Source organism: Streptomyces sulphureus DSM 40104, from assembly GCF_000381025.1.
Lineage (GTDB): Bacteria > Actinomycetota > Actinomycetes > Streptomycetales > Streptomycetaceae > Streptomyces > Streptomyces sulphureus.
The window spans coordinates 246944-303679 of sequence record NZ_KB905820.1; the positions used below are offsets into that span (position 1 = coordinate 246944).

The following is a 56736-nucleotide window of genomic DNA, read 5'->3' on the forward strand; positions in this document are numbered from 1 at the left end:
CGGCCTCGGCGAGCGCCGCGCCGCTCGTGGCGAAGGTGGCGGCGGAGTACCCGCTCGTCGACCTGTCGGTGCAGGAGCCGGCGATCGAGGACGTGATCGCGCGCATGTACGCGGGGCGTACCGGCTGAGGGGTCAGAGCTTCGCGGGACCCGAGCCCTTGAGGAGCTTGAGGTCGAGCGTCTCCGCCATGGCGCGGTAGCCGTTGTCGCTCGGGTGGAGGTGGTCGCCCGAGTCGTAGGCGGCGCGCAGGCGTTCGGGGTGCGCGGGGTCGCGGAGGGCCGCGTCGAAGTCGACGACGGCGTCGAAGACCTTGCCCTCGCGGATCTGCTCGTTGACCTGCTGGCGCACCTGGTCGAGGTGGGGCCGGAAGCCGCGGTGGCCGCCGAAGGGCGTGAGGGTGGCGCCGACGACGCGGAGCCCGCGCGCGTGGGCCTGCCCGACGATCTGGCGCAGGCCCTCCACGATCCGGTCGGGGTTGCGCTGCCGAGGCGGCTTGATGATGTCGTTGAGCCCCATCTCCACGACGACGGTGCGGACGCCGGTGCGCGAGAGGACGTCGCGGTTCATGCGCTCCAGGGCGCTCGGGCCGTTGTTCGGCGAGTACTTGCTGCCGTTGATGAGGACGCGGTTCCCGCTGACGCCGGAGTTGAGGACGCTGTAGCGCGGTGCGCCGCGCTCGGTCCGCAGCCGTTCGGCGAGGAAGTCGGTCCAGCGGCGGTTGGCGCCGGGGCTGGAGGTGATGCCGTCGGTGATGGAGTCGCCGAGGACGGCGACGGCGCCCTCGGTCTCCGCCGACCAGACGTCGACGCCCGTGAGGTAGCGCCAGTACGGGCTCTGCTGGGTGAACGCGGTCCCCGAGGTCTCGTCGGCGCGGTCGCCCTGGGCGACGTAGCTGGTCTGGCGCGCGTACGGATGGTAGGAGACGGGGCCGGAGGGCTCGGGCGAGTAGGTGGTGACGAGGAGGTCGGCGGCGTGCGGGACGTTGAGGCGTACGGCGTCGCTGGTGATCTCCTGCCCGGCGGGGATCGTCACCGACTCGCGGTCGCCGAAGCTGAGCCGGCGCATGGTGCCGGCGGCGGCCGTCGGGTTGCTGGGGGCCGCGGCGAGCGCGAGCGTCGCGTGCGAGATCACCAGGGGGCGGTTGCCGTAGGTGTTGGAGAGCCGGATGCGTGCGCCGGTGCCGCCGACGGAAGTGTGGACGACGTTGCGTATGGACATGTCCATGAAGCCGTCCTGGGTGCCGGGCTCGGCGGCGACGGGCGACGCCGACCAGGAGCCGACCCAGTTGCCCGAGGAGGCGGGGGCGGCGGAGTTGCGCGCCTGCGGGGAACCCGAGTCCAGCCCTGCGTCGGTGTTGCCGACGCCGATGAAGATGGCGGTCGACACGAGGACCACGATCGCCGCTAGGCCGGCGAGCAGGGCATAACCCATGTTCCTGGTCACGCGCGGGGACTCTCCTCAACTGGCGGGGCCCGCAGGGGCCTCCGGGATGATCAGCGGTGTCATGATCCCACGATCCGGTACGGAGTTCGCACGGGGCGCGAGGGGATACGGCCGATGGCGGGCCCTCCTTCCGGCACCCTGCGATGCCTTGCCGTGTGCGTACGCCGAGTGCCCGCGCCTGGTGCGTGCGGGACGGGACGCGTCCATGTCGTTCCGCCGTCACAGACGCAGGAGTCACCTGTGCCGTTCCCTCCCCGGGCGGCGGACTTCGGGGAGCCGCCTCGGGTAGAGGGAGAATGGGCCGGGCCGCCCGGCCTGGTCCAGGACTCTCCAGGATCGTCGCACGGGCGGCCGAGACGGCGTCCGAATCCGGACGCCACCGGGGCGGACCTGCACGAACGCCCCGGCCGGCGGCCGGAAGGGCGGCCGGTTCGAGTGGAGCGCGGTCGCGGGACCGCGGCGAGGGCGGAGTCGATGGAGCCGAGGAGCGCGAGCGAGGACACCGGTCGTGACAATGCTCACGCGGGTGCACCCTCCGGAGCCGGAGTGGCCGGAAACGGCGCCCCGCGCAAGGGCGTTGGCGAGAGCGGGGACCCCGGCAACGGCACGGCCGGGCCCGCGCCGCGTGGCCCGAGTGCGCCCGCCTCCCGGGGCAGCGCCGAGGCGGAGGCCGAGCGGCGCCGCGGGGTGCGTCGGATGAAGACGATCGCCACGGGGGCGCTCCTGCTGATGGCCGTCGTCTTCGTACTCGCCAAGTGGGCGGGTCACGCGGGGGCGGGCGGCTGGACGGGATACGTCGCCGCGGCGGCCGAGGCCGGGATGGTGGGGGCGCTCGCCGACTGGTTCGCGGTCACGGCGCTCTTCCGCCGGCCGCTGGGGCTGCCGATCCCGCACACCGCCATCATCCCGACGAAGAAGGACCAACTGGGCACGAGCCTCGGCGAGTTCGTCGGCGAGAACTTCCTCTCCGAGGAGGTCGTGCGGACGCGCCTCGGCGCCGTCGGGATCGGGGACCGGCTCGGCGCGTGGCTCGCCGAGCCGGGGAACGCCGACCGCGTCACGGCGGAGTTGGCGACGGCGCTCCGCGGCACGCTCACCGTCCTGCGCGACTCGGACGTGCGGATCGTCGTCAGCGAGGCGATCACCCGCAGGGCGCGGAGCCAGGAGATCGCTCCCGGGCTGGGGACGCTCCTCGCGCGGATCGTCGCCGACGGGGGGCACCGCCGCGTCGTCGACCTCGTCTGCGCCAGGGCCGCCGAGTGGCTGGAGGTGCACAGCGACTCGGTGCTCCAGGCCGTCGAGTCGGGGGCGCCCGGGTGGACGCCGCGGTTCGTCGACCGGCGGGTCGGCGAGCGGGTCTACCGCGAACTCCTGCGCTTCGTCACGGAGATGAGGGACTCGCCCGACCACCCGGCGCGCGGTGCGCTCGACCGCTTCCTCGCCGACTTCGCGCGCGAGCTGCGCGAGGACCCCGCCACCCGGGCACGTGTCGAGCGGCTCAAGAGCGACCTCCTCGGCCGGCCCGAGGTGCAGGAGCTCATCGACTCGGCGTGGAGCGCGGTGCGCGGGATGCTCGTCGCCGCCGCCGAGGACGAGCGGAGCCAACTCCGGATGCGCGCGCGGGACGGACTCCTCTCGCTCGGCGGGCGGATGTCGGCCGACGAGCAGCTCCGACGCAAGATCGACGGGTGGGTCGAGGGCGTCGCCGTCCACCTCGTCACCACCTACCGCGCCGAGATCACCTCGCTCATCTCGGAGACCGTCGCGGGATGGGACGCCGAGCAGACGACGCGGAAGATCGAGAACCAGGTCGGCAGGGACCTCCAGTTCATCCGGATCAACGGCACCGTCGTCGGTGCGCTCGCGGGGCTCGGCCTTTACACCGTTGCCGGGTTCTTCGGCGTGTGACCGCAGGCGCCGCCTAGGATCGCCTGCCGTGCGTACCCGTCCGCAGCTCCTCTGGCTGCTCGCCCCCTACGCGCTGTACCTTGCCGCCGTTCCGTTGGTGAACCGGGTGCAGCCGACGCTCTTCGGCGTCCCCTTCCTCGTCTGCTGGCTGCTCTTCGCGACGCTCGCGACGCCGCCGCTCGTCCACCTCGCCCACCGCGCCGACCGGCGCCGCGTGCGCGAGGCGCGTCGGCGTGCGGGCTCCGACTCCGCGTCCGGGGAGGGGAGTTGAGCACCGACGCGGTCGTCTCCACCGGCATCCTCGCCGGGTTCCTCGTCCTCACCGTCGTGCTGGGGCTGCTCTCGACGCGCGGGCGTGCGAAGGGCGGCGGGCTCGCGGACTGGTCGGTGGGCGGGCGGAGCCTCGGAACCGTCTTCATCTGGGTCCTGATGGCGGGCGAGGGGTACACCAGCTTCAGTTACCTCGGAGCCGCCGGGTGGGGCTACGACTTCGGGGCGCCCGTGCTGTACGTCGTCGCCTACATGTCGCTCGGGTACGCGCTCGGTTACGTCGTCGGGCCGATGCTCTGGTCCTACGCGAGGCGGCACGGGCTCGTCGGGATCACCGACATCGTCGCGCACCGGTACGGGAGGCGGTGGCTCGGCGGCGGGGTCGCGGTGCTCGCCACCGTCTTCCTGCTGCCGTACATCCAACTCCAGATCACCGGGATGGGCGTCGTCGTCTCGACGGTCTCCTACGGGGCGATCAGCCTCAACTGGGCGTACTTCCTGGCGTTCGCGGTGACGACGGGGTTCGTCGTGCTCAGCGGGTTGCGGGGGAGCGCCTGGGTGTCGGTGCTCAAGGACGTGCTCGTGGTGCTGACGCTCGGGTTCCTCGTCGTCTTCGTGCCGCTGCACTACTTCGGCGGCTACGGCGAGCTGCTCTCCCGGCTCGTCGAGGAGAAGGGGGAGTGGCTCACCTTCCCCGGGCACGACTCCGGGGGCCTGGGGGAGGGGTGGTTCATCTCCACGAGCCTCCTCAACTCCCTCACGGTGGTGATCTTTCCGACGACGGTCGCCGGCTACCTCGGCGCACGCAACGCCGAGGCGCTCCGGCGGAACGCGGTCTGGCTGCCCTTCTACAACGTGCTGCTCTTCGTGCCGATGCTGCTCGGCCTCGCCGCGCTCTTCGTCGTGCCCGAGCTCGCGGGTGCCGACTCCAACCTGGCGCTCTTCAAGCTCGTGATCGACTCGCTGCCCGGGTGGGTCGTGGGGATCGTCGGGGTGGCGGCCGCGCTTTCGTCGATCGTTCCGATGGCCGTCTTCATGCTGGTGATCGGGACGATGTGGGGACGGAGCGTACTGGGCGCCGTGCCGCGGCTCGCCACGCGGCAGAAGCTCTGGTCCCAACTCGTGGTCGTCGTCTCGGGGTTGCTGGCGCTGGTGCTCACCTACACGGCGCCCAACACGCTGGTGCGGCTCTCCCTCATCAGCTACGAGGGCATGGCGCAGCTCGTCCCGCTGATCCTGCTGGGGCTGGTGTGGCGCCGGTTCACGCTGCCGGGGGCGCTGAGCGGGCTCGCGGTCGGCGTCGGCGTCGTCTGCGCCCTCGTCTTCACGGGGCACGATCCGCTGCGGGGCGTCAACGCCGGCCTCCTCGCGCTGGGTTGCAACCTCGCGGTCGCGCTCGTCGTCACGTGGCTGGGCCCGCGGGGTCGGGACGACCGTCGGCCGGACGGGGAGGTCCTCGCGTCCGATCTGGGGGGTGGGGAGCCGGAGGACGCGGGGGTGTCGGCGGGGGGTCGGGAATCGCTGTAGGGGAAAACGGCTACGGGCCATTTCCAGAGGCCACTTCGGGCGGACAACTTCGTTGCCCTCGTCCCTCTTGCGCTTGAGTGGGGACTGCATGCACTCGACGAAACTGCTGCGGTGGTCGGCAGTCGCGGGGAGAATCGTCGGGAGGAGGTGTGTGCCGTGAGCAAGGACAACAAGCAAGGTCAGGACGGAGCGGGTGATGACAGTTCGCTCGCTGTCACACCGCAGCTAAAGAAGTCAGTGGCTCGGTACATGGACGACGAGTTGGAGCCGGCGTTCGCGAAGGCCGGCCGGGGGGCGGACAAGACCTCCGAAGCGGTATCCGGCGAGGACGGGAGTAGCGGACCGATCTCGAAATGGGAGACGGGGAAGGGTGTTGCTCATTGCTCCGAGGAGTGGGAGCAGCAAGTCACGGACGTCCGGCGGCTGTTGCACAACCAGATGAAAGCCCTCCGGAGCACCGGGAATCTCTTTCAGGGGCAGGATGTCAAGACCGGGGACGGATTCGAGCTGAGGCCACCCAAAGGGCCGATCTTGCCGACGCACTCGAGACCTCGAAGCGTACTCGACGACCTCTGAGGACCTGAGGTGGACCTTACCTATCATGACATCGTGAACGCTGACTTCAGCTCTCTCACCAGCGCAGCCAAAAAGTGGCGCACCATGAGCGGTGATGTCGGCGAGGTGCGGAGCGACTACGACAAGCATGTGCGTGGTCGCTTGTCCCGTTGGCACGGGGAGTCGGCGCAGGCCTTTCGTGAGTCGTCCAAAAAGGTGCGCTTGGAGTTCACTGCGCTCAAGAACCGCGCACGAGGCGTTGCCAACCTGCTGGACGACGCGCACGAGACGCTGCAAAAAGCCAAGGGGCAAGTGGAGAAGGCGGCCGGCAAGGCGCGCGAAGCAGGGATGAAAGTGGATGCGTACGGCCGCTGCAAGTTGAACCTGGAGGACATAGAAGATCCCGAAGAACGCCAGGCCGTGCTCCGTGATCCCAACACCCGGGAGTCGGAAGCCAGTTGGAACCGCTACATAGACAAGGCAGTGAGCGAGGCGGCCGAGCAGGACCGCGAGATACGGTTGGCCCTGAAGGCTGCGATACGTCCTTCCGAGAGTGACTACAAACGTGTTCCCACGGACGACGTCCAGGAATACGCAGCAAAACGTGCAGCCAAGCTGGCCGAAAAGCTGGAGAACCGCGAACACCTGACGGACGCACAGCTCTCGGAACTGTACACGCTCATCCGCACGAACTCGGACGACAAGGAGTTCAGCCGAGAGCTGCTGGACAGCCTGGGACCGGAAGACACGTTGCGCCTGAACACTCAGCTCAACGACCAACTGGACTCGGGCTCCGGCTCACACCGTGCGCAGCTCGCAGGCGTCCGGCAGGGGTTGGCGGATTCAGTGGCAACGGCCACGCACGTTCCGCAGTTCGAGGGGCCGGACGGAAAGGCGCTGACCGTAGGGACGCCCGCGTACAACGCACGTTTTCGTCAGTGGGTACAGACCGAGGATGGCAAGTGGTACCAACACTGGCGCGAGGGTATGCGCGATGCAGGAACCCAGCGTTTCCGCACACAGGCGGACCCGGACGGCAAGGGGCCAGGAACCCACACGACGGTGTCGGGGTACCAGTCCCTGGTCGACCTGATGAAGGACGGGGACGGATACTCCCCGCAAGTACTCATGGACGTGGCTGACGACGTCCGTGCGGCGGAGGAAGACCATCCTTCCGTCTCGCGAATTCCAGGGGTCGACGGAGACGGGTTCGGCTACGAGGGCTGGTTCGTGGACGAGCGCGATCCCCTCGACGGCCTGCTGGGGATGATGGCGGACGATCCGGACACCGCTGCGGCGTACCTGAATCCCAAGACGGACCCTGATCCGACGGACTCCGGCAATCCCGGGAACGAACGACTGGAGGACCTTCTCAAGCACCGTGACTGGCCGGGGAACGGCGGCGACGCACACCCCGGATTCGACGAGGCGCTGGAGGCCGGGGCGACGGGGCGGTTGCCCGATACTCCGGCGGACCAACCGGGTCCGCGGCACTCGGCCGCCAACGCTGAAGTGTTCAAGGAGGCTGTCCACGTTGTCGGAAGTGACCGTTCCTTGGCCGAAGAAGGCGGACGTATGGCGGCTCTCAGGCCTACCCTCGGTGCTATCGCTGCTGACTACCCCGGGGATCTCCAGCATGCGATCAACGCGTACGAAAAAATTCCCTCGCAGGGTGCGCAGGGCATGGACGAGGCCGAGGTAAAGGCCTTCCTGGCCGTACTCGGGAAAGATCCGGAAGCCTACAAGGCAATCACGTCTTCACAGGATGCTTTGACCGTCGAACGTCTCAATGAAGCATATTCGGACGACAGTCTGAAGAAGTTGCCCGAGACGGTTCGCCAGCAAGAGGTCGAGCGAATTGCTGGGCATCACGTGAAGGAAGGAGCGGAGATTGCTGGGGTAATGAGTGAAGCCAAAGCGCAGGCAGTTTACGAAGAAAAAGTTGCAGAGATGCGGGACTTCAATTCCTCCGTTGACGAGGCTGAGAAATGGGCAAACAGGGTGGTGGCCATCGGTTCGGATCGCGTACCGGGCGGGGACTGGGCCCGGGAAGAAATAAGCGAGATGATCTCCGCGCACGCCAAAGAGGACGCTCCGATTTCGGAAGAGGAGGCCCAGGCGAAAGGGAAAAGTCAATTCAGTGATTCAAAGGATGCGGCGAAGAAATTTGCAGATATGGCCATGCGTAAGGCACTCAAGGATAACGGTGTGAAGGTGGACCTGGTTGACGCGGAGGACGCGGCGTCAGGTAAGCAAGTCAGCAGTTCCTTCAGCCAAGGGTCCGGTGAGGAGCGCGATCGCTCCGATGACTGAAGAGGACAGGTAGTGGAATGCGACGGAGGTGCTCCAGCGTCCTTTCGGGCGTCGCGTGTGCAGTTCTATTTTTCGCAGGCTGTTCCGGAGTAGGGGCGGCGCGCTCCTACGATGTTCCTGAATCTTTCTGTGGACTCGACTTGCCGAAGAGGCTGTATGCGCCAGTGTTTGGTCCAGGTGAAGAACTGCATTCAGATCCTCCATCCGACTGGAAAGTCAAGGATTTTGGCACCAACTTGTGCATCTACTACGTAGGCAGCCCCGGGGAGGTGTCGGAAAGACTCTGGCTGCGTGGGAACTGGCACTTCCGGGAGAGTAGTGCGGTGAATCCACGTGTCAACGTAAAGAAGCAGGGTGGAAAGCCGCAGCGTTATAGTGATAGGTACAGCGTCTACACTTATAAATCGGGAGCGGAGTCGGTAGTTGAGTGCAGGGCGAAGCATGAGCCGAAATTGGTCGGTAACGAGAAAGTGCCAGATCGCTTCACTCTAAGTCTTGATGTTCCCTATTCTCTGTTCGACGGGCGTGAGAAGGGCACCGCACACAAGGTGTTGGGGAAGCTGATGCTGGCTGTGGCTGAGGGAGTGGCAGATGAGTTGCCCTGCGCGGAGCCGGTGCGGAACGGTTGAGTAGGAGTGTGCGGTCCGGAAGACGGGGGTGCTGGGCCGCAACCCAGGGCGATGCAGTGGGCTTGACGAGTGCGGCCCGTCGTCAGCCGCCTGTCTTCTCCGGCTTGCGGTCGGGAGAAGGCAGACGGCTGAGGTGACGCTCCGGGCCGTCGGTGATCAGGCGCCGCTGTGTGGGAGGAAGGCGGCCCAGGCGTCGGCGGGGACGACGAGTTCGGGGACAGTGCGGTCCTTCGAGTCGCGGACGTGGACGGTGCGGGGCAGGCGGCTACCTCGACGCAGGCGCCGTCCTCGCTGTTGCTGTGGCTGGACGTGAACCACGTCAAGGGCCTGCCGCAGCAGGGGGAGGTTACCGAGGGTGCAATGACATCCCGTTCCCACGCCGTTACTGAGAAGTATGAGCCGAAGGCAGCCCGCTTCCGGCATGGACAGCGAGTTCCCCTGCGGCCACCGACGGGCGGCTCCGGTAGGACGTCCCGCCGGGCCGCGCCGCCGGTCACGCTGGAGAAGCTGCGGTCCCGCCCCTTGAGCGCACCTGGCTTCCGTGCGCGCAACAGGCCGCGCACACACCCCCGTTGGTCAGCCCCGTGCCTCCCCGATCAGCACCCGGCAGCCGTTCGCCGCGGAGGTGCGCGCCGCCTGGAGGACCTCCAGGGTGGTGGCGGCGTCCCAGGCGGTGACCGGTGGCGGGGTGCCCTCGCGCAGGGAGCGGACGACGCCGCGGTAGTACGCCGGGTAGTCGCCGTCGAGGCTCGGGACGGGGTGGGCCTCGTCGACGGTGCCGAGCATGCCCCACGCCGGGTCGGGCTCGACGCCCCACGGCATGTCGGGTGCCGGGCGCGCCCCCGCGCGGAGCGCCGCCTCCTGCGGGTCGAGCCCGTACTTCACGTAGGCGGCCGCGCTTCCCAACGCGCGGAAGCGCGCGCCGTGTTGGGCGGCCGTCGAGCTCGCCCACAGGTGGCTGCGGACGCCTGAGGCGTGGGTGAGCGCGAGGAAGACGTCGTCGTCGGCTTCGGCGGCTGCGCGGCGGGTGTCCACCTCGGCGTAGACGGCGGCGACGGGGCCGAAGAGCACGAGCGCCTGGTCGACGAGGTGGCTGCCGAGGTCGTAGAGCAGGCCGCCGAACTCCTCGGGGTCGCCCGACTCCCGCCAGCCGCCCTTGGGTTGCGGGCGCCAGCGCTCGAACCGCGACTCGAAGCGGTGGACGTCGCCGAGCGCCCCGCGCTCCAGCAGCGCGGCGAGGGTGCGGAAGTCGTTGTCCCAGCGGCGGTTCTGGAAGGCGGAGAGAAGCAGCCCCTTGCCTTCGGCCAACTCACCGAGTTCCACCGCCTCCTGGGCCGTCGGTGCGAGCGGCTTGTCGACGACGACATGGAGGCCGGCCTCCAACGCGCGCCGTGCGAGCGGCACATGGGTGCGGTTCGGTGAGGCGATGACCACGAGGTCCAACTCCTCGGTACGGGCGAGGAGTTCGTCCGCGGTGTCGAAGACGCGCAACTGCGGGCCGAGTTCCTCGACCGCCTGTGCCGCGCGCCCGGCGTCCGAGGTGACGACGGCGGAGACGCCGATGCCGTCGACGGAGGCGAGGAGCGGGGCGTGGAAGTAGCGGCCCGCTGTGCCGTAGCCGATGAGGCCGGCGCGGAGCTCTCCTGGGGGCGGTGCGTTCATGTGCCGAGTCTCCCAGTGTCCGCCGGGGACCGCAGCCCGCGCCGGTTCAGCCCCCGACGGCGAGGAAGAGGAACGACCACAGCAGCGCGACGATGCCGGCCGCGAACGCGCTCTTCGCGAACCACGAGGGCCGCACGTCGTGCGCGAGCGCGCCGAGGACCAGCGCCGACGTCCCGAGGATGATCCCGAAGGCGAAGAAGGCGAGCACCCCGCAGGCGAGGCCCGCCGCCGCCAACCCGTCGCCCTCACGGAGAAGCCTCTGCGGAGCCTCCGCTTCCACGCCGGCGGACCCACCCACCTCGCCCATAGCAGGCACCTCCCGAAGAATCAGCCGAGTCGACCTCATGCCCCGTACGTACGGCACGCTAACGGGCGCGGTGCGTGAGAAGGACCGCTTGGCGCATCCTCGCCGCCCGCGAGGTCGGGGCCCCGCAGCGGGAGCCCGCCCGCACCCCTCCGGTTACGCTGAAGCCCCGGGTCCGGGCGGCTCGGGCGCACCTTCGACGTCGACCGGCAGGGAGCCCGCACGTGGCAGAGCGCAAACCCATCGAGTCCTGGCTCACCGACATGGACGGTGTGCTGATGCACGAGGGCATCCCGGTCCCCGGCGCAGACTCCTTCATCAAGCGCCTCAAGGAGTCCGGGCGCTCCTTCCTCGTGCTCACCAACAACTCGATACACACCCCGCGCGACCTGACCGCCCGCCTCAGCCGCATCGGGCTCCACGTCCCCACCGAGAACATCTGGACCTCGGCGCTCGCCACCGCCCAGTTCCTCGACGACCAGCGCCCCCACGGCACCGCGTACGTCATCGGGGAGGCCGGACTGACGACGGCGCTCCACGACATCGGCTACGTCCTCTCCGACCAGGAGCCCGACTACGTCGTCCTCGGCGAGACGCGCACGTACAGCTTCGAGGCGCTCACCCGCGCGATCCGCCTCATCAACGCCGGCGCCCGCTTCATCGCGACCAACCCCGACGAGACGGGCCCCTCCGCCGAGGGCGCCCTCCCCGCGACGGGCTCGGTCGCGGCGCTGATCACCAAGGCGACGGGACAGGAGCCGTACTTCGTCGGCAAGCCCAACCCGCTGATGATGCGCGCGGGGCTCAACGCGATCGGCGCGCACTCCGAGACCACGGCGATGATCGGCGACCGGATGGACACCGACGTGCGGGCCGGCATGGAGGCGGGGCTGGAGACGTTCCTCGTGCTCACCGGGCTGACCAAGGCCGACTCCGTCGAGCGCTTCCCCTTCCGTCCGTCCAACGTCGTCGACTCGATCGCGGAGCTCGTCGACCTCGTCTGAGCCGGGGGCTCCGTACGGAGTAGCCCGGGATGCGGGCGGGCTGCGGGGCTTGCAGCGTCGGGGGTACCGACTGCTCGGGAGGTTCCGTGTCGCTCGTGTCCGCTGCCCGCTGCCTTGCGCCCCTCGACGGGTGCGGGGCGATCCCCTACGCGCCGCCCCGCGGTCGCGCCGGTGCGGCGCGGTGTGCGGGAGAGGGGTGAGCCGGCTTGTCCGAGCAACGGGCCGCGTGCCGCGGCAGATCGGTGCGCCGGCGGGTGCTCTTCGCCGCCGGGTGGGTTCTCCTGCTCCTCGCCGCCTGGGTGTTCGCGCGCGGTGCCACGTCGCTCCACGCCGGCGGTCCGCTCGCCGGACTGCCCGGCAGCCTTGCCGAAGCGGGACGCCTGGCAGGGGGAGGGCCGGAGCACCGCGTCTCGGGGGGCACGGCCGAGGGGCGTCCGTACGCCGAGGGGCCGCAGAGCGGTCCTGAGCGTCCGCGGCCGGGGGCGCACGAGCCGCTCGCCGGCGGGGCCGTGCCGCGGACACTGGTCATCGAGAGCCTCGGGGTGCGCGCCCCCGTGGTGCCCGGTGACGAGGGAGCGCGGCTGGTGCCGAACGGCCGCCCGGACGCCGTCGGTTGGTACAGCGGTGGGCCCGTGCCGGGCGCCGACGGGACGGCGCTGCTGGTGGGCCGGTCGGACGCCGGCGCCCTCGCCGGGCTGGCGGGGGTCCGGCCGGGGCAGCGGGTCGGCGTGGAGCGTGGCGGGTCCCGCGCCGAATTCACCGTCGCCAAGCGCCAGTCGGTGGAGTGCGGGAGCCTCACCGGCGGCCCGTACCCCTCGCAGCCGGCCGGAGGCCCGCAGGACCCGCTCGGCGGGCCCGCGCCGCACGGCGGGGCGCACCGCGCCGAACTCCGCGTGCTCGCCTGCACGCAGGAGGGCGGGCCGGGCGCCGACGTGATGGTCTCGGCGTATCTGACGGGGGTGCGGAAGAGCTGAGTGCCGGTGCCGATACGCCGCCGTACCGCGGTAGGCCCTCCGCGGTACGGCGGCGTACGTCCGGGGGTCAGCCCGTTTTGGAGGTCCGTCCAAGGCCGAGCGCGCCGAAGACGCCGCCGAGGCACGCCCAGAGCACGGCGTGCCCGGCGAGCGAGAGCACCCGGAAGTCCCAGAGCAGCGTCGGTGCGACGGGGACGGGGTCCGGGTTGGACGGCAGCAGGAAGAGCGCGACGACGGTGAGGACGACCGCGCCGGCGGCCGCCGTGTGCCGAACGGGCGCGCCGAACCCCGCCCGCGCCAGGCGCAGTTGCACCTGCCAGGCGAGCACCGTTCCGAGGACGCCCACGGCGAGCGCGGCGACCCACAGTGCCTGCCGCTCGCTCACCGTCCCGCCGTCGCCCACGCCCGGCGGGTTGGCCGGGTACCGCAGCCCCGGCAGCAGCGAGAGCGCGAGGAACCCGGCGCCGGCGAGGAGCAGCGCCCTCCGCCACGGCCCGTCGCCCTCCGCCGGCCTCCCGCGGTGGACGGCCGCGTGGACGAGCGCGAAGAAGACGCCGACGGCGAGCCCCACGACGACGGCGGTGACGACGAGCCCGAAGTGCTGCGTGCCGCGGGTGAAGAGCTCCTCCTCGGCGGCGTGCACGTGCCCGGCCGCCGCCTCTTCGGCAGCCGCCCGCTTCTCCTCGGCGACGATCGCCTTGTCCATCAGCGGCTCGGCGAGCAGCAGCGCGAAGAGTCCTGTCACGAGCCCCGCGGCGCCGCCCGCGAGGACGCCGCGGCCGAGAACGGGCAGCAGCGGCAGGGGAGTCGGCGCTTGGACCGGGGTGGAGTTGTCGCTCATGGTCCGCCTCCCCGTCAGTGGCACGGGGCGCCGAAGAGGTGGCGGCCGTCGTGGGAGAACTCGTGGAGGTACTCGCCGGTGGCGGAGACGAGGTTGCCGTTGTCGACGAAGACGGCGTAGAGCGCGAGCAGCGCGACGAGCGCGGCGGCGACGGCGATCATCAGATCCCTGGCGCGTACGGTGGCCGAGCCCGCGTCCGGTGCGGCCGTGCCGGCGGTGTGCGAGGACATCGCAGAACCTCCTCCTGGGGTTACCACGCCCCATCGGTGGAGAAGCGACGGGTCAGTTCCTGACTCCCGCTGCCGTGCAGCGGTCACAGTGGCGGGACCGTCCCGGAATCGCACCGGGTTCCTGCGCACCGTCGCCCCGTATGAACATGTGTGGCTCGGACAGTGGCACCACCGGGTGAGCATGTCAACGGCGCCTCGATGTGAGCAGTACCGGGGCGCCCTGCTCAGCAGGGGTACATGGCGGACGCAGCCGACCGTAACGGGATCTCCACAACCTCTCGGTGCCCGCCTCAGGCGCCGTCCCGTGTGACACGATGGCCGCAAGCCACAGGTGCTCAGGGGGGCCGGAGCAGTCGTCGGCGGCACAACTGGTGCCGGCCGTGGGGCGGTTCCGTCCGGAAGCCGGTCGAGGTGCAGTCACCACCCGAGGGGGAGTCGATGTACGGCAGTCACGGCGGCCGCGGACACCGCGGTGCCCGGGCTCGGTTGGTCGCGGGCACCGCGGTGGCGGGGTCGGCCCTGCTGCTGGCCGGCTGCTCCTCCTCCGGGGATTCCGACGACGACGCCGGGAAGCCGCAGGAGAAACAGCGGCCGAAGTCGGAGGCTCCCTACTGGGTCAACCCGGAGGGTAAGGCGGCCCAACAGGCCGCCGAGTACCGGGAGGACGACGACGGCGCCAACGCGAAGCTCATCGAGCGCATCGCGAGCCAGCCGATGGCCGAGTGGGTGCGACCCGAGGACGCGAAGGCGCAGACCGAGCAGCTCACCAAGGCGGCCGAGAAGGCCGACCGCAGCGCCCTGCTCGTCGTCTACAACATCCCGCACCGCGACTGCGGCCAGTACTCGCAGGGCGGCGCAGGCGACGCCGACGAGTACCGCGAGTTCGTCGACGCCGTCGCCGAGGGAATCGGCGACCGGGAGGCGACCGTCGTCGTCGAACCCGACGCGCTGCCGCACCTGCTCGCCGACGGGTGCACCCCGCAGAAGTTCCACGACGAGCGGTACGCGCTTCTGAAGGAAGCCGTCACCACGCTGAAGGCGAAGCCGAAGACGAAGGTCTACCTCGACGCCGGCAACCCGCTGTGGGTACGCGATCCGGGCGGCCTCGTCGAGCCGCTGCAGCGCGCCGGCATCGGGGAGGCCGACGGCTTCGCGCTCAACGTCTCCAATTACCAGACGACGGCCTCCAACAAGGCGTACGGCAAGAAGCTCTCGGCGATGATCGACAACAAGCCGTTCGTCATCGACACCAGCCGCAACGGCAACGGCCCCGTGAAGGGCGCCGAGGACGAGGAGTCCTGGTGCAACCCGGACGGCAGGGCGCTCGGCGAGGAGCCGACGACGCGCACGGGCGACGACCTCGTCGACGCCTACCTGTGGATCAAGCGTCCCGGCGAGTCCGACGGGGAGTGCAAGGGCGGGCCCAAGGCCGGCGCCTGGTGGCCCAAGTACGCGCTCGAACTCGCGCGGAACGCCGGATAGTTCACGCGCGGCGGACGTCGCACCGGTAGAACTGGCGCGGGCCGCCCTCGGGCCCCGGCGGTGCGGGCTCGGCCGGGGAGAACCCGAGCCGTTCGTAGAAGGCCCGGGCGCCGCTCGCCTCGGCACCGGGATGGGCCGCCCCGAAGGTCACGACCTCGATGCGCCCCGGCGGCCGGACGAAGCGCCGCACGCACTCCGCAAGGAGCGCGCGCCCCACGCCGCGCCTGCGCGCCTGCTCGGTGACGACCAGCCAGTCGATGTGCGCCGGTCGGCCGGGACCGAAGAGCACTCCGCCCAGGAGCTGTTGCGCCCCCGGCCGGACGAGCGCGGTGCCGCGGACGAGGTGCCTGCCCAGCGCCCGCCGGAAGCCGGGCACTTCGACCATGGGACCGAACCACTGCTCGACCTCGGCCGCGAGGCGCAGCAGCCCGTCGGTGTCCTCTTCCGTCGCCGTGCGCACGCCCGCCATCCATGCGATTCTGCCAGCATCCCGCGCTCGCAACCCGGCGCCTAGCGCCCGCAACAGGGCGCGCTTCCGGCGGAGTTGTGAGACGGCACGGCTTACGGGGTGCGCCGGCGGTAAGTCGGGATTGCGGAGGTATGCGGGGTGGTGGGCGGGTTCGGAGGTGCGGCTGAGTGGGACTCGGTGGTCTGTTGGGGCGGGTGCGCGGTGAAGCAAATTGCGGTTACTCGCTCGTAGGAGTGCAGGTCGGGAAGTGTGGTCCCCGCGTGTGCGGGGGTGGTCCCGCGCGCTCGTCGAGGGCGTCGACCTCGCGCGGGTGGTCCCCGCGTGTGCGGGGGTGGTCCCGTGACGCGGACCTCAATGCCGACGAGGTGACTGTGGTCCCCGCGTGTGCGGGGTGGTCCCCAGGTGAGGCCCACCGTGTCGCTCCCATCCCGGTGGTCCCCGCGTGTGCGGGGGTGGTCCGGTCGAGGTTGAGGGTGTGCTGAGGAGGAACAACTTTCGACGGGTGTGGGTTCCTGCCATCCAAGAGGCCGACATCGCGCGTGAGGTGAAGAACCCCGAGACCGGCCGCAAGGAGTGGTGGCCGAGGGGCTCGGATTACCGGGACGTGTACGCCTCGCGGTTGTACGCGCAAGGGTTGTCCGAGGCCGAGGTGCAGTGCATCCTCGGAACGACCGCGGCGGCAAGGTCACGTGGCTGTACACCCACCGCGGCGAGGTAGTTGTCGGGAACGCCCGCGAGGCACTCGCCGGTGGCCGCCACCTGCGAGCCGTCTCATGAGGCCGGGAATGGACAAAGTTCACATGGAATCCACAACCCCCCCTCGGCGTCCCTCGCTGCCCTCTTTTTCTCTCGGTAAGAGCAGATGTTGATCAAGAGGGCTGCCGCTGACCAGCACTCGGAACGCCTCGGAGTGGCTCGGCGAAACTTGCCGGGCGGTGCATCTGTCTTTGCAGGGCAGATGTCAGGGGTTCGACTCCCCTAGGCTCCACAGACCTCCTAGGCGCAGGTCAGAAGCGGAGAAGCGGCACCCCGAAGCGATCTTCGGGGTGCCGCTTCCGTGATCAGAGTCCACATCCCCGCCGATCATGGTGTCTCCACGGCCCGAGCCTGATCACCTGGCCCGTCGCGCATGTCGGGCGCGGGCGCGTACTCGATGGTGCGCGCGGTCGTCCGATGCCACGGCGTCAGGAGGTGCTCGGCGGCGGTCGCGCGCAGCAGGAAGTCGTCCGCGATGCGCCGGGCGATCTCCTCACGGTGTGCATCTGGAAGATTGGCGGCCTCGCGCGCGGCCTGGTCGCGGTCGGGTACTTCGGCGAGCGTGCCGACCTCGTCCACGGAGAGCACGAGGTGTCCCTCGGCGGTGGCTTGGCCGAGTGCACCGTGGGTGCGGGCGCGGCTCCAGCCGCCGGCTCCGGCCGCGATGCTCTCCAGCCACGGGCGCGGCATCGGCGCGGCGGCGACGGTGCGGTAGATGTGCTCGGCGTCGTCGCTCGGATCGGTGTCGGTATCGGACATGGGTCCCCGCCTCGTTGGGTGTGTGGTGTGGTGCTCCGCCGCGTCGATGTCTTAGAGGCCGACGCGGCGGAGCCATTCCCGGGAGCCTCTGTCGCCGGGAGTCCAGGGGTGAGGGAGCAGCCCCCCGCCGGGCCCCATCCCACGCCGCATCACGTCTCCGGGTCCGCCACCGCGCGCAGGCCCGGCCTCAACGGCGCAGCGAGCTCCGGGACTTGGCCGAGGTCTTCGTAGTCCGACCTGACCCGCAGATACCGGGTGTGCCCGGTCTCCCGGTAGTGGCGGCCGCGCCAGGCGTCCGCACTCGCCTCCGAGGGCAGGGCGTTGGCCTCCGCCTCGCACTCACGACCGCCGGCCTGGCTAAGGCACACTACGTCCCACAGCGTCCGAGTGATCACAAGGCCTCCCTCCCACGAGGACGAAGAGCAGTCAGCACCTCGCGATCCTCAGCGCGACGTACCGATGCCGGAGTGGTGCTCCACGCCGGGCCGACACCCTCCGGCAAGGGACGCAGCCGGACCTCGTGCGGCCGCACCTCCTCCACCACACCGAGACGCCCGGTCAGACGGTCGATCACCACATCACCCCGCCTCACCGGGCACTCCCTCGCGACGAGCGCGGGGCTTGTGCGTGGCTGAGCGCAGCGCCGAGCATCACCGGGTCGGTCAGCGTCCCCGACCCGTCGGGCTTCTCCAACCAGCCACACCCGTGCAAGTAGTCGCCGAGCGCCGGGCACTTCATCTGCCACCCCGCGTCGTGCACGACGATGCGCGGCGCGTGATCTCCAAGGTGCTCGGCGGCGGTCGGTGGCACGAGCCACCACGCCAACTCCCGCTCGGGGTACGCGAGCACAGGCCCGAGCCGCCGCGCTCGGGAGAGGAGAGGGAGAGCCTCCATGCTGTCGGGCAGCCGAGCCTCCACGATGCTCCAGGCGTCCGGTACCTGGATCGTTGCCAGCGTCCCGGAGGACCAGGCGGTCAGCACATCGGTTGGATGTGATGTGGACTCGGCCAGCCAGCGGGCGCCGGCGGACCATCGATCATCACGAGCCGTAGTAGTACCGAGGGTGTTCGTCACCATGCGCAGCACCGTAGGAGCGTCGGTTCTCGCTCGTCCGGTTTGGTTCTCGATGGTTCTCGCGATGGTTCTCGAGGTTCGCGTTGGTGCTCACGCCAGGTCGATCGACGCGCGCGCCCTTGCGATCAGGCGACGTGCATCCGCGTCGTACAGAGCGGCGCCTGTGAGTTCGTCCCAGATCTTGACGTACAAGGCGATGTCCTCGGCGGTGTCGAGCCACATCTCCGCGTTCCACGTATCGGCCACGACCAGGCCGTCATCGATGACCCAGAATCCGTGCTTCGGGGACAGCCGCAGCCGCTTGCCGAGTGGGACGACGCCGAGCTGCACGGACTCCAGCCCGATCAGCCCCAAGAGCCTGTCCAGTTGAGCGGCCATCCCCTCCGGCGCGCACCGTGCGACGTATAGCGCTGCCTCCCAGATAATCGCCTCCACACGGTGCCCCGGCTCGTACAGCACGTCTTGGCGGCGCATTCGCGCCCGTACCCCGGCCTCGATATCGCGTGCCTTGCCGTGCCGCTCGGAGACGTCGGTGAGGACGCACCGGGCGTACTCCGGGGTCTGGAAGATCCCGGGGATGATCGCGGGCTCGAACAGGCGGATGTGCTCGGCCTCCCGCTCCTGGGCAACGTTGAGTTCCTGCACCGCCCGGTGCCCAGCCGCAAGCTGACGCCGCCACGACCGGTAGGTGGTCTCCAGACCACGCAGACGCCCGCGCAGCTCGACGAGATCGTCTAGGCGCCCCGTCGCCCGGGTCCAGCTCTCCAGGTCAGCGCCTGTCGCCGTCTGGCGCCCGTTCTCCAGCTTGGAGACCTTCGAATGCGTCCAGCCGCAGCGCTCCGCTAGCTGCCTCGTGGTGAGACCGGCCTCGGCGCGCATCTCGTTCAGACGCGCACCGAGGGACTGCCGGGCCTGCTGAAAGTCGGTACTCACCCGGCCAGGATGTGCGCCCGGAAGGCGTCCCGCGACACCGCGAAGTGCCAAGCGGCATCCCGGATCTGGCAGTACCGCAGTACCTCGGCCGGGTCCTCAACAAGGTCGGCGCCGAGATATTCGTCCGCGGCGTCGAAGTGCATCCGCAGAGCGAACCGCGAGTCGAACAGCCAGAAGTCCTCAGCGGGGAGACCGGCTCGCTCGGCGTCGGAGCGCCACATGTTCCGGATGTCCTCGCCGGCCTGGTTGTTGCTTGCAGCTCCCTCGAAGAGGAACCGCTGCTCTTCGGTGGGCGGATCATCGACAACGCGCACGCGCTCGAACCGCTTGCCCTGCGCTGTCTGCTTTTGGACGTTGATGCACCACGGACGCGTCGTGTCCAACGGCAAGCGGCCAGCGAGGAAGAGCTGATATCGCTCGCCCTCGCGGTCGGAGGCGTACCCGCGTCGCGTCTCCAGCCGCCAAGCTGTGTGTGCGAAGTTTTCGAAGTACTCGCCGAACGTCGAGTCGTCGATGAAGTCCGGCACTTGCGCTACTCCTTGGGTGCGAAGCGGGTCAGCAGTTCTCGCGGGACGACCACGGCCGACTCACCGTTGAGAACGTTGGCGAGCTGCCCGACGTCCGTGGGGTCGGTCATGGTGTAGCCCTGGACCACGATGTCACCCGTGGTCACATCTTCGTAGAGGGTGGGGCACTTGCCGTCCTCCGACGAGGTGCCGATCATGCGGAGTTGACGGGCCATCGTGGTCTCCGATCGTTGCCCAGTTATCAGTTCAATTCGCACCGTAGCGGTGATCACAGAATCGGGAGATGGAACGGGCAAAGTCACACCGCCCTAACACGACGGAACGCCCCGCCCTCCCGAAGGGGAGCGAGGCGAAACGGCCTGCGACACGCGAGCCGGTGTCAGTACAGTGACTATCAGCTCGACGGTGCACTGGCACCGCCGACAGCGCAGGTCAGGGCGATGCTCCCCGCGCGTGCTGGGGTGGTCCGGCTCCGATCCGCCAGAACGACCCGAGGCCGTTGTGGTTCCCGCGCATGCAAGGTTGGCCCCTGACCAAAGACGGAAACCCTGCCCGCATCGCTGTGGTCCCTCCCCCCGCACACGAGGGGAGGGACCACATACGGGACCGGCCTACGGGTCCTGCTGCGTGGTGGTGACCGTGCCGGCCTGGGCGTCGACGTTGACCTTCACCCAGCGTGCCTTCGACGGGATGCCGTCGCCGTCGACCGCGTACACCATCCACCAGCCCGGTGTGACCAGTGACGGGTCGTCGGGGATGCGGGTCGAGAGCTTGCCGTCGGCTCCCTTGGTCAACTTCAGTGCCACCGAGGACTGTTCGGCGTTGGTGACGTGGGTGAAGGAGCTGGGCCGCACGAGGCGGAGCTTCTCGATCCGCTCGGCGTCGTCGCTGCGGAAGGAGAGCGGGTCGCCGACGTCGACCGTCTTCCGGGAGTCGCCGAGGTCCGCGAGGTGCGGCTGGTCCTTGTCCTCCTTGTTGAGGTACGGCGGGGTGTAGATCTCGATCCGCTGGTCGAACTCGCCCGGCTTGGTGTTCGCCTTGTCGGCGAAGAGGGAGTCGGAGCCGAACGTCATCACCCGGCCGTCGGGCAGGAGCAGCCCGCCCGAGTGGTAGTTGCGGCCGACGAGCGGCTCCGCCGCCTCGTCGTAGGCGTTCTTCGCCGGGTCGTAGAGCGCCGCCTTGAGGACGTTGGAGTCGCTCTTGCCGCGGTACTGCTTGGAGCCGTTGGTGGTGAGCACGGTGTCGTCGGGCAGGACCACGCTCGACGGGTAGCGGACGGCGTCGTAGAGGTCGGGCCCGTCGGTGAACCGCGGTTGGTCCTCCTTGAGGTCGACGATCCGCGTCTTGTTGGTGGACTTCGGGGACTCGCCGACGCCGCCTCCGCCCTGCACCATGAACTTCCGCGACTGGGTCGGCGGCAGCGGCACGGACATCGAGGTCTCCAGCACGTCCGGGTCGCTCATGCCGGGGATCTTCTGGAAGCGGTTGGTCTGCAGGTTCCACAAACCGGGGACGCGGCCGCGGTTGGCCGGGCCGTAGCCGGCGTTGGTGCCGGAGTAGAAGACCTTGTTCTCGCCGACGAGGTGGAGCCCCGGGTAGGTGGGGAAGAACCGCTTCCGCGGAAGGAAGGACCACTTCTTCGAGTCGGGGTCGTAGATCTCGTTCTTGCCCGGCACGACCTGGCCGATGTCGTCGAGCCCGGAGACGGAGAGGACCTTGCCGTCCTGGAGGGTCAGCTGCGTCGGGTACCAGCGGGCCTCGTGCATCGGGTCGACCTTGATGTAGCGCTCGGCCACGGGGTCGAACTCGTAGGCGTCGCGGATGCCTTGGAAGTCCTTCTTGTCGAAGGAGAGCTTCTGTGCGATGCCGTAGATGTCCTGCTTCTCCTGGCCGCGGAGGCCGCCGACGCGGTACTGGTCCTGGGCGCCGGTCTGGTACTTGCGGCCCTTCTTGACGGCCTCGACGTAGACGCGCGAGAGGTTCGACGTCACCTTCGCCTCACCGGTGACGGGGTCGATCTTCTTCTTCGCCCGGGGCACGACGATCGGGTCCTTGGAGACGAAGGTCATGCCGTTCTTCTGGCCGGTGAACTTGGTGCCGGCGGGGAGGGTCTTCGCCTTGTCCGGGTTCTCGTTGTAGACGATCATGAGGCCGCCCGCGCGCTGCACGTCGCCCTCGAGCGTCTCGTAGCGCTGGGTGCCGCCCGCGACGAGGAGCTTGCCGTCGGGGAGCTGGTTGTGGCCCGAGCAGAAGAGGTCGTTGGGCGTCGGCACATTCTTGAAGCTGTTCTTCACCGGGTCCCACACGACCGAACGGAAGCTCTTCGCGGCGAAGTTCTTCGCGTCGTTCCCCGAGCCGGCGACGAGGAGCACCTTGCCCGTGTTGAGCAGCGCGGCGTGGATCGTGTTGATCCGGAACTCCTCCGGTATGTCGACGATCTCCCAGTGGCCCTTCTCGGCCTTGTACTCGGGCTTGTTGATCTTGTAGTCGTGGTACTTCTCCGAGGCGACGCTGTACAGCGCGGGCCCGTTGAACCCCACGATCGCGAGTACCACCACCGTGCCGATCGTGAGGCGACGGGTACGGCGGCTTACGCGGAACTTCATTTGTTGCGTCCCCCAAGGGCGATCTGCATGGTGTCGTCAGGCGAGCCCGTCGACCCCGGCGCGCCCTGGGGCGAGGGGCCCCGGCCGCCGGGGCCCACGTCGGCAGGGGGCGCCGGCGGCGGCCCCTGCCGATGCTTCCTCGCGTTCTTCCGCTTCTTCTTCTCGGCACGGACCGTGGCCCGCCAGCCGATGATCGGCGCGGCCGTGATGAGCAGGGCGAGCGCGGCCCACGTCAGCATCGCGGGGTGGTCGTGGCCGAGGAAGAAGGACCCGGCGAAGGAGCCGCCGAAGATCACGATGAAGAAGAGGTGGACCCGGAAGGTGCCGAAGAGCGTGTCGGGGCTCGCCGAGTTCCCCTTCGGCGTGACGACGAACTTGCTCTTCCTCCGCAGCACGGTGTCGAAGAGCGAGCGCGCGTAGATCGGCGCGGAGAGCGCGGACATCAGCATGCCGGCGAGGCCGCCCGAGCCCTCCGGTTCGTGCGGGGAGACGTTGTGCCGGCGGTTCCAGATGTAGAGACCTATCTGGAGCGCGGAGGCGTTGCCGTAGAGGGCCATCCAGATCGTCGGGTCGATCTGCACGCCGGAGGCGCCGACGCCGAGGAAGAGCGCACAACTCAGCGCGGCGAGAATCCAGTTCATCGCCGAGATCGGGTAGAAGATCATCAACATCGTGTAGTTGAAGAGCTTTCCGATCGGCAGGGTGAACAGGCCGCGCCAGTACTGCTTGAGGATCGTCTCGTAGGTGCCGCGGGACCAGCGGAGCTGCTGCGTGAAGAAGTCGGTCCAGGCGTTCGGGCCCTCGCCGACGGCGAGCACGTCGGGTGTGTAGACCGAGCGCCACTTGCGGCCCGTCTCCGGGTTCCGGTGGCGGTGCATCTCGAAGCCGGTGGCCATGTCCTCCGTGATGGAGTCGTAGAGCCCGCCGATCGCCTTGACCGCCTTGACGCGCACGGCGTTGCTGGTGCCGACGAACATCGGCGACTCGTAGCGGTTCCCCGCCCGCTGGATGAGGGCGTGGAAGAGGAACTGCTGGGACTCGGCCGCCTTGGTGATGAAGTTGTCGTAGTTGCCGTAGACCTGCGGGCCGATGACGAAGCCCACGTCCGGGTCGCGAAAGTAACCGAGCATCCGCTCCAGGTAGTTGGGGAGCGGGACGTGGTCGGTGTCGACTCCGGCGAAGAAGTCGTAGTCGTCGCCGTGCGCGTCGAGCCAGGCGTTGTAGTTGCCGTGCTTGGTCTTGGCGCGGAAGGCGCCCTTCGGCCGATTCCACTTCTCGACGCCCTTGCGGGAGAAGTGGTGCACGCCGAGGCGGCGGCAGACCTCCTTGACCTCCGGGTCGTCGCCCTCGTCGAGGAGCCAGACGTGCATCGTTCCGCGGTGGCGGATGCGGACGGCGGCCTCCAGCGTCTTCGTCACCATCTCGATCGGCTCCTTGCCGGGCACGAACGAGGTGAGGAAGGCGACGCTGGTGCCGGACTCGGGCACCACGGGTATCGGGTCGCGGGCCACCAGGGTGGCGTGCGCGTTGGAGACGACGTTCATCGTGCGGAAGAGCTCGATCAGGCCGATGGCGACGAGCATCACGATGTCGAGCTTGAGCACCAGGTCGGAGACGGCACCGTCGTCCCGCTTCGTCCAGTGCTCGGGCTGCATCAGCCAGACGAGCAGCCCTGCGGAGAGCAGCGGGGCGAGGCAGAGCAGGAAGCCGGCGCGGAACCTGTGCGGCTCGTCGGCGAGCAGGCTGCGGTAGGCGACGCGGTACGGGCGGCCGGGCGGCGGCTGGTTGAGCGGGCCTGCGAGGCGGCTGTAGTGCTCGTAGTCGTAGCGGGGCAGCGCCCTGCGCGTCCAACGCCCGGTCCTGCCGCTGCCGTTGCGGGTGCGTCCCGGCCGCGGTATTCGCAACTGGGTGGTCCGCGTCGCGTCCTGGCCGGTGTGCGCCCCTGTGTCGTCCGGCGGCGTCGACGGCGTCATGCGTCCATCCCCCCGCACGCAGCTGGCTGCGTGTACTCGTGCTTGCTCGGGACTGCGGCCCCCCTGACCCGAGCGCGGCATACTTCGACCGCCGAGTGCCAGGACTCCGTACGGCCCCGTGCGGTTCCCAAATCGATCCAACGATTCCGTTTTCCACCGGTGGAGGGACGCGCCTTTTGCGGTGCCGTGCAGTGCGGTGTTCGCGCGGGGTTCGTCCGGCGTCCGTCCGGCGTCCGTCCGGTTTCAGCAGCCTCGTTGACTCGACGTTAGGTTCCCGGACTCCCCGCATGATCGCAAGGGCGAAACAGGCTGTTCACACCGGAACGGCAGGGATTGCCGAGTTCGGTGTGACCAACACGTCACCCCCGTGCGACCTGCACCGATCCTCCACGGCGCGCTCGCGGCGGACGGGCCCGGCAGGGATAGCTCGTGCAACCAACACCGGGCAGTGCAGGGCGCGTTCACTCTTTCCGGGGGACCGGAATCGTACGGAGGGGAGCCGCAGCGCACGGGTGTACGGCGGCGCTCTCACGGCTCCGTTCCGCCGGCGGCGCGCTCCGGCGGCCCGAGGGACGTGCGCACGAGAGGGCCGGGCCGCCCGGATGCGGCCCGGCCCTCTCGCATGGGGGCTGGACGTGCGTCGTTCATCGGCGGACGGGTCCGCCGCGCAGGTGCGTCAGAACTCGACGTCGGCGCAGGAGTAGAAGGCGTTGGCCGTGTCGTCGATGTTCCAGACGCCGAGTATCAGGTGCTTGCCCGACTTGCCCTCGGGGAGCTGGCCGTCGGCCGTCCACTCGGCCGGGGGCTGCTCGCCGTTCATCGGCACCGTGAGGAAGGGCTCGGACTCCAGGTCGGCGCGGGTCAGCGGCTTGCTCGCGTCCCAGCCGTCCTTGGTGATGTAGTACCGGAAGTCGGTGGTGGAGTGCATCGCCGTCAGGTTCCACTTGAAGGTGAAGTCGCCGCCCGCGTCGAGCTTCGTGGTCGGCCAGTCGCCGCCGCGCGGGTCGTCGAGCTGGGCGAAGCCCTCGTTTCCGCCCGAGCAGATGCTGCCGTCCTCGGGGCCCGCCTCGGGGAAGCCCTTGGGGCCCTCGACGCTCTGCGGCTCGTGCTCGATGGAGCCGCAGTCGCTCACGGTGCCCTCGGCGCAGTACGCCTGACGGCTCATGGGGTCCTGGCTGTAGCCGTGCCCCTGCGCGGAGCCGCCGGTGAACAGGATGGCGGCGCCGCCGAGTCCGAGGCCGACGGCGGCTGCTGCGATCTTCTTGCGCATGTTCGCTCCTTTTGTGCTGTGGGGGCGTGAGGGGTGTGGGGGCCTCACGGGAGACGACGCGGTCTAGACCAACCTGCAAACTACTGGTCTGTTCCTCGGCATGTCCAGACCAATGCAAGAGGAATCCGGGGCTCCTTGAGGGTGCCGTTCGACCCCGCCGCGTCGCCGCGACGGTCGTGGCGCACCCGGAACGGCCGGGTGGATGCGGTAGGCATGACGACGGACAAACCGTGCGCACCCTGCACGCACCCGTCGAAACCCGTACGCCAACTCCCGCCCCGCCTCCGCGTCCCGGCGCCTTCCGCGCGGAGCCCCTCGCAAGGACCGCCCATGCGCACCTCCCGCTTCGCCGACCTCCGCGACGCCATCACCCCCAGAGCCTTCTGGCTCACCGTCGCCGTCCTCTTCATCCAACTCGGCTTCCTCCTCTCCTACGTCGGCGCCTTCCACCACCCCGAACCGCAGCGCATCCCGCTCGCCGTCGCCGCACCCGAGCAGGTGGCCCGCCAACTCGACGGGCTGCCCGGGCGCCCCGTCGAGACCACCCGTGTCGACGACGCGGAAGCGGCGCGCGACCGCGTCCTGCACCGGGAGGCCGAGGCCGGATACGTGGTCGACCCGGACGGCGACCGAGACACGCTCCTCCTCGCCTCCGCCGCCGGGCAGTCGGTCACCGGCGCCGTACGCGAACTCGCCGAGGAGTACGCGCACTCGGAGGGCCGCAGGCTCCACACCGAGGACATCGCCCCGGCGAGCAGCGGGGACCACGGCAGCCTCACCGCCTTCTACCTCGTCGTCGGCTGGCTCGTCGGCGGCTACCTCGCCGCCTCGATGCTCGGCATCACCGTCGGCGCACGCCCCGTCGACCGGCGCAGGGCGACGCTGCGGGTCGCGGCCATGGCCCTGTACGCGGGGCTTTCCGGGATCGGCAGCGCACTCATCGTCGGACCCGTACTCGACGCGCTGCCCGGGCACTTCTGGCCGATCGTCGGCATCGGCGCGCTCACCGTCTTCCTGACGGGCGCCGTCACCATCGCGCTCCAGGTGCTCTTCGGCGTCGTGGGGATCGGGGTCGCCATCGTCCTCTTCGTCGTGCTCGGCAACCCCAGCGCGGGGGGCGCGTACCAGCGGAACATGATCCCGCCGTTCTGGCGCGCCATCGGCGACTGGCTCCCCGCCGGCGCCGGTACCAACGCCGTGCGCAACGCCGTCTACTTCTCGGGGAACGCCCTCACCTTCCCGCTCACCGTCCTCGCCGTGTGGGCGGCGGCCGGTGTCCTGCTGACCGTGGTCTGCGCCCGGCGCAGCAGGGACGGCGACCTGTTGCGTCTGCCGATGTGAGAGCCCCAAGCGCCTGCCGCTGCACGTGCGTTGGCACTACCCTGGACGCTCGCGACGATCACCGGGGGGCACGGTGGAACTGTTCATCGGAGGGCTCGGACTCGTCGGCGGCGCGGTCCTCCAGTCCGTCACCGACCAGTCGGTGGCGGAGCTGAAAGACCTCCTCCGCCGGGTGCGCCGGCGCGGCAACGCGCCCGACGACCGCGACGGACTGCGGCCCGACGACGCGGAGGGCTTCAGGCGGGCCCTCGACGAGGTCGCCTCCGCCGTCGACGACCGCTCCGTCCAGCTCCTCCTCAGAAGCTTCCTCCGCGACCACGGCGCACTCCCGCCGGAACGCCTCGCGGCCCCGCACCCCTTCCTCGACCAAGACGAACTCCGCCACCGCGCCCGCGAGTTCGTCACCTCGGCACTCGCGGCCCAGCCCGACGCCGCACTCACCGTGCTGCTCCACGGCCCGCCCGGCAGCGGCACCACCAGTTGCGCACGGCAGCTCGCCACCGAGCTCGCCGGGCACTTCCCCGGCAGCCACCACGCCGTCGACCTGGGCGGCGACGACCCGTCCAGCGCCCAGACGGGCGGCAGCGCCCTCACCGAACTCCTCCTCGACGCCGGCCTCCCCGAGGAGTCCCTGCCGCGCACCGCGGCGGCCAAGCGCCGGCGCCTGCGCCGGCTCCTGGCGGGCACCCGCCCGCTGCTCCTCCTCGACAACGCGCACAGCACGGCCCAGCTCGGCGCCGTGCGGCCCGAGATCCCCGGCTCCCTCACCCTCGTCACCGCCGCCTCCGTGCCCCTCGGCCTCGCGGGGGACGCCGGCGCCGTCCTCCCGGTGGAGCCGCTTCCCGAGGAGGATTCCTGGGAGCTGCTGCGGCAGCTCGGCGCCGAACCCGACAGGGACGACCGGGAGTTGCGCGCCGTCGTCCGCGCCGGCCACCCGGGGGACCTCAGGGAGGTCGCCGCCGTCCGCCGAAGCGTCGGCGGCCGCATGCGGCCCGGTGCGCCGCGGGAAGGCTTCCCGCGCGTGCCCGCGGCAGGCGCGGGGACGGCGCCACCGGCGGGAGAGCCGATGCCCGAAGACGGCGACGAAGCGGCGAGCCGAGCCACCCTCCGCATCCTCGACGGCGGATACCGCACGCTCACCCCGCTCGCCCAGCGGCTCCACGCCCGACTCGGCCGCCTCCCGCACGCGGGCCCCGGGTGCGGCGTCACGGCGGCCCCCGTCGCGCGGCTCCTCGACGTGGACGAGGCCGAAGCAGCCGACGCCTGCGCCGAGTTGGCCTCGGTCGGCCTCCTCAGCACCCCGGGCAACGGCCGGTACCGCCAACCCGCCGCGGCACGTCGCCACGCACGCGGGCTCCCGGCGGAGGCGCCGGGGGTCGCCGTGCTGCGGCTCCTGGAGCACTACCGCGAGGTCGCCGTCGACGCCGATCGCCGTGTGATGCGGGGCCGTTGGGTGCTCGGCCCGTTCTACACGGGGCGGCGCGCGCAGGCACAGGTGTACGGCAGCGACCGGGAAGCGCTCGACGTGCTCCGCACCGAGCGCTCCGCGCTCGTCGAGTCCGTGGTGCTCGCGGCCGACTCCGGGTTCGCCGAGCTGGCGGCCGAGCTCTGCGAGGCGATGTGGGGGCTCCACCTGCGTCTCGGGTTCCACGAGGACTGCCTGCGCACCCACGGCGCCGCGCTCGCCGCCGCCGTCGACCGCGCCCGCGGGCCGCGCCTCGCCGACCCGCGGCTCGTCGCCCGCCTGCACGTCCAACGCGGCTTCTCCTACCGTGCGTTGGGCGAGTCCGGCCGCGCGGCGGACGACTTCACGCGGGCGAAGGAGCTGGAGCCCGACGACCACGCGCGCGGACGCGCCACCGCCGTGGAGTCGCTCGGCTACCTCCGGCTCGACGAGGAGGAGTACGCCGCGGCCCGCGCGTGCTTCACCGAGGCCGCCGCGTACGCGACCGACCCGCGCGCCCGTGCGCTGCTGCTCCACAACGACGCGCGGGCGCTCACCGGACTGGGCCGCGCGGAGGAGGCGCTCCCCGTACTCGACGCCGCCCTCCTCGCCTTCCGCGACCTCCCCGGCCTCCCACCGCCCGGCGACCTCTACAACCGCGCAAAGGTCCTCGTCACCCTCGCCCGTACGCACGCCGCAGCCGGCCGGCCGGACGCGGGCGTCGAGGCGTTGCGCGAGGCGCTCGACCTCTTCGACGACAAGGGTGCGCTGCCCCAGGAGGCGGAGGCCGCCGAACTCCTCGCCGACCGCGTCCCCGACGCGCCGGAGCGCCGCAGCCTCCGCCAGCGCGCGCTGCGCCTCCGCAAGGCGCTCGGCGAACTCGAAGCGGCGGACCGGCTCCGCGGTCTGCTGGAGTCAGAGGTCTGACGCCGCCGACGCCGAGCAGACGACGTCGTGGCGCTCGTGCCCCGTCTCCACGGTGAGGCGGAGGCCCTCCGCCGGGCGGCCCTCGGTGAGCCAGGCGAGGAGTGCGGAGGCGTAGAGCGCGGGGTCGGCCAAGTCGGCGTGGCCGTCGGGGAGTCGGCGGGCCGCGAGCGTGTGGTGGGTGCCGTCGGCGGTGCGGACCGTGCAGCGGTCGGGGCCCGTGACACGGCACCACAGGGACGCGTGCGGGTGGCGTTCGGCCGCCTCGCGCAGCCACGTGTCAGCGGGGCCGTGCCGCACGTCGTCCGCGTCCGCGCGGAGGACGACGACGTCGGCGAGGGCGAGCCTGCCGAGGTCGGCCGTCGCCTCGTCGACGACGGTGTGCGTGCGCCACCCGGTGTCCCGGTCGGCGTGGGCGGAGGTCCTGCGCACCACCTCGACGCGGGGCGCTTCGCCGGCGTCCGCCACCCGGGTGCGTACGCGGAGCGGTGCCGTGCGGTGTGCGGGCTCGTACGCCGGCGCGGGCAAGGGGTCGAGGAGCGCGGGGCTCTCCGGTTCGTCGAGGCCGAGGAGCCGGTATGCGCACCGGCGCAGCAGCTCCGCCGAGCGCCCCGGCACCGAACTCACGCTCTCCGCCAAGTTCCCCGGTGTGCACGGCACTTGGAGCGCTTCTTCGAACTGCGGTGGCAGGGGGCGCGTCGGGTCGACGCGCGGCGCTTCGCGTACGAACGCGGCGACGGGCGAGTCGGGCGCGAGCCCGTCGGTCGGCCATGCGCCGAGGAGGACGGGAACGCCGAGGGCCGCCGCGTAGTACGAGACGCTGCCGTGGTCACCGAGGACGAGATCGGCCGCGGCGAGCGCCTGCCGCCACTGGTCGAGCGGCGGCACGAGGACGGCCCCGGCCCGCCGCGCCGCGTCGAACCACGCCGTCACCTGGCCGGGGCCGTGGCCGTGCCAGATGTTGGGATGCAGGACGACCGCGAGCCGGTACTCGTCGCAGGGGAGCTCCTCGACGAGTCGGCGGAGCAGGTCCGGCAGGACGTCGGCGCCCGCGTCGCCGAGGAGGGACTCCGGGTTCCAGGTCGAGTTGAGGACCACGAGCCGTTGGCCCGGGGTGAGCCCGAAAGCGCGACGGTGCACGTCCCGGTGCGCGGCGCAGGCGAGGAGCCGGTCGTAGCAGGGGTCCCCGGCGAGGACGGCGGTCGGTGCGGCCTGCGGGCAGGACTCGGTGAGCCGGGCGAGCTGCTCCGGGTGGGAGAGGACGGTGGCCGCGGCGAGGGGGCTGCCCTCGTGGAGGAGCCACTCGGGGGAGAGGCCGAAGACAGGTGCGGGCGCGGGCTCGCGGCGTCCGGCGTCCGGCGTCCGGCGTCCGGCGTCCGGCGTCCGGCGTCCGGCGTCCGGCGTCCGGCGTCCGGCGTCCGGCGTCCGGCGTCCGGCGTAGCCAGCCTCTTATTGTATCCGACCCCGTGCGACAGCACCATCAACTTCCCCTGGAACGCCTCCAGTTGACCCCCGTAACTCGCGCTCACCGCGAGGTCGACCGGTGTCCGCACGGCCTGCTCCCACGGCAGCACGGGCAGCCCGAGGTCGGCGAGGAGCTCGGCGATTCCGTGCTGGACGGGGGAGGAACCGGTGCAGGTGGCGAGGAGTTGGAGGCGCAGGTCGTCGCGGAAGAGCGGGAGGAGGTCGAGGAGCCGGGTGGCGGAGGTCACGTTGTGGACGACGAGGAGCACGCGGCGCAGTTGCCGGCGCGAGGCGAACCGCTCCGCGTCGGCCCCCACCGGTACGCGTATCCACTCCGTGCCGCCGTGCCCGCACCCCACCGCAGTCATCCGTGCACCCTAGGCCAACGACGAAGGCCCCCGCAGCGTGCGGGGGCCTTCGAGGGGGTGCGCCGCCAGGGACTCGAACCCCGGACCCACTGATTAAGAGTCAGTTGCTCTAACCAACTGAGCTAGCGGCGCGCTGTCCGCCGTTCCCGGCCGACGCAGGAAATACTACCCCCTCCGCCGGGGTGCTCGTGACCGTCCGCTCGTCACCGGGCGTGACGGCATCCGCACGCACCGAGCGCCTGGCCGGAGTGCGTCACTTCCCGTCTCGCCTCTTAATTCAGGACGAGAGCTAATACGAGAGAAAAGGGTGCCCCGCCGGCCTTCCCGAGGATAAGTTCTCGGAGGGAGGAGCCATATGGCAGAGCACGGCAGGCGGACGGTGCGGGACCTGCGCCGCGGCAACCGCACGGCGGTTTTGCGGCAGTTGTACTTCGAGGGTCCGCTGAGCCGCCAGGCACTCGGCCCCGCGACGGGGCTCAGCTCGGGCTCCATCAGCAACGTCGTCGCCGAACTCACCGGCGAGGGACTGCTGGAGGAGGCGGGCGTGATCGAGTCCGAAGGGGGGAGGCCGCGCACTCTGCTGCGCGTGGCGGCGGGCAGCGCCCGCCTCATCGGCGTCGACATCGGCGAGACCCGCGTCCGCGTCGAGCTCTTCGACCTCGCGCTCAACGAACTCGCCCGCGCCGAACTCCCGTTGACCCGCCAGGGGTACGACGCCGGACTCGTCGCCGGCCACGTCGGCGAGTGCATAGCCGGCGTCCTGCGGAGCAGCGGCGCGGAGCCCGCCGAACTCCTCGGCGTCGGCGTCGGCGTCCCCGGCATCGTCGAGCGGGGCGCGGAGCGGGGCGCCATGGTGCACGGCCAGACGGTCGGGTGGGACGCGGTGCCGTTGGAGGAACGTCTCCGTGCCTTCGTCGAACTCCCCGCTGAGGTCCCGTACTTCGTGGGAAACGGTGCCAAGGCGCTGGGCCAGGCGGAGATGTGGTTCGGCGGCGGCCGCGGTGCGCAGGACGCCGTGGTGGTGCTCCTCGGCTCGGGCGTCGGCGCCTGCGTCGTCACGGGCGGCGCGGACCGGGGTGGCGCCGACGAGTGGGGGCACCTGACGGTCAACCTCCGCGGCCGGCGCTGCCGTTGCGGCGCGCGCGGGTGCCTGGAGGCGTACACCGGGTCCGCGGGCCTGCTGGAGCGCTGGCGGGAGGCGGGGGGTACGCCGCCGGCCGACGACGAGGAGGCCGGGCTCTGCGCCCTGCTCTCCGCCGCGTACCCAGGCGACGGTCGGTCGGCCGACGCGTCGGCCGTCGCCGTCCTCGACGAGACGGCCGAGTACCTCGGCGCCGGCATCTCGGCTCTCGTCAACCTCTTCGGCCCGGAGCGGGTGCTGATCGGCGGCTGGGCCGGGCTGCGGATCGGCCCGCACCTCCTGCACGCCGTCCGCCGCCACGCCGCCGCGCACTCCCTGCGCTACCCGGGCGAGCGCGTCGCGATAGAGCTGGGACGCCTCGGCCCCGACGCCGTGACCGTCGGGGCCGCCACGCTGCCGCTCGCCGCCTTCTTCGCGGAGGGCGGGCGCAGGGACCCGCGCCCCGGGCCGGACGAGCGGGTCGAACCGGCGGGGTGGCGTGCGGTGTTGGAGGAGCGCGGGGCGCGATGAGCGGCTCGGCCTAGAGCGACAGCGAGAGCATGACGGGCGCTGCCCTGCGGCTCAGCGCCTCGGCCGCGCGCCGGAGCCGGTGCGCCTGGTCGACGGGGAGCGAGAGGGCGAGGCAGCTCACCGAGGAGCCGGCGGTGATCGGTACCGCTGCGCAGACGGTGCCGACGGCGTACTCCTGGAGGTCCAGCGTGGGGACGGTCGGCGGCTGGCGGTCGAGGGTGCTCAGGAGGAGCCGCTCGTCCGTGATGGTGCGGGAGGTGAGGCGGGCCGCCTTGTGGCGCGCGAGGTGGTCCTTGCGGCCGTCGTGGTCGAGTTGGCTGAGGAGGCACTTGCCTATCGCCGTGGCGTGGACGGCCGAGCGGAAGTCGACCCACTGGTTGACGGCGGGTGCCGCGGGGCTGTCGGCGAACTGCGTCGTCTCCAGCTCGCCGTCCTTGTAGCGGCTGAAGTAGACCGCGGCACCGACGGCGTCCCTGAGGTCGGTGAGGGTGTCCTGGAGGCGTTCCTGGAGGACGCGCTTGTGGTCTCCGCCGACGCCGAGCATGAGCAGGGACTCGCCGACGGTGTATTCGGCGTCCTCGTGCTTCTCGACGTATCCCTCGCCGTGCAGCATCCGCAGGAGCGGCTGGAGTTGGGCCGCCTCGATGCCCGTCTCCTGGGAGAGGAGGTCCTCGCCGACCCCGTCGCGGTGCCGGGCGACTGTCTCCAGCACCCGCAGCGCGTACTGGACCGAACGGATCGGCTGTGCTGGCTCCGGCGTCGGCGCCACGGTGCCCCCTGGAGTGGTGACGGTTCGCGTCGCGACCGCTGCGTGTGGTCACGTCAGTACGTAACACGATAGCGGGCAGCGCGCCGGCGAAAGGGCGATGATCCCGCGATCGGCATATGCCGCAAGCCGATCCCTACCCCGCTCGTACCGCACGAACCCCGTGCACTCGCCCGGTTGTTCGGGGCTGCTCGCGGACGTGCGCGGGACGCGAGCCCGGGGCCGTACTCTCCTGTACGTGCCCCGGCCTCGGCGCCTCCGCTGCGCAACACGGCGCCCCCGCGCGGGTGTTCAGAGCACGGCGCTGAGGAACTCGCGGGTGCGGTCGTGCTCGGGCTCGCTGAAGATCTTCTCCGGTGCGCCCGACTCGATGACCCTGCCCTCGTCGAACATCAGGACGTCGTCCGAGATGTCCCGGGCGAAACCCATCTCGTGGGTGACGCAGAGCATCGTGATGTCGGTGGTGTGCGCGATGTCCCTGAGGACGTCGAGGACGCCCGCGACGAGTTCCGGGTCGAGCGCCGAGGTGACCTCGTCGAGGAGGAGCACCTGTGGGCGCATCGCCAGCGCGCGGGCGATCGCCACGCGCTGCTGCTGGCCGCCGGAGAGCTGGCTCAGATGCTTGTCCATCTGGTCGGTGAGCCCGACGAGTTCGAGCAGCTCCCGTGCGCGCTCCTCGGCCTCGTCCTTGCCCATGCCGAGGACGTGGACGGGTGCCTCCGTGATGTTCCGGAGCACCTTCATGTTGGGGAAGAGGTTGAACTGCTGGAAGACCATGCCGATGCTCTTCCGCACCTCGCGGACGTGCCGCTCGCCCGCCGGGACGAGCCTGCCGCCTTTCTCCTCGTGCGTGAGGTAGTCCCCGGCGACCTTGATCGTGCCCTCGTCCGGCTTCACCAGCGTCATCAGCAGCCGCAGGATCGTCGTCTTCCCGGAGCCCGAGGGGCCGATCAGCGTGACGTGCTTGCCCGAGGCGACGTCGAAGCAGAGGTTGTCGAGGACGACGTTGTCGCCGAAGCGCTTGGTGACCTTGTCGAAGCGGATCAACTCGCTGCCGTCGACGGCGGGGTTGGCGTGGTCGTTGGGTGTGGTGTTCTCAGCGGACAAGGCGACGCTCCAGAGCTCGCATCAGCAGGGATGCCGGGTAGGCGATGAGGATGAAGGCGATGCCGACGACGGTGATCGGCTCGGTCGGCTGGAAGGTGACAGCGCTGAACTGCCGGGCCTGTCCGAGCAGTTCGAGGGCGCCGATGGTGGCGATCATCGGCGAGTCCTTCAGCATCGCGATCACGTAGTTGCCGAGCGCCGGCACGACGCGGCGGATCGCCTGCGGCAGGACCACCGCGGTCCAGGTGCGCCCCCGCGGCATGTTCAGCGCGGTGCACGCCTCCCACTGGCCGACGGGGACGCCGTCGATGCCGGCGCGGTAGACCTCGGCCGTGTACGTCGAGTAGTGCAGACCGAGGCCGATGATGCCGGTCGTCAGCGCCGAGAACGTGATGTTCCACTCCGGCAGCACGAAGTAGAGGAAGAAGAGTTGCACAAGGAGCGGGGTGTTCCGGACGAACTCGGTGATCACGGTCACCGGCCAGCGCACCGCCTTGAGCGCCGAACGCTGGGCGATCGCCCAGACGAGGCCGAGCGCGAAGGCGATCAGCGAGCCCAGGACGAGCGCCTGGAGCGTGACGAGGACGCCGTCCCAGAAGCGCGGCATGAAGTCGGCCACCGCCGACCAGTCCCACTGCATCACTTACCTCCAGTGCTGGTCGCGGCCGCCGGCCTGCCCTTGCCGAAGAGCCGGGAACGCTCCGGCGCCTGGCCGAGGTTGGCCTTGGCCTGGCGCTCCAGGGCGCGCATCCCGCGGGTCAGGACGAAGGCGATGACGAAGTACATCACCAGGATGATCGTGTAGACGGGCGCACTGTCGCCCAGCGCGTTGCGCACGAGCGAGGCGCCGAAGGCGATGTCGCCGACACCGAGGACGGAGACGAGCGCCGTCCCCTTGAGGAGCTCGATGAGGAGGTTGTTCGCAGGCGGGATCATCCCGGGCCACGCCTGCGGAAGCACGATCTTCCGCAACCGCTGCCAGGGCGTGAAGTTGAGCGCGATACCGGCCTCCCGCTGCGCCGGCGGCACGGAGGCGAGAGCACCGCGGACGATCTCGGAGCCGTAGGCGCCGTAAGTAAGGCCGAGCGAGAGGACGGCGGCCCACATGGGGACGAGCTGCCACCCGAAAGCGACCGGCAGCACGAAGAACACCCAGAACATCAGCACCAGGGCCGAAGTGCCCCTGAATATCTCCATGTAGAGACCGGAGAGGAAGCGCACGATCCAGAGTCTGTTGGTACGCGCAACGCCCACGACAAACGCGACGAACGCCCCGAGCGCGGCGCCGAGAACCGTGAGCTGGATGGTCACCCAGACACCCTGGAAGAGCAGCCCCCACAATCCCGTTGTGAGGTCCGTCATTGACAACGCTCCTTCGCCGTAATGTCCGTCATCTCTTCCTCGAGGAAGCCGTACGGCTTCATCACGCGGAGGAGCTCACCGCTCTTCTTCATCTTCAGGAGCTCGTCGTTGAAGGCGTCGCGCAGATTCCGCTCGGCCGGACGGAAAGCGAAACCTCCGGTTCCGAGGTCGGGCTTGCCGTCCAGCTTGGGCACGAACTGCTTGGTGTACTCGGCTTTCCGGGTTTTCGTCTGGTGCACGACGTTCCGGACGGTGACCGCCGTGCCCGCGAAGACGTCGGCCCTTCCCTGCTCGACCGCGAGGAGACCGGCGAGCTGGTCGGGGAGGAGCAGCATCTCCGACTCCTTGATGCCGACCTCCTCCGCGTATTCGATCTCGGCGTATCCCGTGCCCGTCGCGAACTTGGCGCCCGCCTTCTTGATGTCCTCGTAGTTGTGCAGGTTCTTCGGGTTCCCCTTGCGGACGATGAGCGCGTCCGGCATCTGGTACTCGGGGTCGGCGAAGAGGACCTGCTCGCAGCGCTCGGGCGTGAGGTACATGCCGGCTGCGACCACGTCGAACTGCTGCGAATTGAGCCCCGGGACCAGCGAGTTGAACTCCGTCGGCATCGGCTGCACGTTGGGCACGCCCAGCCGCTTGAAGATGATGCGCGCAATGGCGGGGGAGCTTCCCGTCAGTTCACCGTGCTTGTCGATGTAGCTGTACGGCTGTTCGCCCGCGATTCCGAGCTTGACGGTCCCCTGGGCCTTGAGGCGCTCAAGAAGGTCGCCGCCCTTTTTGCTGTCGGCGTTGGAGACGCGACTGCAACCGGTCGTCGCAGCGAGCGTGCCGGCCGCGCCGATTGCCGCGGCACCGGCCATCAGCGAGCGGCGGCTGAAACCTCTCCCGATACTTCCCTTGTCGTTCCCTAGTGGTGGAGCCATGGCCGCGCGGCTACCCATGTTCGATGGACCTATGCGGATTGTTTCCGGCCGCTGGTACGCGTGTTGAGGGCTTGACGATTGCGGCAGTATGGACGCGGAACCAAACAACCCGGCCAAACCGGCGAAGCACGTCATAGCGGCTGAATGGCGGCCGAGAGGCCCGAGAAGTACGCGGAGGCACCATGGCCGAACGCTTCATCGAAGTCTCACTCGACAAGCGCGGAGTGAGCTGCACGGCAAAGCTACTCGACGACCGGGCCCCCCTCACTTGTGCAGCGGTCTGGAACGCACTCCCGCTCGGCGGAGACGTCTACCACGCAAAGTACGCACGGAACGAGATCTATGCGCTGGTTCCGCCCTTCGCCCCCGAGGAGCCGCCGCTGGAGAACCCCACCGTCACCCCCATCCCGGGAGACCTCTGCTATTTCACCTTCTCCCAGACGGAGTTGAGCACCTCTTCCTACGGTTACGAGGCCGCGGCCGAGCAGCAGGGCTCCGAGGCCGCACACGCCACCAGGTCGACCGTGATCGACCTCGCCCTCTTCTACGAGCGCAACAACCTCCTCATCAACGGCGACGCCGGATGGGTCCCCGGCATCGTCTGGGGCTCGGTCGTCGACGGACTCGACCGCATGGCGGAGGCGTGCCAGGACCTCTGGCGCGCGGGAGCCCTCGGCGAGACGCTCAACTTCCGACGGGCGTAGGCGCGTTGCCGGCCGAGGGGCGTGCCCCTCGGCCGGAGGCCGCCGCTCCGCCCGGCTGCTCAGAGCGGCGGCGCGGGGACACGGGAGGCGAGCCCCGCCTCGTACAGCGCGTGCGCTGCGCGGAGGACGAGCGCGTCCTGGTGGCGCGCCCCGACGAGCTGCACGCCGACGGGCATCCCGCCGTCGCCGACACCGCACGGCACCGAAGCCGCGGGCTGCTGCGTCATGTTGAAGGGGTAGGTGAAGGGCGTCCACCCCGTCCACCGGTCGTGGGGCGAGCCCGCCGGGACCTCGGCACCGAGCTCGAAGGCGGTGATCGGCAGCGTCGGCGTCACGAGCAGGTCGTACCGCTGGTGGAAGAGGCCCATCCGCGTGCCGAGCGCCATCCGCTCGTCGACAGCCGCAAGGTAGTCGAGGGCGCTGGCGCGCGCCCCCTCGTCGCGCACCTCGCGCAAGCCGGGGTCGAGGAGGTCGAGCTGCTCGGGCGTGAAGGGTTGTGTGACGCGAGCCGTCCCGCTGAACCACATCGTGTGGAAGGACTCCACCGGGTCGGCGAAGTCGGGGTCCTCCTCGGAGACTTCGGCGCCCAGCTCCGCGAGGAGCGCGACGGCCCCGCGCACCGCCTCCTCGACGGCGGGGTCGACCGCGACCCGCCCGCCGAGGTCCGGGGAGTAGGCGATCCGCAACCCCCGTACGCCGTCGGCTCCTTCGGCGAGCGCCGTGCGGAACCCTCCCTCGACGGGGCCCAGTTGGGACCAGTCCCGCGGGTCGGGCGCGGTGACGGCGTCCATCAGCGCCGCGGCGTCCGCAGCGTCGCGGGTGATCGGGCCGACGTGCGCGAGCGTCCCGAAGGGACTCGCCGGGTGGATCGGCACGCGCCCGTACGTGGGCTTCATGGCGAAGACGCCGCAGAAGGCCGCCGGAATCCGCACGGACCCCCCGCCGTCGGTGCCGAGCGAGAGCGGCCCCGCGCCGAGCGCCACCGCGGCAGCGCTCCCCCCGCTCGAACCGCCCGCCGTGCGCTGCGCGTCGTACGGATTGCCCGTCGCGCCGTGGCGGGGGCTGTCGGTGGTGCCCTTCCAGCCGAACTCCGGGGTGGTGGTCTTGCCGACGAAGACCGCCCCCTGCTCGCGCAAACGCGCGACGGAGGGCGCGTCCTCCACCCAGGCGCCGTCCTCGGAGAGCGCCAACGAGCCCTTCAGCGTGGGCACTCCGCGCGTCAGCAGCATGTCCTTGACGGTGACGGGGACCCCGTCGAGCGGCCCGGCCGGCGTACCGCGGCGCCACCGCTCGGTCGACTCGGCGGCCTCGTCGAGCGCGCCGTCGCCGTCGATGCGGACGAACGCGTTGACCCGCGCCTGCGCCTCGACCGCCCGCTCCAGTACGGCGTGCACGACGTCGGTGGGGCTGAACTCGCCGGTCTGGTACCCGGCGGTCAACTGCGCTGCCGTACGGCTGGTGAGATCCGACATGGACGAAGCCTCCCGGTGGAAGTGCCGATCCGCCGCGGTGGCTCGCACCGGTGGGTGCACGCTCGCGCGCGGTGTTGAATGGGGTCGTGCGCGCGCCCCCGGCGGGCGCGGGCGGCTCAGTCCGAGCGCACGTAGCCGAGGGCCTTGTCGACGACGTTGAGGAGCGGGCGCCCCGCCTCCCAGCGGTCGAAGTTGTCGAGGAACTGCTCGGCGAGGTCCTGGCGCCAGCCGGCGGTGTCCCCGCTCATGTGCGGCGAGACCAGCAGCCCCGGTACGTCCCACAGCCCGCTCTCCGCAGCGAGCGGCTCCTCGGCGAAGACGTCGAGCGCGGCGCCCGCGAGGTGGTGGCTGAGCAGCGCGGCGGCGAGGTCGTCCGTCACGACGTGCTGCCCGCGTCCCACGTTGATGAAGCGTGCCCCCGGGCGCATGCGCGCGAACCGGTCGGCGTCGAAGAGCCCCTGCGACTCCTCGGTGAGCGGTGCGACGCAGACGACCCAGTGCGCCTCGGGCAGCAGGCCGTCGAGCGCGCCGATCCCGTGCACCTCACCGAATTCCGCGTCGCCGTTCCGCGGTGTGCGCCCGACGAGGTCCACGCTGACACCGAGTGCCATAAGTGTGCGCCCAATTGCCCGGCCGATCGGGCCGCTCCCCACGACGACGGCATGCGTTCCGGCGACGCGCATTGTCTCCCGGTGCCGCCACTTCCTCTGCCTCTGCAATTCCCAAGTCCCGTGAAAATCCTTGGCCATAGCCACAACCAGTCCCGCCACATATTCGGCGATCGGCTGGTCGAAGACTCCGCGCGCATTGGTGAGCACCGTACTCGCCGGCTCGGAAAGTTCCGGAAGCAAACGGTCGACACCGGCGCTCGGGGTGTGCACCCAGCCGGGGCGCGGCCCCGTGCCGGGCCACGCCCTGCGGACCGCGTCGGAGAGAAAGTCCCAGACCAGCAGCACGTCGGCCGAGGGCAGGAGTTGGGGGAGCGTCGCGGCGTCCGCGTACGAGACGGTGGCCCGGCCCTTGAGGCGATCGAGCGAAGGAAGAGGTTCCGCTTCTAGGACCAGGACGTGCGTTTCAGACATCGGCAGGAAACCATTTCGAAACGAAGGGACGGTGGACCGGAACCGTGCGCGAGATCCCGCCGTGGATGCGAGGATTGACCACGGTAGGGAGCGGAAACTACCTTCGTCAACAAAGACATCTGTCCCGGCGTCCCGGCTTCTGACCGGCATTCTCCATTCCTTCTTCACCGGTTCTGACCGGCGTCTGCCGAGGCACCTGCCCCGGTCGGGCTCTGGTCATCTGGTCACGAGTCATCCCTCCGTCTCTTGGGGCTCGAAAAATGGACGTCTCCTTCCTCGGCGGACCGAAACCGCAGCGCGGTGTCGGCATCGTCGCTCCGTTCGACTTCGCTCTCGACCGAGAGCTCTGGCGCTGGGTGCCGGACGACGTGTCCCTGCACCTGACGCGAACACCCTTCGTGCCCGTCGAGGTCAGCCTCGACCTGGCCCGCCTGGTCAGCGAGCACGAGACCCTGCGCGAAGGGGTCCGCGCACTCACCGCCGTCGCGCCCGAAGTCGTCGCCTACGCCTGTACGTCGGGCAGTTTCGTGGGCGGCACGGCGGGCGAGCGCGCGATGACCGCGGCGATGGCGCAGTCCGGCGAGGTGCCGTCGCTGACCACCTCTGGCGCGCTGCTCGCGGCGCTCGAAGAGATCGGCGCCCACCGCATCGCCGTCGTCACGCCCTACACCAAATCCGTCACCGACTCGCTGGAGGAGTACCTCGCCGAAGGCGGCATGTCCGTCACCGGACGCAGCTACCTCGGGCTCACCTGCCATATCTGGAAGGTGTCCTACCGGGAGGTCGTCGACATGGCCAGGCAGGCCGCCGTCGACGCCCCCGACGCGCTCTTCATCAGCTGCACCAACCTGCCCACCTACGACGTCATCCCGCAGCTCGAAGCGGAGTTGCGGATGCCGGTCCTCTCGGCGAACCAGGTCACCATGTGGGCCGCGCTGAAGAGCATCGGCAAGGAAGCGGTCGGCCCGTACCAGGCGCTCCTCGACCCGGTGGCGCGCAGCGGCCCCGCCGCCATGGCCCCCGCGCCGCCGCCCGAGCCCCGCGCCGCCGAACCGCCGTCCACGGAACCGGAGGCGGCGCTCACCGGAGCCGGCACCGAACCGGGCGACCCGCTCGACACCGCCCACGATCCGGCGCACCCGGCGCAGAGCGAGGAGTGGGGCCCGCAGCCCCCCGCCTGACGCACCTCACCGGCGCGGGCGCCGCTCACGGCGCCCGCGCACCGCTGCATCCCGCACACCACAACCGCGCCAGGAGGCGTACGTGGCAGAACCAGCGCACCCGCGCACCACCCCGGCCGTCGGCTTCCTCTACCCGGGCCACTCCGCCGAGGACGACTACCCCAGGCTGCAACGGCTCCTCGACGAGTCGGGCACCGAGGTCCGCCTCCCGCTCGTCCACACCGACATCGGCACGGACGCGCACCGTGTCGAGGCGCTACTGGAGATGGGCTCGGCACACCGCCTCGCCGACAAGGTCGACGAGGTGAAGGCGGCCGGCATCGGCGCCGTCGTGTGGGCCTGCACCTCGGCGAGCTTCGTCTTCGGTTGGGACGGCGCCCGCGAGCAGGTCCGCGAGCTCTCGACGACCGCGGGGCTCCCCGCCTCCAGCACCTCGTTCGCCTTCGCCCATGCCGTGCAGGCGCTCGGCGCCGAGCGCGTCGCCGTCGCCGCGACCTATCCGGACGACGTCGCCGAACTCTTCGCCGGCTTCCTGAAGTCGGCCGGCGCCGAGGTCGTGGCGCGGCAGGGGAGCGGCATCATCACGGCGGCGGAAGTCGGCACCTGGGGCCGCGCCGAGGTCCTCGCCCTGGCACGCGAGGGCGACCACCCCGAGGCACAGGCCGTGCTCCTCCCGGACACGGCCCTCCACACCGCGGCGTGGATTCCGCAGCTCGAGGCCGAGCTGGGCAAGCCGGTGCTCACGGCGAACCAGGTGACCGCCTGGGAGGGCCTGCGCCTCCTCGGACTCCGCGCGCACTGCCCGCAGTTGGGGACGCTCTTCTCTCCCGCCGACTGAGCCGCACGCACCGCGTCCACCGGCCCGGGAAGAGAAGGCGGGTCCGCCGTGTTGCCCCCTCGGGAACGTACGTACCGAGGAAGGCGGGCCACAGTGGGCGACGCTGGCAGCACAGAGCAGAACCGGAGCACGACCGACGGGGTACGGGGCGAAGCCCTCGGCACCGCACCCGTACCCCTGTCGGTGCTCGACCTGGTCAACGTGGGCGAGGGCAGGACCGCGCGCGAGGCGCTGCTCTCCTCGGTGGAGGCGGCGCGGCTCGCGGAGGCACGCGGGTTCACGCGCTACTGGGTCGCCGAGCACCACTCGATGCCCGGCGTCGCCAGCTCCTCGCCCGCGGTGATCCTCTCCCACCTCGCCGCTCACACGGACCGCATCCGCCTCGGCTCGGGCGGCGTGATGCTGCCCAACCACGCGCCGCTCGTCATCGCCGAGCAGTTCGGCACCCTGGAGGCGCTCGCCCCCGGCCGCGTCGACCTCGGCCTCGGCCGTGCGCCCGGCACCGACGGCGCCACGGCCGCCGCGCTGCGCCGCACCGACCGGCTCCGCGAGGGTGCGGAGGACTTCCCGCAGCAGCTCGCCGAGTTGGTCCGCTTCCTCGACGACGACTTCCCCGCCGGCCACCCCTACGCGCGCATCCACGCCGTACCCGGCCCGGTACAGGCGACGGACGGCGCGGAGACGTCGCGCCCGCAGGTCTGGCTGCTCGGCTCCTCCGGCTTCAGCGCCCAACTCGCGGGCCAGCTCGGCCTTCCGTTCGCGTTCGCGCACCACTTCTCGGCCGCGAACACCCTTCCGGCGCTGGAGCTCTACCACGAGAGCTTCCGCCCCTCCGAGGTGCTGGAGAAGCCGTACACGCTCATCGGAGCCTCGGCCTTCGCTGCCGACACCGAGCGGGAGGCGCACCGGCAGATCCTCACGGGCGCCCTGTCGATGCTGCGCCTGCGCACCGGCCGTCCCGGGCTCGTCCCGACCCCGGAGGAGGCCGAGGCGTACTCCTTCAGTCCGGTGGAGAAGGACTTCGTCGACAGTTGGCTGGGCAACGTCGTCTACGGCACCGCCGAAGCCGTCCGCACCGGCCTCGACGCCCTCGTCGAGCGCACCGGCGCCGACGAGTTGATGCTCACGGCCAACGCGCACACCCCGTCCGCGCGCGTCCGCTCCTACGAACTCGTCGCGGACGCCTACGGTCTCCCCGCCTGAGCCCCCTCAGGCGAGCAGACGGGAGATCCGCTCCGCCGCCATCGGCTTGGCGTAGTGCCACCCCTGGCCCGCGTCGCAGCCGATCCGGCGGAGCCGCTCGGCCTGCGCCGGTCCCTCGACACACTCCGCGGTCACCGACAGGCCCAGTTTGTGGGCGAGTTGGACGAGCGCGGTGACGATCGTCTCGTCTGCCGGGTTGGAGTGGCGGGCCGTGCGGAAGCCCTGCACGAAGGAGCCGTCGAGCTTCAGGGTGCGCACGGGGAGGCGGCTGAGGTAGGCGAGGTTGGAGTACCCGGTGCCGAAGTCGTCGATGGCGATCCGCACGCCCATCTCGGAGAGCGCGTGGAGCGCCTGGAGCGGCCGCCCCGCCGAGCCCATCACGGCGGACTCGGTGAGCTCCAACTGGAGCAGCCCGGAGGGTAGCCCCGTCTCCTCCAGCACCTCGGCGACGTCGGTCACGATGTCCGAGTCCCACACCTGCCGCACCGCGACGTTGACGCTCACGTAGACGCCGCCCTCCGGCCGTCGCCCCAGCCACTCCTTCGCCCGACGGCAGGACTCGGCGAGCACCCACCGCCCCAGCGGCACGATCGCGCCGTTCTCCTCGGCGAGGCCGATGAACCGGTCGGGCCCGAGCCGCCCGAACTGCGGGTGCTGCCACCGCACGAGGGCCTCGACGCCGCGGAGCACGTCGTCGTCGAAGTCCACGATGGGCTGGTACTCGACGACGAACTCCCCGCGGTCGACGGCCCGCCGCAGCGTGGAGGAGAGCGCCTGCCGGGTCATCAGGTGGGCGCTGCGCTCGGGGTCGAAGAGCGTCCACCGCGCCTTCCCGTCGGCTTTCGCCCAGTACAGGGTGGTGTCGGCGGCCTGCATCAGCTCGGTCGGCGTCGTGCCCGCCGTCTCGCGTTCGACGACGCCGACGCTCGCGGAGACGGTGAGCCGGTGGCCGCAGAGGTCGAACGGCTGCTGGAGCGCGGAGAGCAGCGCCTGCGCGAGCGCCGTCAGTTGCTGTGTGCCCGTCGAGCCCTCGACGAGGAGGGCGAACTCGTCGCCGCCCAACCGCGCGACGAGGTGGCCGCCCCCCTCGGCGAGTGCGCCGCCCGCGTCCGTCCGCTCGCGCGCGGCGGCGCCCTCGGCGCAGTGCGTGAGCCGCTGCGCGACGGCGTCGAGGAGGGCGTCGCCCACGCGGTGCCCGAGGGTGTCGTTGACGGCCTTGAACCCGTCGAGGTCGAGGTAGCAGATGCCGGTGCGTCCGGTGGCCGAGTCCTCCAGGGCGCTGCTCAACCGCTCGAAGAACAGGGAGCGGTTGGGGAGCTTGGTGACGGGGTCGTGCATCCGCAGGTGCCGTAGCCGCTCGCGGAGTTCGTGCTGCTCGCTGACGTCGGTGACGGAGAGGAGGGCCTGGTGGCCGGGTGCCGTCGAGGTGACGGCGATCTCCGCGTGGAGTGCATGGCCGTCGGCGTGCTTGAGCCTGCGGGTGCAGCGCATGCGGTCGGTGCGGCCGTGGAGGACCTCGCGGTACGCGGCGGTCGTGCGGCCGTCGAGGCCGAGGCCGCCGAGTTCGGCGACGGGGGCGCCGACGAGCGTCGCGGGCGGCGTGCCGAGGAAGGAGCCGAGCGCGCGGTTGGCGGTGAGGACGCGGCCCTCGTGGTCGATGACGGCCATCGGGAGCGGAGCCGTGTGGAACGCGGCGGCGTAGGCGCTCTCCGGTGCTGCGGCACGCGCCTGCCGCAGCATCGGCTGACTACTTTGCGTGCATGCCTGCGGGGGGTTTCCCGGGGCGTCTCCGGAGCCTTTGTCCGGTCCTTCGAGGGGTCCGTTCACCGATCGCTCCGCGGTGGTTCGATTCGTGCGGACCGTTCGGGAGCCGTGGCCTTGCGGCCGCTCGGGCGCAGATCCGCGCTGGAAATGTGCCGATCATAGAGGCCGCCGGACGAGCGGAGCCAGTGTTTGGGCGGTCGGCATCGGTCAACTGCGCACGCGCACCGGGCCCCTGGGTACGACCCTGACTGAATCTGTCCGGGCGGCGGCGACACTCTGATCGCTTACGACAGAAGACTACGAAGGGTAGTCATATCTCTGTGACTCGTCCGGCCTACCGGAACGGTACAGAACCGGGCATATGGGACAAGGTGGTGAGAACTCAGCACTCCCTGATCCGGTGAGGTCCCACGTGGCCCAGTCGCATATACCCCCCGAGGTGGCCGCCGTCGCCCGGCGCCGACGGGCGTACCGCGCGGCGGCGGTGCTCACCTCACTCGTCGCCTTCATGGGCATGGCCCTGCTCGCCGGCCCGGTCACCGCCGCCGGCGGCGCCATGCCCTGCGCCCTCCCGCGCACCGATGCGCACCACTCCCTGGGCACCGACACCTGGGACGACGCGTACAAGCGCCCGCGCGGCACCTTCGACGCCGCGCTCGTCTTCCTCTCGTTCCCCGACGCGAAGCCGAAGACCACGCCGGCCGAGCTCACGGCCGACCACTTCCCCGACACCACCCGCTTCTTCGACGAGACCTCCTACGGAGCCTTCCACCTGCGCCCCCACTCCGCGCACCGGTGGATCACCATGCCGAGGCCGTCCACCGCCTACGGGATACAGCGCGACTGGGACCCCGAGCGGCGCACCGACTACCTGCGGGACGCCATCGACGTCGTGGACCCGCGGCTCGACTTCGCCAAGTACGACGTCGTGTACCTCATCGCCGACCCGGACGCGCCCGGCGTCGACTCCGACGCCACCAAGGTCGTCAACTTCGACGAGCCCGTCGAGGTCGACGGCGGCGAACTGCGCCGCCTCGTCACGGTCTTCGAGCAGAGCCCGCCCGACCGGCACGTCCTGGCGCACGAGACGGCACACGTCTTCGACCTGCCCGACCTCTACCAGCAACCCGAGGACGGCAAGGCGGACTGGGACACCAGGGTGGGCGACTGGGACCTCATGGGCAGCCAGTTCGGTCTCGCGCCCGAACCCTTCGCCTGGCACCGGTGGAAGATCGGGTGGCTCGGGCCCCGCAACATCGACTGCGCCCCGGCGAGACACGGCGTCACCCGGCACTCGCTCCGACCCGTCTCGGCTCCCTCGGGCGGCGCGGACGGAGCGAGCGTCGAAGGCCCCGACGGGACGCGGATGGCCGTGGTGCGCACCGGTACGAGTTCGGCGATCGCCGTCGAGGCGCGGACTCGGCAGGGCGGGGACGCCTCCGTCTGCCGCGAGGGGGTGCTGATGTACCGCGTGCACAGCGACACCGCCTCGACCCACGGTCCCGTCGAGGTGATCGACGGGCACCCGGGGACCAGCGCCTGCCTGCGCACCTCCGTCCACCCGGCGCTCGCCGACGCGCCGCTGGGCGTGGGTGAGGGGCATGTCACCAAGGAGGGGGTGCGCGTCGAGGTGACCGGGCGGGGCGCGGACGGGGAGTGGGAAGTGAAGATCACGAAGTAGGGGGCGCGCACACGGAAGGCCCCTCGCCGGAGCGAGGGGCCTTCCGCTGCCTGTGCGCCGCCAGGGACTCGAACCCCGGACCCACTGATTAAGAGTCAGTTGCTCTAACCAACTGAGCTAGCGGCGCCGGTTGACGTCGTAGACCCTAGCACCACCGGAGGGCGAAGACGAAATCGAGCGTCCGCGCGACCCGCGGCCCCACCTGCGGCGCAGCGTGCGGTGCGTCACTCGGTGCGGCGGTCCCTGAGGAGCTCGCGGCCGAACTCGACCATTCTGCGGGCGTACTCCTCCGTCCAGTCGGCGCGCTCCGCGATCGCCGCGTCGGTCAGCCGGTCGAAACGGCGCGGGTCGGCGAGGTGCGCCGCGGCCGTCGCCTGGAACTCGACGGCGCGGTCGGCGGCGGCGCGGAAGGCCAGCGCCAGCTCCGTCGCGCGCTCCAGCGTCTCGCGAGGGTCGGTGAGCGACTCCAGGCCGAAGAAGTGCTCCCTGTCGGCCGTGGCTTCGGACGGCTCGAAGAGCAGCGGGGCCGGCCGCTTGAACCGCGGCCCGCCGCCTCCGGCCGAGGAGGAGCCGGAGGCGGAAGGCTCCGGTGCCGAGGGCGGCTCGGACATGTGCGTACCTCCATCGTCTGTCGGGCGCCGTCCATTGTGCGCCCCCTACGGGCCGCGGTGCACAGGCGCCGGGGCCCGGCCGGGTGCCGGCGGCGTGCGCGGTCAGTCGGTGCGGACGGTGTGCTCGGCGAGTTCGGCGAGGACCGCGTGGTTCGCCTCCCAGCCGTCGGGGAACGCGACCTCGGCGCCGAGTTCGACGGGCTCCGCCGAGGGATGCTCGTCGAGCAGGCGGGCGACGCCGGCGCGGCACACCACGACGCAGGCGTGCCGGTGCCGCGAGGCGAGGACGCAGAGCCGGCCGCTCTCCAGGTGGAAGGAGGTGGCGTCGGGGCGGCCCGAAAGCGGGTGGAGGACGACGGTGACGTCGAACTCCCTCCCCTGGAGACGGTTGGCGGTGTCCACCGTCACCTCGGGGAAGCCGGCCTTCGCTAGGGCGGCGCGGACCGCGGCCGCCTGGTCGCGGTGGGCGGTGCCGACGGCGACCCGGGCCTGGGTGAGCGCGGTGGGCTCTGGGGAGCGCTCGCCGTACGCGAGGCCGCCGCGGGTGAGCAGGCTGCGGACGACGGAGGCGACGGCGGCCACCGCCTCGGGGTCGGTCCTCGGGGTGTGCCGTTCGGGGAGTTCGAGGAGGCCCCAGCCGGACGCCGCCGCCTCGTCGACGACGCGGTCGGCGGCCGAGCCGCTCGACGCCGCCTCGAACGTAAGGCGTCGGTCGCCGGGGGAGGTGCCGCTGGTGAACGGCGTGTACGGGTAGAAGGCGGAGGAGACCAGCCCCGCTGCCGACGCCGGGAGGCGCCAGGAGACCGGCAGCCGGTGGCGGCGCAGCTCGGCGTTGTGCGCGAGCAGGGTGCCGACGGCGCTCATCGAGGGGTCGTGCGCGAGGCCGGCCCACTGGCCCGCTCCGACCTGGCTGAACGGGTCCAACTGGCCCGGATCGCCCACGAAGAGCGCCCGTTCGAAGAGTCCGGCGACGGCGAGGAGCGCGTCGGAGCGCATCTGGTACGCCTCGTCGACGATCGCCTGCGGCCACGGGGACTCCGTCTTCACCCACGCCCACTTCGCCGCCGTCGAGACGACGACGCCCAGCTCGGCGAGGTCGGCCGGCTTGGCCGAGGTGCGGACCGACTCGTGGGCGTCGAGGAGGGGGTCGTACGGGTCCGGCTCGTTGCTGTGGAGGCGGCCGACGGGGAGGTGCGGGTCCGCGGTGGCGATGCGGTCGACGAGGTCGTCCACCTGGGCGTTGGTCTGCGCCACGAGCATCAGGCGTCGGCCGGCGGCGGCGAGCTCTCGGGCCGCGCGGACGACGAGGGTGGACTTGCCCGCGCCCGGCGGGGAGTCCACGACGACGCCGCGCTCGGGGGAGTGGAGCGTGTCGTGGAGTACCGCGTCGACGACGGAGGCATGGCGGGTACCGGCTTGTTCGGTCACAGGCGGTCCTCGGGAGTGAACGCGTCGGGCGGCTCGGGGAGTTGGGCGGGCGGGCCGCCGTGCGTCCACGGGGTCGCCTCGGGCTCCGGGAGGCCGGGGCCGCCGCGCGGTGCATGCTCGAAGAGCGTCCAGCAGAGGCGCTCGCCCGGCTCGGGCACGCTCCCTTCCGCCGGCTCCTTACTCCGTCCCATGCCATTGGTGAGCCGCACGGTGAAGACCTCGCCGTGCTCGGCGACCTCGCCGCGCTGTTCGCCGCCCGAGGGCAGCGCGCGGTGGAGCCGTGCCGTTCCCTCGGGGAGCGGGCCGTCCTCGGAGCGGCAGGTGACGAGGGGGCGGGGCATCGGGCGCTTGCCCTCGCTGTACGCCATCGTGACGTCGAGTACCTCGCCTGCGAACGCCTCGCCCGCGAGGCGGCGTTCGGCCATCGTGAGGGGGTCGTCGAGCGCCTCCTGCGCGTCGAGCTCGGCCTGCGACTGCTCGCGCGAGACGAGCTTGCGGGCCGCCGTGACCGCGTCGTCCCGCCGGGGCTGGGGCGGTTCTCCGGCGCCGACGCGGTCCCTGTGGTGGGTGTAGGAGTGGCGGTCGCGTCTCCAGCGGGCGGGCAGGTGCGCGGCCGGCGGCAGGGTGCGCAGGAGGTCGACGGCGTGCCAGACCGCGTCCCAAGTGGGGCGGAGCTGTGCCTCCACGAGGTGTGCCAGGTCGGCGGCGGCGTCCGCGACACCCGCGTCGAAGCGGTCGATCGCGGGGCCGAGCAGCGTGTTGTCGAACGCGGGGTCGGTGCTGGGACCCGCCGGGGGGACGAGGAGTTGGCCGCGTTCGTCGCGGGCGAGTTCCGCGTGGAGGGCGGCGGCCTCGCCCGTCGTGCCGGGGGGAGGGGCGATCCAGGCGAGGAGGGCGGCCAGGTGCTGGTCCTCGAGGGTGCTCCGGCCCGTCGCCCAGTGGCGGATGAGGAGTTCGGTGACGGGGAGCAGGAGCGAGGAGCCGGGGACGCGGGCGCGCTCGGCGTAGTGGCTGAGCCAGCGGCCGAGGAGCGGCACTCGCGGCGGGGACGGGTGCGCGGCCTGCGGGTCCTCCTCGGCGGTGCGGCGGAAGCGGGTGGCGCGGCCGAGGAGCCGCAGGAACTCGACGCCGGCCGGGTTGGGTACGAGCAACTGCGGTGCGTCGAGGCAGAGTTCGGCCTGGACGGTGACCTTCTTCCCCGTCTCGGGCTCCGTCTCCTTGCGCTCGACGTACTCCACCTCCTCGGCGGCGGACTCGATGTGCGGGAGCACCTCCTCGGCGAGCGCGGCGAGGAAGGTGCTGCGCAGTTCGCGGTTGCGCGGCTGCGGGACGGTGAGGAGCCGCGGCGCGCCGCGGTCGGTGCCGACGAGGGCGCCGAGCGGTGCGGCGTCCTCCCCTGCGGTGGTGAGCGGCACGAGCACCAGCGGGTGTGCGGCGAGATGGCGGTGGCGGACGGTGGCGAGCGGGGCGGCCCGGCCGCTCTCGGCGGCCTCGGCCCGGGCGAGCACGGAGATCAGCGACATGCCGCCTCCGCGAGCGCCGCGTCCCGCAGACGGGCGGCGCGGCGCAGCGCCGCGGCCGCCGGGTCGTCGGCCGGCTCCTGCTCGGACCGTGCGGCCTCCAGGACCTCCTCGACGGTGCGCAGGCCGCCCAACTCGCCCCGCACGGAGCGCCCCAGGGCTTCCACGGCGCCGGCAGCGCGGGCCTTGGAACGGCAGTGGAAGGCGAGCTCGCAGGTGGAGAGGCACTCGGGCGCGTACGCGGCGGGGACGGAGGCGACCGCTTCGGCGAGTTCGCCCTCGGAGCTGGAGGGGGCGAAGCCGGCGCCGGCCGGGACGAGTTCCGCGATCTCCTCGATACGGGTGAGCCGGGCGAGTTGGCGGCGGGTCGCGGCGCACTGCTTGCGGAGGTCGAGCGGGGCCGCGGTGGGGGAGTTGGAGAAGTCCTCGGGGCAGACGAGCAGGGCGCGCTCCCGGACCTCGGCGAGGTCCTCCAGCGCGAGCGCGTAGACCGCGGCCTGCCGGGCGGCGGCGCCGACCTTCGCGGCGTCGGCCGAACCGTCCAGGATCGGGAAGGACTTGATCTCCACGACGGTGACCGAGCCGTCGGGATGGACGGCGAGCGCGTCGGGCTCCAGGTGGACAGCGGCGCCTGCCACGGGGAGGGAGAGCATCGGGTGGTCCAGCAGGGACCAGCCGCCTCTCGCGGCGGCCGCGCGGAGTTCGAGCGCGGTGCGGCCGGCGCGGGCCGCGGGACCCGCCGCGTTGAGCTCGGGCACCCGGACCGACTCGGGCTCTGGCTGCTCCTCGCCCGTCTGCCGGCAGAGGAGCCGGATCAACGCGGCGCCGCCCTCGGCGGTCACGCCCGACTCGAAGGAGTGGCCGCGCGCGAAGGCGAACTGCGATCTGCCGAACGGGGCCGGTGCGCCCAGGCGTTCGGCGACGGTGCGCTTGTCGACTCCTGCGGCGTCGAGGAGGGCGCGCCTGTGGCAGCCCGGGTTGGCGGCGAGGGCGGCGAGGGCGCGTGCGTCCATCGGGCGCGGCTGAACCTCCGCGCCGCGGAGCTCAGCGAGCCGCTGCGGCAGTGTCCTCCCCGCCGCCTGCGGGGGGACGTCCGCGGCGGCCGGCTGCTGGAGCGCCCGGTGGGGCGTGGGCCGAGACGGCTGCGGTGTGGTCATCTGCGTGTGCCTTGCGGGAGGTTGCGGTACTCGCGGCAGTCTTGCACCCGCCACTGACAGCGCGGGTCGCGGCGGCACGCGGCACGGGGTCGGCGAGCGGGAGACGCGGCGCCGGCTCGGGCGGCAGCCCTCGTACGCGCCGCGAGAGGCGGAGCAGCGACGGGGTGAGCAGGTACCCGGCGCCCATCACGGCGGCGCCCGCGACGGCGTCGAGGAAGTAGTGGTTGGCCGTCCCCATCACGATGACGGTGATGCCCAGCGGGTACGCGACGGCGAGCCCCCGCACCCAGGGAACGCGCGGGCCGAGCCGCCAGAGCACCACTGCGCACCACAGCGCCCACCCGACGTGGAGGCTCGGCATCGCGGCGTACTGGTTGGTGAGTCCGCCGAGTCCGCGTGGTGCGCTCGCCTCGTCGCCCCACCAGCCGTAGGCGCTGTACTCGGCCATCGTGTCGACGAAGCCGTGTCCCGGATGGAGCAGCCTCGGCGGCGACGTCGGGAGGAGCGTGAAGCCGGCGAGTGCGATCACCGTGGAGGAGAGCAGCCAGGTGCGCAGTTCGCGGAAGGTGTCGAGGTGCCGGCGGAAGACCCAGACGAGGACGGCGGGCGTCGCGACGTAATGGAGCGCTGCGTACGCGAAGTCGGCGGGTATGCCTATCCAGGCGTTGTGCGTGAAGACGTCGTTGAGCCAGGTCTCGAAGTCGAGGCCGAGGAGGCGCTCGACGCGCAGGATCGCGAGGCCGTGGTCGACGGCGGCGGCGACGTCTCCGCGGGCGAGGAGTCTGCACAGCGAGTAGAGGGTGTAGACGACGGCGATCAACGGCAGTTCCGTCCACCACCTGGGGCGGCGGTCAATGGCCATCTGGTCGCACTCCCGGGGCTGCTCGTTCGGACTGCCGGACGGGGCGCGCCCCGCGGTGCACGGCGCGGTGTCTGCCAGGCAACCGTACGGCGTACGCCCCGTAGCCGTACGGTGAGGTCCCCAACCCACCGGCGGATCTTGCGTCCTGCCTGTTCGGAGCGGTGCGTGGAACGCATGCGACGAATGGGGTGCGAGGGGCAACGAGAGCGGCTGAGCGAGAATGGCCCCGAGCCACCCGAACCACACCGAGAGGCACCCATGGCACCGCGTATCCTCCTCGTCCGGCACGGGCAGACCGAATGGTCCATCTCCGGGCAGCACACGGGCCGCACCGACATCCCACTCCTGGACGCCGGCCGTGCCATGGCCAAGCTCCTGCGCGACCGCCTCCAACGCGCCCCCTGGGACGGGCTCCCCGGCGCCGAGGTCCGCACCAGCCCGCTCTCTCGCGCGAAGGAGACCTGCGCACTCGCCGGGTTCTCGGGCGCCGAGGAGTGGGACGCGCTGAGGGAGTGGGACTACGGCGAGTACGAGGGCCTCACCCCCGCGCAGATCAAGGACCGGGCCGGCGACGACTGGTTCATCTGGCGCGACGGCGTGCCGGGAGGCGAGGCGCTCTCCGAGGTCGCGGCACGCGCCGACCGGGTCGTCAGGTGGGCGCGCTCGGCCGACCGCGACGTCCTCGTCTTCGGACACGGCCACATACTGCGCGTCCTCGGCGCCCGGTGGCTCGGCCTCGACCCGGCCTTCGCCGCCCGGCTCCGCCTCGATCCGACCTCGCTCTCGGTCCTCGGCTGGGCGTACGGCGACCCGGCGGTCGAGCGGTGGAACGACACCGGTCATCTGGAGTGACGTCTGCCAGGACCCGGGGAAGTGCCGGACGCCGCCGGGGAGTTCGCCGCCGTCCCTATGCGCGGCGGAGGTGCCGGGTGAGGAAGGCGTCGACACCGGGCTGGGCGCCGTAGCCGCGCAGGCGTTCCGCCGTGCCGTCGAGTATGGCGCTGATCCGGGAGGACTGGACGGGTCCGAGGAAGTCGAGGGCGCGTGCGCCCGCGGCCGCCGCCTCCTCGGGGCGGCCCTGCGCCGCGAGGTCCCGTGCGAGTTCGGCTGTGAACAGGGCTTGGTTGCGGGTGAAGTGCGGGTCCTGGAGGGCGACGGCGCGCTCCGCGTGTTCGGCGGCGCGGCTGTAGTCGCCCAGGGCCGACCAGCACTGCGCCTCCAAACCTTCCAGCTCGGCCTCGCCGAAGAAGGTCATCCACTCCGGGTCGAGGTCGCTCGGTCCCTGCTCGTGGAGCGCGTGCGCGCGGGCGAGCGCGCTCTGGCAGCCGGAGCGGTCGCCGAGGCCCGCCCAGCCGCCGGCCTCCCTGAGGCAGAGCAGCGAGAGGAGGTGCGCGGAGCCGAGCCCCTTCGCCGCCCGCTGTCCGGCCTCGGCCGCGCGTACGGCCTCGCGGTGGCGGCCGGCGTCCCTGGCGAGGAAGGCGGTGTTGCAGAAGGCGTGCGCCTCCAGCGCCGGGTCGCCCGCCACCCGGGCGGTGGCGAGGGCCTCGGCGTAGTGCGAGCGGGCGTCGGGGTAGCGCCCCGAGTCGTGTGCGAGCCAGCCGACCGAGATCGCCAACTCACCGGCGCCCGAGTGGAGTCGGTCGGCGACGGACTGGCGCCGTGTGCCCGAGTCGAGCAGGTCGTAGGCGAGGCGCAGGGACTCGCCCGCGCGCTGGTAGAGCGCGGTGCCGCCGTGGCGGTCGTCGAGCAGCCTGATGTGGCGGACGGCTTTCTCCACGGTGCGGGCTTCCGAGGCGCCGATCCGGGCGTGGGTCGGACGCTGGCTCGCCGACGCGGCCGGGGCGGCGCCGACGAGCGAGGCGGCCGCGAAGGCGGCGGGTCCGCCGGTCATGAACACGCGGCGTAGCACGTCGCTCTCCTCGTTGTACTCGGGGCAGTGGGGACTTGCGAGGTGGATGTGACGGTCCGGGGCGAGGGCGGGTTCCGCTCGGCTGGGGGGCGTTCGCGGGGTCGGCTCCTCCGTCGCGCACGCCCGGCGGGCATGCGCTGAGCGTCCCCGCACGGACTCCCTCGGCGCGAACCCCATGTCGGTGAGCGAGCAGCCCGGGAACATGTGCAGAAAAACGCGCTCGTAGGCGTAGTTGGGGCAGCGGATCTCGCCTGCCTCGACACGGCCCACGTAGCGTGCGTCGCAGGAGACCCGTTCACCGATCTCGCGCGCCGCGCGGCGCACCGCGGCGGCGAACTCGCCCGGCGACAACTGACCCCGCAGCCGCCGGAAGGCCGTGTTGGGGCTGGTGCGGCTGCGGGGACCGCCCGGAACCCGGGACGAACCTGCTGACGTGGAAGGTGACGACGCCATGCCGGGACGGTACCGGTTGTAACGGAGCCGCCACCGTGAGTTTGGTTACAAACCGGATATCTCACCCAGCTTCTGCCATGTTCTGCCATCCTTTGCGGTGCTCCGCCTCCGTAGCCGTTGACGGAACGGGGCCGTTGGACCGTGCACAGCGAGCGCCTAGGAGGCTCCATGCGGCACACCGACGCGGGCGACGTGACGGCGTACGGACCGGACCATGCGGTGGTGCGTGAGAGCGCGGGCCGTGCCGGGCGCGGAGAGGCGCCGAGCGACCTGGTGTCGGTGGCGGCGCGGCTCGGCCTGGAGGCCGTCGACATCCTGCGGCTCCGCGGAAGCGCGGGGCCCGTGCTCCACGACCGCGGCTGCGACACCCTCGGTTTCCTTGTGCCGGCGGGGACTTCGGTCGGCTGGGAGCAGGTCGGGAGCGTGTGCACGCCGACGTGGCCGCGTCGTCGGGGGGCCTCCTGCGTCGGCGACGAGCCGCCCGTGGTGGGGACGTCGTGGCTGGTGTCACCGGAGGACACGCGGTTGCGGGTCACCGAACCCCGGGAGCTGCGGGCCGCGTTGGGGGAGGCGCTGCGGACTCTGGAGGCGGCCGCGCGGCAGGCGTAGGGAGACTGTTCGGCGCTTGCGCTGGGCGGTCGCGGGGTTTGACAGGTGCCCGTCCAGGGTTGTCCACAGGTCGGAGGAGGCCGGCGGCCTCTCCGGGATACTTGTCGGCATGGCGAAGAAAGCGAAGGGGCAAGGGCGTGCGCGGCACCGGCGCGCCGTTGTCACTGCCCGGGTCGAAACAGGCGAGGCAAGCCTCGAACCCGAGCGCGAGCACCCCCGTGCGTGGAGCCTCCTCCTGGACGGCGCCCCGCAGTCCCACGTCGACCTCGACGAGCCGACCCGGCTCGTCTTCGCCTACCAACGCACCTTCGGGGACGTCCTCGACCTGGCGGCACCCGAGCGCGCCCCGCTCCGCGTGCTCCACCTCGGAGGCGGCGCGCTCACCCTCGCCAGATACGCGGCCGCAACGCGTCCCCGCTCCACCCAGCAGGTCGCCGAGGCGGACGGCGCCCTCGTGCGCTTCGTCCGCGAAGAGCTGCCGCTGCCTCCCGAGTGGCGGATACGCGTCCGCCAGGGCGATGCGCGTGAGGTGCTCGGCAAGGTCCCCGACTCCTGGGCGGACGTGGTCCTCTCCGACGTCTTCCGGGGCGCACGGACTCCGGCCCACCTCACCACGGTCGAGTACCTAGGAGAAGTGCGCCGGGTCCTGCGCGAGGACGGCGTCTTCGCCGCCAACCTCGCCGACGGCCCGCCCGGCGCGTACCTGCGCGCCCAAGTGGCGACGGCAGCCGCCGTCTTCGGCGAGCGCTGCCTCGTCGCGCCGCCCGCGGTGCTGGGCGGGCGCCGCTTCGGGAACGGCGTGCTCGTCGCTTCGGCGCGCAGGCTGCCGGTGGAGGAGCTGGGGCGCCGTGCCGCTCGCGGGGAGCAACAGGCCCGCCTCCAACACGGGGCGGAGCTCGACGAGTTCGCGGGGAGCGCGGCGCCGGTCACGGATGCGCGGGCGACACCGTCGCCTGCGCCGCCCGAGGGGGTGTTCGCGTAGGGGAAGGCCGTCCTCGGGGGCGGGATGCGTGCGGCGGAGTGGGTGCAGGGGGAGTGCGGGATGGAGCGGGAGCGGTGCAGTGGGGGCGTGGATCGTGCCCGGCCGGACAGGAGTTGGGGCGCGGTGTCGGGGCGTTCCGGGGTCGGAACGTACCGGGGCCGGTCGGTCGGCGGGGGGTCGCACGGGACGGTCGGCCGTGGGCGGGCGGGGTGGGACTCGGCGTCCGGGCCGCGTGGCGCCTCAGCTCTCGAACGCCTCGATGCGGGGTTCGGAGTCGTCCCAGCGGCAGATGATCGAGGACGCCGCCTCGCCGTTCCGGAAGGTGACGCGTATCCACTGCGACGACTCCCACACCTGCATGTCCCAACCGGCCTCCGGAGTGGCGGAGACGAGCGAGGCCGTGTCCTTCCTGACGTCGAAG

General features: G+C 71.4%; 52 protein-coding genes, 2 tRNA genes, 1 pseudogene and 1 riboswitch (1 of these 56 running past the window's edge). Of the genes and pseudogenes, 21 read left to right on the forward strand and 34 right to left on the reverse strand.

Features of this window, described 5'->3' with window-relative positions; translation table 11 throughout:
• Nucleotides 1-132 precede the first annotated feature (132 nt).
• The gene (locus F603_RS0122120; protein ID WP_019548133.1) at nt 133-1431 is read right to left on the reverse strand and encodes an SGNH/GDSL hydrolase family protein; all 1299 of its coding nucleotides are present in this window, start codon (nt 1429-1431) and stop codon (nt 133-135) included.
• 486 nt (nt 1432-1917) lie between these two features.
• Here F603_RS0122120 and F603_RS0122125 point away from each other — a divergent pair, with 486 nt between their 5' ends.
• The 6 genes from F603_RS0122125 to F603_RS35160 all read left to right on the forward strand — a co-directional run bounded on the left by F603_RS0122125 (nt 1918) and on the right by F603_RS35160 (nt 8645).
• Nucleotides 1918-3351, forward strand: coding sequence for a DUF445 domain-containing protein (locus tag F603_RS0122125; protein WP_026328631.1), 1434 nt, complete (start codon nt 1918-1920; stop codon nt 3349-3351).
• A gap of 28 nt (nt 3352-3379) precedes the next feature.
• Entirely contained in the window at nt 3380-3622 is a 243-nt protein-coding gene (locus F603_RS0122130; protein ID WP_019548135.1) for a DUF3311 domain-containing protein, read from the forward strand.
• Entirely contained in the window at nt 3619-5148 is a 1530-nt protein-coding gene (locus tag F603_RS0122135; RefSeq protein WP_019548136.1) for a sodium:solute symporter family protein, read from the forward strand. Before F603_RS0122130 ends, F603_RS0122135 begins: the two co-directional genes overlap by 4 nt.
• A gap of 156 nt (nt 5149-5304) precedes the next feature.
• Nucleotides 5305-5724 (forward strand): hypothetical protein, encoded by a 420-nt coding sequence (locus F603_RS0122140; protein WP_019548137.1) that lies wholly within the window; start codon nt 5305-5307, stop codon nt 5722-5724.
• Nucleotides 5725-5757: 33 nt separating this feature from the next.
• Nucleotides 5758-8016: a DUF6571 family protein gene (locus F603_RS0122145; protein WP_158678669.1), complete on the forward strand. Its 2259-nt coding sequence runs from the start codon at nt 5758-5760 to the stop codon at nt 8014-8016.
• A 140-nt stretch (nt 8017-8156) separates the two neighbouring features.
• Nucleotides 8157-8645: a hypothetical protein gene (locus F603_RS35160; protein ID WP_158678670.1), complete on the forward strand. Its 489-nt coding sequence runs from the start codon at nt 8157-8159 to the stop codon at nt 8643-8645.
• Nucleotides 8646-8801: 156 nt separating this feature from the next.
• Here F603_RS35160 and F603_RS36405 read toward each other — a convergent pair.
• The 3 genes and pseudogenes from F603_RS36405 to F603_RS0122155 form a co-directional block, all read right to left on the reverse strand.
• Nucleotides 8802-9208, reverse strand: a pseudogene (locus tag F603_RS36405) (DUF397 domain-containing protein).
• Between the two features lie 13 nt (nt 9209-9221).
• Nucleotides 9222-10307, reverse strand: a complete 1086-nt coding sequence (locus tag F603_RS0122150) for a Gfo/Idh/MocA family protein (protein ID WP_019548139.1) — start codon at nt 10305-10307, stop codon at nt 9222-9224.
• Nucleotides 10308-10353: 46 nt separating this feature from the next.
• Entirely contained in the window at nt 10354-10614 is a 261-nt protein-coding gene (locus F603_RS0122155; RefSeq protein ID WP_019548140.1) for a hypothetical protein, read from the reverse strand.
• 221 nt (nt 10615-10835) lie between these two features.
• Between F603_RS0122155 and F603_RS0122160 the strand changes: the two genes are divergently transcribed.
• A complete protein-coding gene (locus F603_RS0122160) occupies nt 10836-11615 on the forward strand; it encodes an HAD-IIA family hydrolase (protein ID WP_016908518.1) in 780 nt (259 codons plus the stop codon).
• 206 nt (nt 11616-11821) lie between these two features.
• Nucleotides 11822-12589 carry a class F sortase gene (locus F603_RS0122165; RefSeq protein ID WP_051096306.1) on the forward strand — a complete coding sequence of 256 codons (768 nt, stop codon included), beginning with the start codon at nt 11822-11824 and terminating at the stop codon, nt 12587-12589.
• A 67-nt stretch (nt 12590-12656) separates the two neighbouring features.
• On the opposite strand, the gene F603_RS0122170 is transcribed toward F603_RS0122165, so the two are convergent.
• Nucleotides 12657-13430, reverse strand: a complete 774-nt coding sequence (locus F603_RS0122170; RefSeq protein WP_019548142.1) for a CbtA family protein — start codon at nt 13428-13430, stop codon at nt 12657-12659.
• Nucleotides 13431-13444: 14 nt separating this feature from the next.
• Complete coding sequence (locus F603_RS0122175; protein ID WP_019548143.1) at nt 13445-13660, reverse strand: CbtB domain-containing protein; 216 nt, start codon at nt 13658-13660, stop codon at nt 13445-13447.
• Nucleotides 13661-13692: 32 nt separating this feature from the next.
• A riboswitch (cobalamin riboswitch) is annotated at nt 13693-13808 on the reverse strand.
• Nucleotides 13809-14098: 290 nt separating this feature from the next.
• Between F603_RS0122175 and F603_RS0122180 the strand changes: the two genes are divergently transcribed.
• Complete coding sequence (locus F603_RS0122180) at nt 14099-15142, forward strand: glycoside hydrolase family 6 protein (RefSeq protein WP_026328632.1); 1044 nt, start codon at nt 14099-14101, stop codon at nt 15140-15142.
• Between the two features lies 1 nt (nt 15143).
• Here F603_RS0122180 and F603_RS0122185 read toward each other — a convergent pair whose 3' ends face one another.
• The 10 genes from F603_RS0122185 to F603_RS0122235 form a co-directional block, all read right to left on the reverse strand.
• The gene (locus F603_RS0122185; RefSeq protein WP_019548145.1) at nt 15144-15611 is read right to left on the reverse strand and encodes a GNAT family N-acetyltransferase; all 468 of its coding nucleotides are present in this window, start codon (nt 15609-15611) and stop codon (nt 15144-15146) included.
• 1083 nt (nt 15612-16694) lie between these two features.
• On the reverse strand, nt 16695-17126 hold the full coding sequence (locus F603_RS0122195; protein WP_019548146.1) for a hypothetical protein: 432 nt from the start codon (nt 17124-17126) through the stop codon (nt 16695-16697).
• A gap of 149 nt (nt 17127-17275) precedes the next feature.
• Nucleotides 17276-17521 carry a hypothetical protein gene (locus F603_RS0122200; RefSeq protein ID WP_019548147.1) on the reverse strand — a complete coding sequence of 82 codons (246 nt, stop codon included), beginning with the start codon at nt 17519-17521 and terminating at the stop codon, nt 17276-17278.
• A gap of 193 nt (nt 17522-17714) precedes the next feature.
• Nucleotides 17715-18107 carry a hypothetical protein gene (locus F603_RS32595; RefSeq protein WP_019548148.1) on the reverse strand — a complete coding sequence of 131 codons (393 nt, stop codon included), beginning with the start codon at nt 18105-18107 and terminating at the stop codon, nt 17715-17717.
• A 183-nt stretch (nt 18108-18290) separates the two neighbouring features.
• Complete coding sequence (locus F603_RS0122210) at nt 18291-19133, reverse strand: helix-turn-helix domain-containing protein (RefSeq protein ID WP_019548149.1); 843 nt, start codon at nt 19131-19133, stop codon at nt 18291-18293.
• Complete coding sequence (locus tag F603_RS0122215; protein WP_019548150.1) at nt 19130-19660, reverse strand: DUF6879 family protein; 531 nt, start codon at nt 19658-19660, stop codon at nt 19130-19132. The genes F603_RS0122210 and F603_RS0122215 overlap by 4 nt, the downstream gene beginning before the upstream one ends.
• 5 nt (nt 19661-19665) lie before the next feature.
• Nucleotides 19666-19875: a hypothetical protein gene (locus tag F603_RS0122220; protein ID WP_019548151.1), complete on the reverse strand. Its 210-nt coding sequence runs from the start codon at nt 19873-19875 to the stop codon at nt 19666-19668.
• Between the two features lie 396 nt (nt 19876-20271).
• Complete coding sequence (gene glxA / locus F603_RS0122225; RefSeq protein ID WP_019548152.1) at nt 20272-22266, reverse strand: radical copper oxidase GlxA; 1995 nt, start codon at nt 22264-22266, stop codon at nt 20272-20274.
• A complete protein-coding gene (locus tag F603_RS0122230; RefSeq protein WP_019548153.1) occupies nt 22263-24239 on the reverse strand; it encodes a glycosyltransferase family 2 protein in 1977 nt (658 codons plus the stop codon). The genes glxA and F603_RS0122230 overlap by 4 nt, the downstream gene beginning before the upstream one ends.
• A 676-nt stretch (nt 24240-24915) precedes the next feature.
• Nucleotides 24916-25509 carry a lytic polysaccharide monooxygenase auxiliary activity family 9 protein gene (locus F603_RS0122235; RefSeq protein WP_016908528.1) on the reverse strand — a complete coding sequence of 198 codons (594 nt, stop codon included), beginning with the start codon at nt 25507-25509 and terminating at the stop codon, nt 24916-24918.
• Between the two features lie 330 nt (nt 25510-25839).
• Here F603_RS0122235 and F603_RS0122240 point away from each other — a divergent pair, with 330 nt between their 5' ends.
• Nucleotides 25840-26850 (forward strand): ABC-2 transporter permease, encoded by a 1011-nt coding sequence (locus tag F603_RS0122240; RefSeq protein ID WP_019548154.1) that lies wholly within the window; start codon nt 25840-25842, stop codon nt 26848-26850.
• A 73-nt stretch (nt 26851-26923) separates the two neighbouring features.
• The gene (locus F603_RS0122245) at nt 26924-29221 is read left to right on the forward strand and encodes a tetratricopeptide repeat protein (RefSeq protein ID WP_026328633.1); all 2298 of its coding nucleotides are present in this window, start codon (nt 26924-26926) and stop codon (nt 29219-29221) included.
• Here the strand turns inward: F603_RS0122245 and F603_RS36030 are convergent.
• On the reverse strand, nt 29210-30358 hold the full coding sequence (locus F603_RS36030; protein WP_019548155.1) for a hypothetical protein: 1149 nt from the start codon (nt 30356-30358) through the stop codon (nt 29210-29212). The two genes, F603_RS0122245 and F603_RS36030, sit on opposite strands and share 12 nt — an antisense overlap.
• Nucleotides 30359-30684: 326 nt before the next feature.
• Here F603_RS36030 and F603_RS36035 point away from each other — a divergent pair, with 326 nt between their 5' ends.
• A complete protein-coding gene (locus F603_RS36035; protein ID WP_245600866.1) occupies nt 30685-31143 on the forward strand; it encodes a hypothetical protein in 459 nt (152 codons plus the stop codon).
• On the opposite strand, the gene F603_RS0122260 is transcribed toward F603_RS36035, so the two are convergent.
• Nucleotides 31109-31182 (reverse strand) — tRNA-Lys (locus tag F603_RS0122260). The genes F603_RS36035 and F603_RS0122260 overlap by 35 nt on opposite strands.
• Nucleotides 31183-31405: 223 nt before the next feature.
• Here F603_RS0122260 and F603_RS0122265 point away from each other — a divergent pair.
• Complete coding sequence (locus tag F603_RS0122265; RefSeq protein ID WP_019548157.1) at nt 31406-32701, forward strand: ROK family transcriptional regulator; 1296 nt, start codon at nt 31406-31408, stop codon at nt 32699-32701.
• A 10-nt stretch (nt 32702-32711) separates the two neighbouring features.
• On the opposite strand, the gene F603_RS0122270 is transcribed toward F603_RS0122265, so the two are convergent.
• From F603_RS0122270 to ehuB, 5 genes are all read right to left on the reverse strand, one after another.
• Nucleotides 32712-33470 carry an IclR family transcriptional regulator gene (locus tag F603_RS0122270; RefSeq protein ID WP_019548158.1) on the reverse strand — a complete coding sequence of 253 codons (759 nt, stop codon included), beginning with the start codon at nt 33468-33470 and terminating at the stop codon, nt 32712-32714.
• Between the two features lie 288 nt (nt 33471-33758).
• Nucleotides 33759-34574, reverse strand: coding sequence for an ectoine/hydroxyectoine ABC transporter ATP-binding protein EhuA (ehuA, locus tag F603_RS0122275; protein ID WP_019548159.1), 816 nt, complete (start codon nt 34572-34574; stop codon nt 33759-33761).
• Nucleotides 34564-35214: an ectoine/hydroxyectoine ABC transporter permease subunit EhuD gene (ehuD, locus tag F603_RS0122280; RefSeq protein WP_019548160.1), complete on the reverse strand. Its 651-nt coding sequence runs from the start codon at nt 35212-35214 to the stop codon at nt 34564-34566. The genes ehuA and ehuD overlap by 11 nt, the downstream gene beginning before the upstream one ends.
• Nucleotides 35214-35936: an ectoine/hydroxyectoine ABC transporter permease subunit EhuC gene (ehuC, locus tag F603_RS0122285; RefSeq protein WP_019548161.1), complete on the reverse strand. Its 723-nt coding sequence runs from the start codon at nt 35934-35936 to the stop codon at nt 35214-35216. Before ehuC ends, ehuD begins: the two co-directional genes overlap by 1 nt.
• Nucleotides 35933-36859 (reverse strand): ectoine/hydroxyectoine ABC transporter substrate-binding protein EhuB, encoded by a 927-nt coding sequence (gene ehuB / locus F603_RS0122290; RefSeq protein ID WP_211231113.1) that lies wholly within the window; start codon nt 36857-36859, stop codon nt 35933-35935. Before ehuB ends, ehuC begins: the two co-directional genes overlap by 4 nt.
• A gap of 182 nt (nt 36860-37041) precedes the next feature.
• Here ehuB and F603_RS0122295 point away from each other — a divergent pair, with 182 nt between their 5' ends.
• Nucleotides 37042-37563: a DUF3830 family protein gene (locus tag F603_RS0122295; protein WP_019548163.1), complete on the forward strand. Its 522-nt coding sequence runs from the start codon at nt 37042-37044 to the stop codon at nt 37561-37563.
• Nucleotides 37564-37622: 59 nt separating this feature from the next.
• Here F603_RS0122295 and F603_RS0122300 read toward each other — a convergent pair whose 3' ends face one another.
• Entirely contained in the window at nt 37623-39035 is a 1413-nt protein-coding gene (locus tag F603_RS0122300) for an amidase (RefSeq protein ID WP_019548164.1), read from the reverse strand.
• A 116-nt stretch (nt 39036-39151) separates the two neighbouring features.
• Nucleotides 39152-40117 (reverse strand): D-2-hydroxyacid dehydrogenase, encoded by a 966-nt coding sequence (locus F603_RS0122305; protein ID WP_026328634.1) that lies wholly within the window; start codon nt 40115-40117, stop codon nt 39152-39154.
• A 260-nt stretch (nt 40118-40377) separates the two neighbouring features.
• Between F603_RS0122305 and F603_RS0122310 the strand changes: the two genes are divergently transcribed.
• From F603_RS0122310 to F603_RS0122320, 3 genes are all read left to right on the forward strand, one after another.
• Nucleotides 40378-41298 (forward strand): maleate cis-trans isomerase family protein, encoded by a 921-nt coding sequence (locus F603_RS0122310; protein WP_019548166.1) that lies wholly within the window; start codon nt 40378-40380, stop codon nt 41296-41298.
• Between the two features lie 82 nt (nt 41299-41380).
• Nucleotides 41381-42136 carry a maleate cis-trans isomerase family protein gene (locus F603_RS0122315; protein WP_019548167.1) on the forward strand — a complete coding sequence of 252 codons (756 nt, stop codon included), beginning with the start codon at nt 41381-41383 and terminating at the stop codon, nt 42134-42136.
• Between the two features lie 93 nt (nt 42137-42229).
• Complete coding sequence (locus F603_RS0122320) at nt 42230-43339, forward strand: LLM class flavin-dependent oxidoreductase (RefSeq protein WP_019548168.1); 1110 nt, start codon at nt 42230-42232, stop codon at nt 43337-43339.
• Nucleotides 43340-43345: 6 nt separating this feature from the next.
• On the opposite strand, the gene F603_RS0122325 is transcribed toward F603_RS0122320, so the two are convergent.
• Nucleotides 43346-45079, reverse strand: coding sequence for a putative bifunctional diguanylate cyclase/phosphodiesterase (locus F603_RS0122325; RefSeq protein WP_019548169.1), 1734 nt, complete (start codon nt 45077-45079; stop codon nt 43346-43348).
• A 463-nt stretch (nt 45080-45542) separates the two neighbouring features.
• On the opposite strand from F603_RS0122325, the gene F603_RS0122330 reads away from it, so the two are divergent.
• Nucleotides 45543-46784, forward strand: a complete 1242-nt coding sequence (locus F603_RS0122330) for a M6 family metalloprotease domain-containing protein (protein ID WP_019548170.1) — start codon at nt 45543-45545, stop codon at nt 46782-46784.
• Nucleotides 46785-46837: 53 nt separating this feature from the next.
• Here the strand turns inward: F603_RS0122330 and F603_RS0122335 are convergent.
• The 6 genes from F603_RS0122335 to F603_RS0122360 form a co-directional block, all read right to left on the reverse strand.
• Nucleotides 46838-46911, reverse strand: a tRNA-Lys gene (locus F603_RS0122335).
• Between the two features lie 97 nt (nt 46912-47008).
• Nucleotides 47009-47395 (reverse strand): hypothetical protein, encoded by a 387-nt coding sequence (locus tag F603_RS0122340; RefSeq protein ID WP_019548171.1) that lies wholly within the window; start codon nt 47393-47395, stop codon nt 47009-47011.
• A 102-nt stretch (nt 47396-47497) separates the two neighbouring features.
• Nucleotides 47498-48823 carry an AAA family ATPase gene (locus F603_RS0122345; RefSeq protein WP_019548172.1) on the reverse strand — a complete coding sequence of 442 codons (1326 nt, stop codon included), beginning with the start codon at nt 48821-48823 and terminating at the stop codon, nt 47498-47500.
• The gene (locus tag F603_RS0122350; protein WP_019548173.1) at nt 48820-50346 is read right to left on the reverse strand and encodes a hypothetical protein; all 1527 of its coding nucleotides are present in this window, start codon (nt 50344-50346) and stop codon (nt 48820-48822) included. Before F603_RS0122350 ends, F603_RS0122345 begins: the two co-directional genes overlap by 4 nt.
• A complete protein-coding gene (locus F603_RS0122355; protein ID WP_019548174.1) occupies nt 50337-51356 on the reverse strand; it encodes a hypothetical protein in 1020 nt (339 codons plus the stop codon). Before F603_RS0122355 ends, F603_RS0122350 begins: the two co-directional genes overlap by 10 nt.
• A gap of 31 nt (nt 51357-51387) precedes the next feature.
• Nucleotides 51388-52362 (reverse strand): phosphatase PAP2 family protein, encoded by a 975-nt coding sequence (locus tag F603_RS0122360; RefSeq protein WP_245600868.1) that lies wholly within the window; start codon nt 52360-52362, stop codon nt 51388-51390.
• Nucleotides 52363-52620: 258 nt separating this feature from the next.
• Between F603_RS0122360 and F603_RS0122365 the strand changes: the two genes are divergently transcribed.
• Nucleotides 52621-53214 (forward strand): histidine phosphatase family protein, encoded by a 594-nt coding sequence (locus tag F603_RS0122365; protein ID WP_019548176.1) that lies wholly within the window; start codon nt 52621-52623, stop codon nt 53212-53214.
• Between the two features lie 55 nt (nt 53215-53269).
• Here F603_RS0122365 and F603_RS0122370 read toward each other — a convergent pair whose 3' ends face one another.
• A complete protein-coding gene (locus F603_RS0122370) occupies nt 53270-54724 on the reverse strand; it encodes an NsdA family TPR-like regulatory protein (RefSeq protein WP_037956626.1) in 1455 nt (484 codons plus the stop codon).
• 168 nt (nt 54725-54892) lie between these two features.
• Here F603_RS0122370 and F603_RS0122375 point away from each other — a divergent pair, with 168 nt between their 5' ends.
• Nucleotides 54893-55333 carry a hypothetical protein gene (locus F603_RS0122375; RefSeq protein WP_019548178.1) on the forward strand — a complete coding sequence of 147 codons (441 nt, stop codon included), beginning with the start codon at nt 54893-54895 and terminating at the stop codon, nt 55331-55333.
• Nucleotides 55334-55442: 109 nt separating this feature from the next.
• Complete coding sequence (locus F603_RS0122380) at nt 55443-56315, forward strand: spermidine synthase (RefSeq protein ID WP_019548179.1); 873 nt, start codon at nt 55443-55445, stop codon at nt 56313-56315.
• A gap of 240 nt (nt 56316-56555) precedes the next feature.
• On the opposite strand, the gene F603_RS0122385 is transcribed toward F603_RS0122380, so the two are convergent.
• Nucleotides 56556-56736, reverse strand: partial view of a hypothetical protein gene (locus F603_RS0122385; protein ID WP_019548180.1) — the 3' end only. It continues 404 nt past the right edge of the window; 181 of the gene's 585 nt are visible here — the last part of the coding sequence; its start codon lies off the right edge, out of view; it ends in the stop codon at nt 56556-56558.

Coding starts and splice junctions, on each gene's coding strand:
- F603_RS0122355 (WP_019548174.1), bottom strand. CDS start 51,356: ATGGACGCACGCGCCCTCGCCGCCCTCGCCGCCAACCCGGGCTGCCAC.
- F603_RS0122180 (WP_026328632.1), top strand. CDS start 14,099: ATGTACGGCAGTCACGGCGGCCGCGGACACCGCGGTGCCCGGGCTCGG.
- F603_RS0122175 (WP_019548143.1), bottom strand. CDS start 13,660: ATGTCCTCGCACACCGCCGGCACGGCCGCACCGGACGCGGGCTCGGCC.
- F603_RS0122375 (WP_019548178.1), top strand. CDS start 54,893: ATGCGGCACACCGACGCGGGCGACGTGACGGCGTACGGACCGGACCAT.
- F603_RS0122235 (WP_016908528.1), bottom strand. CDS start 25,509: ATGCGCAAGAAGATCGCAGCAGCCGCCGTCGGCCTCGGACTCGGCGGC.
- F603_RS0122155 (WP_019548140.1), bottom strand. CDS start 10,614: ATGGGCGAGGTGGGTGGGTCCGCCGGCGTGGAAGCGGAGGCTCCGCAG.
- F603_RS0122265 (WP_019548157.1), top strand. CDS start 31,406: ATGGCAGAGCACGGCAGGCGGACGGTGCGGGACCTGCGCCGCGGCAAC.
- glxA (WP_019548152.1), bottom strand. CDS start 22,266: ATGAAGTTCCGCGTAAGCCGCCGTACCCGTCGCCTCACGATCGGCACG.
- F603_RS0122360 (WP_245600868.1), bottom strand. CDS start 52,362: ATGGCCATTGACCGCCGCCCCAGGTGGTGGACGGAACTGCCGTTGATC.
- ehuC (WP_019548161.1), bottom strand. CDS start 35,936: ATGACGGACCTCACAACGGGATTGTGGGGGCTGCTCTTCCAGGGTGTC.
- F603_RS0122300 (WP_019548164.1), bottom strand. CDS start 39,035: ATGTCGGATCTCACCAGCCGTACGGCAGCGCAGTTGACCGCCGGGTAC.
- F603_RS0122240 (WP_019548154.1), top strand. CDS start 25,840: ATGCGCACCTCCCGCTTCGCCGACCTCCGCGACGCCATCACCCCCAGA.
- ehuB (WP_211231113.1), bottom strand. CDS start 36,859: ATGGCTCCACCACTAGGGAACGACAAGGGAAGTATCGGGAGAGGTTTC.
- F603_RS0122325 (WP_019548169.1), bottom strand. CDS start 45,079: ATGCTGCGGCAGGCGCGTGCCGCAGCACCGGAGAGCGCCTACGCCGCC.
- F603_RS0122220 (WP_019548151.1), bottom strand. CDS start 19,875: ATGGCCCGTCAACTCCGCATGATCGGCACCTCGTCGGAGGACGGCAAG.
- F603_RS0122185 (WP_019548145.1), bottom strand. CDS start 15,611: ATGGCGGGCGTGCGCACGGCGACGGAAGAGGACACCGACGGGCTGCTG.
- F603_RS0122350 (WP_019548173.1), bottom strand. CDS start 50,346: ATGTCGCTGATCTCCGTGCTCGCCCGGGCCGAGGCCGCCGAGAGCGGC.
- ehuD (WP_019548160.1), bottom strand. CDS start 35,214: ATGCAGTGGGACTGGTCGGCGGTGGCCGACTTCATGCCGCGCTTCTGG.
- F603_RS0122310 (WP_019548166.1), top strand. CDS start 40,378: ATGGACGTCTCCTTCCTCGGCGGACCGAAACCGCAGCGCGGTGTCGGC.
- F603_RS0122150 (WP_019548139.1), bottom strand. CDS start 10,307: ATGAACGCACCGCCCCCAGGAGAGCTCCGCGCCGGCCTCATCGGCTAC.
- F603_RS0122170 (WP_019548142.1), bottom strand. CDS start 13,430: ATGAGCGACAACTCCACCCCGGTCCAAGCGCCGACTCCCCTGCCGCTG.
- F603_RS0122230 (WP_019548153.1), bottom strand. CDS start 24,239: ATGACGCCGTCGACGCCGCCGGACGACACAGGGGCGCACACCGGCCAG.
- F603_RS0122120 (WP_019548133.1), bottom strand. CDS start 1,431: ATGGGTTATGCCCTGCTCGCCGGCCTAGCGGCGATCGTGGTCCTCGTG.
- F603_RS0122365 (WP_019548176.1), top strand. CDS start 52,621: ATGGCACCGCGTATCCTCCTCGTCCGGCACGGGCAGACCGAATGGTCC.
- F603_RS0122370 (WP_037956626.1), bottom strand. CDS start 54,724: ATGGCGTCGTCACCTTCCACGTCAGCAGGTTCGTCCCGGGTTCCGGGC.
- F603_RS0122125 (WP_026328631.1), top strand. CDS start 1,918: ATGGAGCCGAGGAGCGCGAGCGAGGACACCGGTCGTGACAATGCTCAC.
- F603_RS0122340 (WP_019548171.1), bottom strand. CDS start 47,395: ATGTCCGAGCCGCCCTCGGCACCGGAGCCTTCCGCCTCCGGCTCCTCC.
- F603_RS0122305 (WP_026328634.1), bottom strand. CDS start 40,117: ATGTCTGAAACGCACGTCCTGGTCCTAGAAGCGGAACCTCTTCCTTCG.
- F603_RS0122195 (WP_019548146.1), bottom strand. CDS start 17,126: ATGTCCGATACCGACACCGATCCGAGCGACGACGCCGAGCACATCTAC.
- F603_RS0122295 (WP_019548163.1), top strand. CDS start 37,042: ATGGCCGAACGCTTCATCGAAGTCTCACTCGACAAGCGCGGAGTGAGC.
- F603_RS0122380 (WP_019548179.1), top strand. CDS start 55,443: ATGGCGAAGAAAGCGAAGGGGCAAGGGCGTGCGCGGCACCGGCGCGCC.